Origin of the sequence: Pseudoalteromonas sp. AOP31-A2-14, assembly GCF_052378035.1 — a bacterium.
GTDB lineage: Bacteria > Pseudomonadota > Gammaproteobacteria > Enterobacterales > Alteromonadaceae > Pseudoalteromonas.
The window spans coordinates 115344-159360 of sequence record NZ_JBQSXI010000003.1 but is presented as its reverse complement, the minus strand read 5'-3'; the positions used below and the strand labels follow the sequence as shown (position 1 = coordinate 159360).

Annotated in this window: 34 protein-coding genes and 2 pseudogenes (1 of these 36 running past the window's edge); 19 read left to right on the top strand and 17 right to left on the bottom strand. The window is 39.9% G+C overall.

The window, feature by feature from the left end:
* Positions 1-384, bottom strand: a pseudogene (locus ACT3S9_RS19810) (site-specific integrase); the annotation flags it as partial.
* 176 nt (positions 385-560) lie between these two features.
* A complete protein-coding gene (locus tag ACT3S9_RS19805) occupies positions 561-1418 on the bottom strand; it encodes an RNA-guided endonuclease InsQ/TnpB family protein (RefSeq protein ID WP_226916419.1) in 858 nt (285 codons plus the stop codon).
* 38 nt (positions 1419-1456) lie between these two features.
* Here ACT3S9_RS19805 and tnpA point away from each other — a divergent pair, with 38 nt between their 5' ends.
* The 6 genes from tnpA to ACT3S9_RS19775 all read left to right on the top strand — a co-directional run bounded on the left by tnpA (position 1457) and on the right by ACT3S9_RS19775 (position 8508).
* On the top strand, positions 1457-1852 hold the full coding sequence (tnpA, locus tag ACT3S9_RS19800; RefSeq protein WP_193051319.1) for an IS200/IS605 family transposase: 396 nt from the start codon (positions 1457-1459) through the stop codon (positions 1850-1852).
* A gap of 180 nt (positions 1853-2032) precedes the next feature.
* Positions 2033-5038, top strand: a complete 3006-nt coding sequence (locus ACT3S9_RS19795; RefSeq protein ID WP_193039109.1) for a TonB-dependent receptor — start codon at positions 2033-2035, stop codon at positions 5036-5038.
* 158 nt (positions 5039-5196) lie between these two features.
* The gene (locus tag ACT3S9_RS19790; protein WP_193039110.1) at positions 5197-5907 is read left to right on the top strand and encodes a Slam-dependent surface lipoprotein; all 711 of its coding nucleotides are present in this window, start codon (positions 5197-5199) and stop codon (positions 5905-5907) included.
* A 118-nt stretch (positions 5908-6025) separates the two neighbouring features.
* Entirely contained in the window at positions 6026-7465 is a 1440-nt protein-coding gene (locus tag ACT3S9_RS19785; RefSeq protein ID WP_301563128.1) for a surface lipoprotein assembly modifier, read from the top strand.
* 234 nt (positions 7466-7699) lie between these two features.
* On the top strand, positions 7700-8176 hold the full coding sequence (locus ACT3S9_RS19780; protein WP_264298828.1) for a sigma-70 family RNA polymerase sigma factor: 477 nt from the start codon (positions 7700-7702) through the stop codon (positions 8174-8176).
* A 2-nt stretch (positions 8177-8178) separates the two neighbouring features.
* A complete protein-coding gene (locus tag ACT3S9_RS19775) occupies positions 8179-8508 on the top strand; it encodes a FecR/PupR family sigma factor regulator (RefSeq protein WP_444751169.1) in 330 nt (109 codons plus the stop codon).
* Here ACT3S9_RS19775 and ACT3S9_RS19770 read toward each other — a convergent pair.
* Entirely contained in the window at positions 8463-9431 is a 969-nt protein-coding gene (locus ACT3S9_RS19770; protein ID WP_086959932.1) for an IS30 family transposase, read from the bottom strand. The genes ACT3S9_RS19775 and ACT3S9_RS19770 overlap by 46 nt on opposite strands.
* On the opposite strand from ACT3S9_RS19770, the gene ACT3S9_RS19765 reads away from it, so the two are divergent.
* Positions 9323-10216: a FecR family protein gene (locus ACT3S9_RS19765; protein WP_444751168.1), complete on the top strand. Its 894-nt coding sequence runs from the start codon at positions 9323-9325 to the stop codon at positions 10214-10216. The genes ACT3S9_RS19770 and ACT3S9_RS19765 overlap by 109 nt on opposite strands.
* A gap of 198 nt (positions 10217-10414) precedes the next feature.
* On the opposite strand, the gene ACT3S9_RS19760 is transcribed toward ACT3S9_RS19765, so the two are convergent.
* From ACT3S9_RS19760 to exbB, 5 genes are all read right to left on the bottom strand, one after another.
* Positions 10415-10819 carry a YbaN family protein gene (locus tag ACT3S9_RS19760; protein ID WP_086995616.1) on the bottom strand — a complete coding sequence of 135 codons (405 nt, stop codon included), beginning with the start codon at positions 10817-10819 and terminating at the stop codon, positions 10415-10417.
* A gap of 49 nt (positions 10820-10868) precedes the next feature.
* The gene (locus ACT3S9_RS19755; RefSeq protein WP_193039111.1) at positions 10869-11471 is read right to left on the bottom strand and encodes a biliverdin-producing heme oxygenase; all 603 of its coding nucleotides are present in this window, start codon (positions 11469-11471) and stop codon (positions 10869-10871) included.
* A gap of 70 nt (positions 11472-11541) precedes the next feature.
* Positions 11542-12375: an energy transducer TonB gene (locus ACT3S9_RS19750; protein ID WP_226898094.1), complete on the bottom strand. Its 834-nt coding sequence runs from the start codon at positions 12373-12375 to the stop codon at positions 11542-11544.
* 2 nt (positions 12376-12377) lie between these two features.
* A complete protein-coding gene (locus ACT3S9_RS19745; protein WP_086995608.1) occupies positions 12378-12812 on the bottom strand; it encodes a biopolymer transporter ExbD in 435 nt (144 codons plus the stop codon).
* A gap of 3 nt (positions 12813-12815) precedes the next feature.
* Positions 12816-13769, bottom strand: a complete 954-nt coding sequence (gene exbB, locus ACT3S9_RS19740) for a tonB-system energizer ExbB (protein WP_086995605.1) — start codon at positions 13767-13769, stop codon at positions 12816-12818.
* Between the two features lie 247 nt (positions 13770-14016).
* Here exbB and ACT3S9_RS19735 point away from each other — a divergent pair, with 247 nt between their 5' ends.
* The 4 genes from ACT3S9_RS19735 to ACT3S9_RS19720 all read left to right on the top strand — a co-directional run bounded on the left by ACT3S9_RS19735 (position 14017) and on the right by ACT3S9_RS19720 (position 20822).
* The gene (locus tag ACT3S9_RS19735; protein ID WP_086995602.1) at positions 14017-14535 is read left to right on the top strand and encodes a sigma-70 family RNA polymerase sigma factor; all 519 of its coding nucleotides are present in this window, start codon (positions 14017-14019) and stop codon (positions 14533-14535) included.
* Positions 14536-14544: 9 nt separating this feature from the next.
* Positions 14545-15534 carry a FecR domain-containing protein gene (locus tag ACT3S9_RS19730; protein ID WP_192532256.1) on the top strand — a complete coding sequence of 330 codons (990 nt, stop codon included), beginning with the start codon at positions 14545-14547 and terminating at the stop codon, positions 15532-15534.
* 125 nt (positions 15535-15659) lie between these two features.
* Positions 15660-18356, top strand: a complete 2697-nt coding sequence (locus tag ACT3S9_RS19725) for a TonB-dependent receptor (RefSeq protein WP_193039113.1) — start codon at positions 15660-15662, stop codon at positions 18354-18356.
* A gap of 33 nt (positions 18357-18389) precedes the next feature.
* Positions 18390-20822: a PKD domain-containing protein gene (locus ACT3S9_RS19720; protein WP_193039114.1), complete on the top strand. Its 2433-nt coding sequence runs from the start codon at positions 18390-18392 to the stop codon at positions 20820-20822.
* Positions 20823-20952: 130 nt separating this feature from the next.
* On the opposite strand, the pseudogene ACT3S9_RS19715 reads toward ACT3S9_RS19720, so the two are convergent.
* The 5 genes and pseudogenes from ACT3S9_RS19715 to ACT3S9_RS19695 all read right to left on the bottom strand — a co-directional run.
* A pseudogene (locus ACT3S9_RS19715) lies at positions 20953-21320 on the bottom strand (transposase); the annotation flags it as partial.
* A gap of 346 nt (positions 21321-21666) precedes the next feature.
* Positions 21667-23148, bottom strand: a complete 1482-nt coding sequence (gene tnpC / locus ACT3S9_RS19710; protein WP_193051367.1) for an IS66 family transposase — start codon at positions 23146-23148, stop codon at positions 21667-21669.
* 298 nt (positions 23149-23446) lie between these two features.
* The gene (gene ltrA, locus ACT3S9_RS19705) at positions 23447-25126 is read right to left on the bottom strand and encodes a group II intron reverse transcriptase/maturase (protein ID WP_193051351.1); all 1680 of its coding nucleotides are present in this window, start codon (positions 25124-25126) and stop codon (positions 23447-23449) included.
* 547 nt (positions 25127-25673) lie between these two features.
* Positions 25674-25919, bottom strand: a complete 246-nt coding sequence (gene tnpB, locus ACT3S9_RS19700; RefSeq protein WP_444751167.1) for an IS66 family insertion sequence element accessory protein TnpB — start codon at positions 25917-25919, stop codon at positions 25674-25676.
* Entirely contained in the window at positions 25916-26257 is a 342-nt protein-coding gene (locus ACT3S9_RS19695) for a hypothetical protein (protein WP_115406544.1), read from the bottom strand. Before ACT3S9_RS19695 ends, tnpB begins: the two co-directional genes overlap by 4 nt.
* 369 nt (positions 26258-26626) lie before the next feature.
* Here ACT3S9_RS19695 and ACT3S9_RS19690 point away from each other — a divergent pair, with 369 nt between their 5' ends.
* The 7 genes from ACT3S9_RS19690 (at position 26627) to ACT3S9_RS19660 (ending at position 39188) form a co-directional block, all read left to right on the top strand.
* On the top strand, positions 26627-27853 hold the full coding sequence (locus ACT3S9_RS19690; RefSeq protein WP_301563126.1) for an RNA-guided endonuclease InsQ/TnpB family protein: 1227 nt from the start codon (positions 26627-26629) through the stop codon (positions 27851-27853).
* A 914-nt stretch (positions 27854-28767) separates the two neighbouring features.
* A complete protein-coding gene (locus ACT3S9_RS19685) occupies positions 28768-29691 on the top strand; it encodes a restriction endonuclease (protein WP_024603963.1) in 924 nt (307 codons plus the stop codon).
* Between the two features lie 57 nt (positions 29692-29748).
* Positions 29749-31320 carry a type I restriction-modification system subunit M gene (locus ACT3S9_RS19680; protein WP_193039183.1) on the top strand — a complete coding sequence of 524 codons (1572 nt, stop codon included), beginning with the start codon at positions 29749-29751 and terminating at the stop codon, positions 31318-31320.
* On the top strand, positions 31317-32549 hold the full coding sequence (locus tag ACT3S9_RS19675; protein WP_193039182.1) for a restriction endonuclease subunit S: 1233 nt from the start codon (positions 31317-31319) through the stop codon (positions 32547-32549). Before ACT3S9_RS19680 ends, ACT3S9_RS19675 begins: the two co-directional genes overlap by 4 nt.
* 6 nt (positions 32550-32555) lie before the next feature.
* On the top strand, positions 32556-34550 hold the full coding sequence (locus tag ACT3S9_RS19670) for an RNA-binding domain-containing protein (protein ID WP_193039181.1): 1995 nt from the start codon (positions 32556-32558) through the stop codon (positions 34548-34550).
* A gap of 55 nt (positions 34551-34605) precedes the next feature.
* Positions 34606-37491, top strand: a complete 2886-nt coding sequence (locus ACT3S9_RS19665; RefSeq protein WP_443489200.1) for a type I restriction endonuclease subunit R — start codon at positions 34606-34608, stop codon at positions 37489-37491.
* A 440-nt stretch (positions 37492-37931) separates the two neighbouring features.
* Complete coding sequence (locus ACT3S9_RS19660; RefSeq protein ID WP_442449732.1) at positions 37932-39188, top strand: IS110 family transposase; 1257 nt, start codon at positions 37932-37934, stop codon at positions 39186-39188.
* Between the two features lie 44 nt (positions 39189-39232).
* On the opposite strand, the gene ACT3S9_RS19655 is transcribed toward ACT3S9_RS19660, so the two are convergent.
* The 4 genes from ACT3S9_RS19655 to ACT3S9_RS19640 all read right to left on the bottom strand — a co-directional run bounded on the left by ACT3S9_RS19655 (position 39233) and on the right by ACT3S9_RS19640 (position 42761).
* Entirely contained in the window at positions 39233-39895 is a 663-nt protein-coding gene (locus ACT3S9_RS19655) for a hypothetical protein (RefSeq protein ID WP_192532323.1), read from the bottom strand.
* 201 nt (positions 39896-40096) lie between these two features.
* Positions 40097-40861, bottom strand: a complete 765-nt coding sequence (istB, locus tag ACT3S9_RS19650; RefSeq protein ID WP_008111090.1) for an IS21-like element ISShfr5 family helper ATPase IstB — start codon at positions 40859-40861, stop codon at positions 40097-40099.
* Positions 40862-40889: 28 nt separating this feature from the next.
* Positions 40890-42434: an IS21 family transposase gene (istA, locus tag ACT3S9_RS19645; RefSeq protein WP_086961189.1), complete on the bottom strand. Its 1545-nt coding sequence runs from the start codon at positions 42432-42434 to the stop codon at positions 40890-40892.
* Positions 42435-42599: 165 nt separating this feature from the next.
* Positions 42600-42761 (bottom strand): transposase, encoded by a 162-nt coding sequence (locus ACT3S9_RS19640; RefSeq protein ID WP_301563166.1) that lies wholly within the window; start codon positions 42759-42761, stop codon positions 42600-42602.
* A 285-nt stretch (positions 42762-43046) separates the two neighbouring features.
* Between ACT3S9_RS19640 and ACT3S9_RS19635 the strand changes: the two genes are divergently transcribed.
* On the top strand, positions 43047-44017 hold the 5' portion of the coding sequence (locus tag ACT3S9_RS19635; protein ID WP_444751166.1) for a pyridoxal-dependent decarboxylase. It continues 961 nt past the right edge of the window; only the first 971 of its 1932 coding nucleotides appear in the window; its start codon is at positions 43047-43049; its stop codon lies off the right edge, out of view.

Below are 44017 nucleotides of genomic sequence, written 5' to 3'. Positions count from 1 at the left end.
AGCCAATTTTAAATCTGGATTAATTTCTTTTATTACTGCATCTTTTAAAGCCTGCCTATATTGGTAAGTGATTCTTTGAGCCTTTCTTTTCGCCATATAATCCCATTCAGGGCGCGGTAAATCTGTTAACTCATCAAATATATCTTCATCAAATTCATCGTCCCATTGTTCTTGGAACTTTATTAGGAAGGAAAAGAAGTGAACCAACCCTTTGCTGTATTGATCGGATTCTTGCTTGTGGTCATCAATATGATGCGTCATTAAGAATCTGTTTACTTGCTCTATCGGTTCAAATGTAACTATCTTACCTGACGAATCTCTCCCCACCATATTCAACAGAGTAATTTTTTTTATATGTACAGGTGATACCTTAGAATATTCCACTGACAACTCTCCACAATCATTAACTGAAACCAATGGAGTTCTATAGGAATAGGGCTTTATTTCTGAGGTTCTAATTTCATAGGTAATGTTTGACAAGAGCGCTTACTTAGACAAATTAATAACTACCTATCATTATAATTGACATTCTCACCTTGTAAAGTGTACAGGTAATTATTTTAATTTAAAGTGTATGGGTGTACGTTTAAATCTTCAAACACTAAAATGTCATTTTCATTGGTTATCTGTCGTGAGATTTGGTGTGCAAAGTCGAGCCTTTGCCTTGAGATCTTACCGTGTAATTTATTGATGCGTTGTTTTGTTTTGTGCCAGCGATTTGAGCCTTTATTTCGGCGGGCAAGCTGACGTTGCAATTGATTTAATTTTGCTTTTGATTGCTTTAAAAACTTTGGATTCTCGGCCACGTAGCCGTTCGAGCCAACTACCGTTTGCTTTGAGTTAATGTCAAAACCTGTGATTGTTTTTAAAACGCGAAGCGCTGTTTTGCACTCCACTTCTTGAGTAATACTGCATTCCCATTTACCGTGGCGAAACTGAACAGTTACCGTTTTGATTTTGCTAGCCAGTTCGCGATGTAAAATGATAGGCACTTTACCAACTTTTGGAATACTGATAGTGCCATCTTCAATACGGATGCAATTAGAATTGTTTACCGCTCGAAATGAATCGTTGTGAAGTTCTTTCTTTTTGTATGAGATTTTATGCTTTGGAAAGCGCTGCAAACGGCCTTTCGAGATTGCGTTCTTTAACGCAGTTTCTAAGTCGCGAGCAACTTGCTGAGCTGCTGCCGAGTCAAAAGACTTAATCCACGTAAACTCTTCAAAAGGCTTTATTTCCTTAAGAAGCGAGGCCATATCATTGTAAAACAAGAATGTTTTATCGAACTCATATCGACGCATATTTTCAGACAGTAATAAGTTCCAAATACCACGCGCAGTCGCGCCAAACTCTATGAGTTTAGCTTCTTGTTCTGGCGTAGGATTCAGTCTGTAATTGTATCTAAGCGTCTTTTTCATATGCTGTATAGACTACTGTATATGAAAGGGTTGTCAAGATGGAATATGAAACTAAATCACACTGCAAATATCTAATAGCGTTACATTTAATCTTAGTTGTGAAATATAGAAGGCAATTGCTACAAGGTAACTTGGGTGAATTCGTAAAACAAAAAATTTCTGAAATTACAGAGCGCTCAGAATTTAATATTGAAGAGATCGAGGTAGACAAGGATCATATACACATATTGCTTACGATTTCCCCGACCATTTGTGTTGCGAGTTATGTTCGTAGAATTAAACAATCAACGACACAAAGCCTATGGTCGAGATTTAAGTGGTTGAAAAAGCAATTCTGGATTGAGAAAACCTTTTGGTCTGACGGGTATTTTGTTTGCTCAGTTGGAAATGCTTCTGCTGATACAATTCGAAAATACATTCAAAATCAGGGCTAGTTATTCCGATTAATCCCATCGACGCCTCTTCGCGTCGAGCAATGGGTTTTCTCGGAAGGATTCGATAAAAATTGACTAAAAACTTCTAACATAGACTTTTTTAAATAAATTATTTATTGAGGAAAATACGATTTCATTCGGTATATCGCTTAACTGATAACTAAAAGAAAGGAAATCGATATGCAATTCTTACATAGCCCTAAAATACTCACCTTATTACTCAGTGTTCATCTTGGGGTTACTAGTTTAGCAATGCCGATATTGTCACATGCGGCTAGTCCAATTACACATACATTTAATATTCCCGCGGGTAAACTTAATAATAGTTTAAATCAGCTCGCGATAACTGCAGGTATAGAGTTCCATTTAGATGCTCGTTTAACACATAAAAAACAAAGCCCTTTACTTAAAGGTAATTATAGCGCTGAGCAAGCTTTGAGTATTTTGCTCTCTAATAGTGGACTTTATAGTTTAATACAAGCAGATGGTTCATATAGAATTTTAGCAAAAGTAGATGAGAATAAAATAATTTTAAATACAATTAATGTAGCAACAGGAGATAACAATGGTGTCACTCGTGATGAAGCTGGTAAGCATGCAATTTATGATGACGATATATCTACGGTATATACATCAATAGATGAAATAGAACGATATAAGGGCAAAGATGCTGGTGATTTATTCAAAGGTATGCTCAATATTTACAGCGGTGATGCACGAAATGGTGGTGGTGTTGACCCCAGTATTCGCGGAGTGCAAGGACCTGGGCGAGTGCCATTATCAATAGACGGTACTGAGCAAGCAATTACTGTGTGGCGTGGTTATAGAGGGGTTTCAAATCGAAATTACGTTGATTCAAATTTAATTGGCAGTATTAAAGCAATAAAAGGTCCCTCTTTAACTCCGAATACACATACTTCTGTTGGTGGTGGGGTGCAAGTTAGTACTATTAGTGCTAGCGACGTACTGCTTGAAGGGGAAAGCAGCGGCGGGGGGCTTGTCATAGAGAGCAGTAATAATGCCGTTGATCCTAAGCTGCCCACTTTATTCACAGGGCAGGATTACAGGGATGTAGAAGGTTTCCCGCAAATGTCACCTAATTTTGCATATGGAGATCCTTCATTATGGCAAGAGATGAGTGGTAATAAAGAAAATAACCCTTTGTCAGGTGAAGATTACGCTTATCGTTTAGCGCTAGCTACGCGCCAAGATAACTATGAATTACTCGCCGCCTATGCATATCGTAATAAGGGCAACTACTTTAGTGGCACCAAAAAATCAGAGTTTTACAATAACCCTAATGATCAAGAGTTCAATATTACTAAAATGAATCCGCGTTCTCTAGCGCACCGTCAACGACCAGGTTATGAAGTGCCAAATACATCGAGTGAGTTGGAATCTTTCTTACTCAAAGGTGAATTTAAAATTAGTGAAAACCAGCAATTAAACTTAGGTGCACGTGTCACTAATGCGCAATATGGTGAAATTATGGCAAGTCGAGCTGGTGACATAGGTGAAAATGGTGAAATGGCGCAATGGCCTCTTAGTAAAGTTGAAGCACAAGCCTATAACATAAAATATCAGTGGAACCCGAAAAGTAAGTTTATTAACGTCACTTCAAACCTATGGAGCACCCATACTATTAGCAATACTAATTCTGCTGGCGGGTTCCCAAATTACGCTAATGCAATATGGGAGTTAGCGGATCCTGATGCAAGTCCAATAATACGTAATACAGCAGTTGCCAGTAACCGTGAGAACCGTTTTGGCTTTGATGTAAGTAACCAAATGATGTTATCCGATGAGTTGGAGCTAACTATGTCAGCGCGTTATCAATATCATAAAATTCGCTCAGAAGATGAATACCGGGGTACAGTCGATGGTTGGAAGCACTGGCCACGCGAGGGTAGACGAGAAGAGCTTGAAGGACAGTTTAATTTTAAATGGATGCCTAGTGAGTCGCTGATACTTTCAGCAGGTGCAAGTTATAAAAGTTATTGGGCGATTGATGACTTTTTATCAAGCCGTATTTCGGCTGGAGACGAGCGCTTTACGAAAGAACACTCTGCCGCTGAAGGTGTATATTTAGAATATAAAACAGCTTACACAGAAGCTGAACACCAAGAAATAAGAGAGCAAGAGAGAGAGCAGTTTGGTGATTCAAGCTTCTTTGTTGATAATCCTGCAGGATTGGAGAGTTTTCTTGATTTTAGAGAGAGTGATCGTAGAAAAAAACACAAAGCGGTCTTAGATCCATGGTTACATAATGGTGAGGGTAAATACCGCAGAGAGAATAATATATGTGTTAACGGGGAATTGAATAACGTAGCTAATTATATAGAAGGCAGTTGTCGCCAAGCGGGTGGGCCTGTAAATGAGTACGATAAGCAAATTGATGGCGGTAAAAAAAAGGGGAACCACTGGGCTCCAGCACTTGCTGCAACCTACTTATTAAATGAACATAGTCGAGTGTACATACGTTATACCGAGGGTATCCGCTTCCCGAGTATGTTCGAAAGTACCTTAGGCTTCTCGGCTAATAACAACCCTTACACAGGTATTAAACCAGAGCATACCTATAATTATGAAACTGCGTTTGTACATAACTTTGAGCAAGGGGATATTAAATTAACCTACTTTCATCATAAAACAAAAGATGTCATAGAACGCTCAGGTAATTTACTACGCTTTTACAATATTGATAAGCAAACATTGCAAGGGTTTGAGTTTCAAGGTCGCTATGACAATGGTTCGTTTTTTGCTGATTTAAGTTTATCTCATATGACTAAGAATGAAGTCTGTGATGAAAGCCTTGCAATTACTCAGGACCCTGTCGAGGGCTCAGTTCCGAATTGTGTACATGCTGGTTTTGCAGGTGGTTACTTAAGCGATCAAGCTATTCCTAATGACTCGGTTAATTTGAGCCTTGGTGGTCGTTATTTCGAAAATTCCCTGGAAACCGGATTACGAAGTGTTTATCTATCAGCAAGTAAAAGTGAAGAAGATCTTGAACGAGATAAAGCGCTGACTTTTGACGCATATGCAAAGTATAGCTGGAGTGAGCGCCTCAACGTTGAGTTGATAGCCACGAATTTAACCGATCTTTATTATATTGATCCACTGGTTCGTTCGAGTGTTCCAGCTCCTGGTAGAACTGTGAAGTTAAAACTACAAATGAGCTTTTAATTTATTGAATTAACTTAGTTGATTAGCTTAAAAAATAAACCCACAAACTAAATAGTTATTATTTTTTGTGGGTTTTTGTTTTTCGTTCGGTGTAGTTAATGAAAGCATCTTAGTTGTGCTTTTTATTTCATTGATTTTTATTTAAAAGGAACTGAAAAATGAACAAGTTATTCGCAACACTCGCAGTACTCACAACCACTTTTAGCTTTGCTGCTCATGCAAACTACGTAGGTACTCAAAATGACAATACCAATATTGAAGTAGGAGAGTCTACGGTTAATGGTGGTCCTCATGTAGCAGGGCGAGCTGGTATTGGCATCGCAGCAATGGGCTCTACTCAACAGAAAGTCGATTTTCAGGCATTATCAGCTTATGCTCAACCAACTAACGGTATTCACTCTTTAAGCATGGGTCATGGTGGTATTGGCGCATTTAATTTTGCAAAAGTGGGTACTAGTGATGTTTGGTTTGGTGAATGGTCACAAGATTTTAACGGTAATGGCAACGACCGCGCAGTATATTATGTTGGCAATAGTACCAACACGACAGTACCAGTAAGCGGCACGGCTAGTTATGCCATTAAAGGGGTTAATAAATTTAGCGGTAGTAATCAGTTAACCGGGGATTTTACGGCTAATTTTGGTACACAAAAGTTAACTGGTAGCTTGGCTAATTCAGCGCTTTCAGTGAGCATTGATGCAGATATCGTGACATCTACGGCAGCTTTTTCAGGAACGGCGCTTGCCAATGGTGTGGTATTTGGTAATAGCGAAGGCCATTTCTTTGGTGCTGATGCAGCATCACTTGCAGGTATTGCCACTTTTGCAAACCGTCAATTAGATACTGCGTTTGGTGGAGCTAAAAAGTAATCGCAATTATTTAGTTGGGGCTAATATTTAGCCCCTTTAATTGACGCTTTTGAGTATTATTATGAGCCATCAAAATAAAAATCATTACTACCGAACAGTAATACAATTATGGGTACTAATGTTAGTGTTAAACTCCCCTTTCTTATCTGCATCGACTGAAACGCGATTACATTTACAGCAACGTATAGAGCAAAATATAAAACAAAATGAGCATTCAATCGTTGCCGATGCGGCGCGTGATTCAGCTAAACCTTCCTCTTTTACAATTAATGGGCAACAAATCCAAGTTAATAACAATGTTCATGAGTTGGGCCAAGCAGTCTATTTTTTAATTCAGCATAAGCAATGGCCAGCTGCACAAAATTTGTTATCTCGTTATGTGGCATTAGAAAATTACGATGTGATGCTAGTTCATTATGCGCAAGGTGCGATTGCTCGATCTGCTGGACGTTTAAACGAAGCTGAGCAGCAACATTTGGTTGTGTTGGCTCAACAACAAGATTTTTTACCTAGTCAATTAGAGTTGGCGCGGGTGTTGTTTGATAACAATAAAAATACTGATGCGCTTATATTGTTTGAGCATATTGCTGAGCAGTTACCAAATGACAACCCTAAGGTTGACGGTGTTCGTCACACTGTAAACAGTTTTATTGATGCGCTTAACTATCGTCAAGCTTGGCGAGGGTCTTTTTCGTTAGGGCCAAGTCTTAGTGATAACTTAAATCAATCATCACAAAGTTATACGTGTTTGCTTTGGCTACCGACTGAAGAGTGTTTAATCGAGCGTAAAACCCCGCCTGAAATATCGGGAGAGGGCGTTGACTTTGATGCAAATATTAGTAAACGATTTACGTTTTCTGGTCACCACGGGTTGAGTTTTCGAGGCCTTGCTTATGGCAGTAATTATTTAAATAACAGTGAATATAATGAGCACACTGTGATTGCTAGCTTAGGTTATAGCTATCAAACGGCTTATGAACAATTTTCAGCATCTGGGCAATTTAAATACAATGCATTAGGTAATAGCACACTTTACAGTGCTGCGGGTATTAAGCTTGATTGGCTAAAAAACCTTTCAAAAAAACTAAATATAAAACTTGAACTTGAAATTGAGCAGCAATCTTATCAACCTCAGCACTATAGTTATCAATCCGGTACACAATTGGCAAATTACAATACCCTTTGGTATCAGCTTAATGAACAATGGTTACTATTTGGTGGTCTAGATTACAGTAAAAAGAATAACAGTGAACAGGTACATGCTTACCAATTATTTTCGAGTAGATTTGGTGTCAATAAGCGCTGGGGTAACGGGGCAGAGGCAACATTATTTGCATCACTCAGGGCGCGTAAATATGAGCAGTATAGTGCTTTATTGGCACATAAGCGTAAAGATCTTGAACAAAATTACACACTGATTGTAAGCATGCCAAGTCTAGCCGTATTTAGCATGACACCAGTTTTTACCTTAAATCATATAACAGTAAACAGTAATGTTGATTGGTTATACAGTTACGATAAAAATACGGTGAGTTTAAAGTTCGAAAAAATATTTTGAGCTTTAACGCTTGTCACAAGCAGAAAAATTAATTAAGCGCTACTTTAAGGTTTCATTACTTTTAATTCAAGTATGCCTATATATTAATAAACTATAATAATGATCATGATCATTATGAATAGGTACAACTCTTGAACTAATTGCGAATGAAATGTATTATCATTATCATTAGGTTGTTTGGAGTAATACTAAGTGATGGTGATCAATCCTGCTAATATCGCGTGCGTTGATGATATGTATAGAAAACACAATAATTGGCTGTCCATTTATATTCAACGTCGATTAGGATGCTTAGAAGTAACTGCTGATTTAGTACAAGATACTTATTTGCGTATTCTAACAAAAGCATCATTACCAGATATAAAAGATTCCCGTCGCTATTTAACTCATATCGCAAAAGGGTTAGTCATCGATTTGTACCGAAGACGCAATATTGAAGCGGCTTACTTAGAACTAATAGCGAATGATCCACTTACTTCGTCTGAATCTCCAGAGTCTCATCTTATTATGGTTGAGGCATTAAATGAGATTGATATGCTTCTACGGCAACTTCCGGAAAAAGTACGCCAAGCATTACTTATGCGTCAACTCGAAAATATGAGCTATAAACAAATTGCAGCAAAATTAAAGGTGTCAGTATCATCGGTAGAAAAGTACATTGCTAAAGCTTTGCAAAGTTGTTTAATAGTTAATATTGAGATGCAGTCTTGACTATGGAAAAAATTTCTTCAAATACTATTCAACAGGCTGCGATATGGATGGCAAGATTATGGGCTGACGATGTTAATCAACAAGATGAAATTGCTTTTCAGACTTGGTATGAAGAAAAGCCTGAGCATGCTTTAGCATGGCAACAACTGGAGTTATTACAAGAAAAATTTCATAAAGTCCCGCAATCTGAGCTTAGTCGGAAAGTATTAATAAGTCAGGAAAAAGGATTGTCGCGTCGACATCTACTTTTATTAGGACTCTTGAATTCAAGTATTAAGTGCAATCATTATGCAGCCACCAGAACTTCTGATTGCCCCGTAAATAATTCATGAGGGGTTTTATACCCTCTTGTTTTTCTTGGCCGATGGTTGAGCTTATCAACTGCCGCCTGTATCTCTGCTTCACTTAGCGCCATAAAGTCAGTTCCCTTGGGGAAGAAGCGTCTAAGTAAGCCGTTGGTATTCTCATTTATGCCCCGCTCCCATGATGAATAGGGATGAGCGAAATACACATCAGCTTCTAATTTTTGTGCAACATGCTCATGGTGAGCAAACTCTTTTCCATTATCTAACGTCACGGTAATAACCTTACCTTTATATGGTGTCATACACGTGATCAGCGCATCGGCTGTTATTTTCGCATGCTTGCTTTCAATTCTGTGAACGACTGTATATAACGTTTTACGTTCAACCATTGTGACAAGCGCATTTTTACGCCCTTTACCTATCACTGTATCGCCCTCCCAATCACCAATCCTAGACTTTGAATCCACAATACTTGGGCGTTCATCAATGCTGACTCGATTAACTATCTGTCCACGTTTATCATAGCTTCCATAGCGTTTTTTATACTTTTTACATGCACGAGTGAGTGTCTTATGTAGCTTGCCACCACGAGCCTTGTCTCTGTAAATATATTGATAAATTGTTTCATGATGTAAAACGACCTGTTTCTCTAAAGCTAAGCGGCCTGCCACTTGCTCAGGGGAAAGTCCGTCATGCAACAATTTATTAATCCAGTGAGTGACGTCCTCTGTTAACTTACTTGCTTTGAAAGATGACTTACGTCTTTGTTCAGCAAAGTTATTGGCTTGGTTAGGCCGATAGCCTTTAAGTCCTTTATTGCGTTTTAGCTCTCTAGAAATAGATGACGGTGAACGAGTTAGTTCTTCAGCTATCTGCTTTTGGTTATTTCCTGCTTTTATTAACGCGTAAATCTGGTATCTTTCTTCTTGTGTCAGCTGTTTATATTTCATTAAAGCAATTTCCTTTGGCGAGAAAATGGCCGAATTATAACAGCTGGCCATCTAATCTGAGAAATTGCACTTATTATCCGAATTTAGGACTTTTTACTTTAGGGAATCTGAGTTTAATTTTTTCTGGCTTGGCAGGGCACCCTGGCAGGCGTGAATATGTTACTGCCGTAGGTGAAATAAAAACAGTTACTCTAAGCGATGGAACAGTAATGTCAATGAATACAGATACAAGTGTCTATGTTGACTTTGAACAATCAGAACGTAGGTTGTATTTGTTGAAAGGTGAAATTATGATTTCTAGTGCACAGGACATAAAACCTTTTTATGTAACGACGCGTGATGGCAAAGTGGTACCAATTGGAACTTATTTTATAGTAAATCAACGTGAGCAAGAAACCATAGTGAGCGTGTATGAGGGAGTTGTGGAGTTACGGCCAATGAGAAGCATACAATTTGTGCAATTAAAAGCGATGCAGCAAGCTGCTTTTAATACTAAGGGGACTATGCCGATCCAGCAATTATCGACTAGTCGAGCATTATGGCTGGAGCATAAAATACAAGCAACCAACAGTAAATTAACTGATTTTATAATCGAACTCGCTAGATACCACCGTGGTGTTATCAATGTGGCGCCAGAGCTTGCTAAATATAAAGTAACAGGTATTTTTTCAATAACTAATATAGATAAAACCCTACATCATCTTAGTGAAATTTTGCCGATAGAAATTACTTACTATTTTAAACGTTGGATATATATTAAGGAAAAGCCTAAAAATCTACATTAAAACCTTGGTCTAAGTTGAGTGTTAATATTGTATCTGGTCATAAAATTATCTATCCAACTATCATAGGTCGTGTTTATATTAATGCAGAAGTTAGGTTTTAATTTAATGATTATTAGTTGTTATTGTAGTGATTACTGTTGTACCTCCAGTCACTCAATTAATAGGCATTAATGCTTCCCAAAAAAATTATATTTTATATTACGGTAAAGGGCGTGAAATTACATAATATGCACATATCATTAAAAATAGTGCCACAACACTAGCCAGCAATAAAGAGGGTTGCCCCCCTAAATAAAACAAAATATAGCCAACGGACATGCCGAGACTTGCGATTATCTTTACTGGTTTAGAAATAGTGCCATGCGTTTGCCAATTGGTGAGAGTTTTCCCAAAACGAGGATGATTAAGTAGCAGGTACTCAAAACGCTTTGATGAGCGGCTAAAACAAAAAACTGCACCAATCAAAAAAACAGTTGTAGGCATAATAGGTAAAAATAAACCTATTATGCCTACTCCGGTTAATAAAAATCCACTTACCAAGTATGTTATTTTTTTTAAGTTACCAGCAATTATTTGCGGGCTAGTTTTATTTATGAATTTCATAATTTACCATTTCGTTTTTGCCAGCTCATACAAATAGTTACACTACTCGTTATTCAAATACACTATCAACGGTACTACGTACTAGGCTAAAAGCATCCCGGGCACCATCAATGACAAGGCTTTGCTGTTCATACGTGAGCTCAATAGCATTTAAAGCGGTTGTAAATACTTTCCATGACTGTCCGCGACCAATCGCTGCTGGAGCCAAATGAGTGGCACCAAACTCTTCTGATAGGCCAATACGTTTTGCTGCTTTTAATAAATACTCGGCACCTAAGTTAGATCCTTCAGATACATAAAGCCAACCAAGAGAAGCTGGGTAGTCAATGTTTGGCAAATTATTCTCGGCTTTCATATCATTAATATCGGCATTTAAATCTAAATAATCTTTTTTAAGATAACTAAGACGCGCTCGTTCAGGTAAATCAGTAAATAAACATAGCAGCTTAAGATCACAATAGAGAGGCGCTATGGCTAAATGAAAACGATACTGTACCGCTAAAAATAAAGCGTAACGGCCTAAGTCTGTAAAAGGTCGTTTTGTCATAATCATCTTATCTAAGCTGTCATGTGTGGTTGTGGTGTCGAGCTTTAGCCTTTGGGCCAGAGTGAGTATTTTAGCTTCTTCGTTAACGTGTAACTCTTCAATCATGGTCTATCCTTTAGTATTAACTACTTATCATGTAATTAGTAATGGTTATATAAACACAGCGATATCGCTGTTAATGAATAAAAAACGCAACAGGAACGGCCATGCTAATTGGGTCCCCTGTTACTGTGTTAGGAGGTGCAGGCAAAGGCTCTGCACGTCTAACTAATTCGATGACCTCTTGATCTAATGTAGCTATTCCACTGGGCTTAAATAGGGTGACATCTAGTACATTCCCCTCTCTGTCCATAGTAAAGCTTACCCACGGAATACCTTGTTGACCCCGTAATTTAGCCATTCGTGGGTAACGTTTTTTCCTTTCTAAATGTAGCTGTAACGCACTTTGCCAAAGTTGTTTAGCCGAACTTTCATGTTCACTCAAAGTACCTTTTACAGGGCCAGATGCCACTTTGGCTTCTTTTACTGGTAACGCAGCAGGTGCACTCGTTTGCTCTACGTATTGTTCACTCGCCCCCGTTGCCGTTGTGCTATTAGGTTGTGACTTCGGCACAACGTCTATTTTTTTCTCAGTGGTTCTTTTTAATGGTTTACTTTGCGCAGGCTTAATTAGTTTGTCTTTAATGGTAAAGTCAGACTTACTTTCTATAATTGGCTTTACTAAAGGCTCTATTTTTGTAGTCTCAGGTTCACTGCGCTGCTGTTTCATTGGCGTTGATTCTTGTTGCTTTGGCCCAACAGGTAGCGCTAATTGTTCAGACTTTGGTGCAGCAACAATGCTTACCTCAAAGACCTGTGGGGATGCTTGGATAGGCACATTGTTATTATGTTCTTTTGGTAATAAAAAATAACCTGCAATAGCAAAGTGTAAAATAACAGCCCCTAAAATAGCGATAATTACTTGCCATGATACTAAGCGAGAAGCTTTCTCAGTGGTGCCTATAAACATACTCACTGGGCAACGTCCGTTTCGTGTTTTAATCCCACTAGCGCCACTTTTGAGTAGCCTGCTTTGGTTAATTGATTCATTAATACCATAAACTGCCCATATTCAACTTTGCTATCAGCACGCAATAAAATACGTTGCTCAATTTCAATTCCATACTGCTTTAGTTCTTGAGCCAAATTTTGTTGTTGAATGACATCGCCCTCACCAAATATTAAGGTTAAGTCTTCTTGTAACGTTAGATAGGTAGGATCGTCATTCTCTGGATGCGCTGGGGCTGCAACTGCAGGAAGTTTAACGGGCACGCTCACTGTAGCAAGGGGGGCTGCGACCATAAAAATAATCAGCAATACCAACATCACATCAATAAAAGGGGTAACGTTAATTTCATGCTGTTCATCTAAACTATCGTTATCGGTATTTTTAGTAGTAAATGTCATTATTTAAGACTCTTTAGATACGATGTTAACAGGGCTTTTATCATCATTAAGTAAGATAGCTAAAGGCTTTGCTTGAGGGTTTTTTCTATCAAGATCACGACTAATTAGTATCATGGTGGCAGTAAGAATGTCAGTCAACATAGCTTTATAACTGCCAATCGAACGAGAAAAATGGTTATACATAACAACAGCTGGAATTGCTGCAACTAAACCCAAAGCGGTTGCAAGTAGTGCTTCGGCAATACCTGGTGCGACTACGGCAAGGTTCGTTGTTTGTGTTTTAGCAATGCCAATAAAGCTGTTCATAATGCCCCAAACAGTACCAAACAAACCAACAAATGGTGCTACAGACCCAATAGTTGCCAGTACACCAGTGCCTAGATTCACATTTGCAGATATGGATGCTTGTACGCGTTCTAAACGAGCTACTAAGCGCTCTTTTAATGCTTCGTCTGTAGTCGGCCCTGCAGCACTAAGATGTAACTCATGTTGAGTTGCCGTTAAAAATATTAGCGCTTCGCTTTTTTGTTGTGTTAAATCATGGCTCGCCTCTGAAAAGCTTGTGCTTTGGAGTAAATGTGTAAGTAATTTTTTACTGTGCCGTTTGGCAATATTTAGCTGTATAGATTTAAATATACAGATAGCCCATGATATTAATGATGCAATAAGCAGCCCTATAATTACACTTTTCACTACAATATCAGCGGCTTTGTACATTCCCCAAGGAGATAGGTCATGTGTTTCAAAAGTGGCTTCACCAAGTTTATGCTCTACATTAGTTACGTTAATGGCCTCATCACTAGATGGTGTAATAGATGGTTGTTCGACGACTGATGAAGTAGCTACTATCTCACTTGTTACTATTGATAGAGGTACCTCAGCGGCGTGTATTGTCATAGACAGTTGTACAATTCCAATACTTAGCAGGGATAATAACAATATAGCTTTTGTAAACATTTTGATTCCTTATCTTTTTTAATATGGCCCACAAACTCAGCTGTGTATTAGCAACAAGCAATATTAAAGTATGCATCTGATGGGTTACTTTATTAGTTATATAACTAGATGCCGAACGAGAATCGGTTTTCATCAATTAATAACAAAATTATTTTAATTAAACTTTACTGAACATTATAACTAACTGTTGAATGAGAATGAAAATCATTTATAGTGTTGACTGATATGCTACAGGAAGACCAAAATTTTGACCAGAAATACCGCTAATTCAGCAGGGTTTAATACGCTTTATCAGGAACACCATGAGTGGCTTGTTCGCTGGATTGCGCGTCGTACCTATAGCACTGACACTGATAGTGCACAAGATCTTGCTCAAGATACGTTTATACGTTTATTAAATAAAACTTCTTTATACAGCGAAATACGTAGCCCAAGAGCATGGCTTACAAAAGTTGCTGGTAACTTAGTAACCGATGACATACGGCGCAAGATTTTAGAAAAGAACTATGTAGATTTTTTAGAAAGCATGCCAGAAACAGCCTATTTCTCACCGGAAGAGCAATTTCAGTTATTGAGGCTATTAGAACAAATAGACCGGTTATTAAGTGGTTTAAGGCCAATTGAAAAAACAGCATTCTTAATGGTTAGACTAGATGGGCTCAGCTATAAAGAAGTGGCAAAACAACTCGATGTAAGCTTATCATCTATTGAAAAGTACATCGCGAAAGCCATGTTTGAGTGTTATACCCTCACTTATTCGGATTAAAAGTAATAGATGGATACCACTGTTGTGCAAAAAGCAAAACACACGCCGTTACCTGATCAAATTGTGCAACAAGCGATTGCTTGGTGTATTTGTTTCGAGTCAGGCAACGCACAATCTAAAGATCTTGATGAGTACCAACGTTGGCGCTTAGCTGATCCTATGCACGAACTGGCATGGCAGCGGATTGAGTTATTAGAATCAACATTTTCAGGCGCGACAAAAAAAAGCGCCAGCATCGTTCATTCAACGTTACAAAAAACAGATCGTGACATACAGAGCATGAGCCGCCGCCAAGCATTAAAGAAAATAGCAGGTACCACTCTTACTTTAGCAAGTGTTAGTTGGTTAGCTGATAAACAAGGCGCTTGGCAATACCTTAACGCAGATTATGCAACCACTAATCAACGTGAACTTTTTACGTTAGCCGATAACAGTCAGCTTTGGCTTAATAGTGGCAGTACCGTTGAGCTTAATTTTAACAACCAAAATAAACACATTCATTTAACGCGTGGAGAAATGCAATACACCGCCTCAGTTAGCGCACAGCCGCTCCAAATAAAACTTAATCATGGAGTGCTAATAAGTGATAGTAAACAGTTTTTTGTGCGTCATGAAGATGACCATGCACTAGTTAAAGTTATGCAGGGCAGTATTGTTGTACAGCAGCCAAATACTTTCCTCACTAACCAAGTAATGAATGCAGGAGCGCTTTATAAAATAACCTCAAATTCAGTGCAGCAGTTAGATAATCATATATTTGATTACAGTAGTTGGACCGAAGGGCTTCTTTCTGTGCGGAACATGCCCATAAAGCATTTTTTAGCGGAGTTATCACGTTATCACCGTGGGTTTATAAAATGTGCGCCAAATTTAGATGATTACTTAGTATCTGGGGTGTTTCAATTAAATGATACTAACCTCATTTTAACAACTCTTGCTCGCACTGCTCGCGCTAAAGTGCATTACATGACTCGTTGGTGGGCTGAAATACGGCCTTAATTATTCAATTAGTTACCCAGTTCAATAGAGTTATATAAAAATATAAGATAATTATCATTTAACCTTACGGGGTTTCTATTTTCATGCGTCATATAAGTATGCATTAAAGAAATAGGAAATCATTCATGCCCCGCGCTGCACTACACTTATTATCCGTTGTAACTTGTTTGTTGGTTATCACACCCACTGCAAGTTTAGCTGAACAAGCAACAGCGACATCACAAATAAAAATGATCAATTTTGATCTACCCGGGGGCGAACTAGGGGATGTACTTAGATTATTTTCGCGCCAAGCCGGTGTAACGCTGTCATTTGAAGAGCGGACTGTACGTGGTTTTTCAGTTACTGCAATGTTAGGTCAATACAGCACTGAATCAGCATTGTTGACGCTATTACAAAATACTGACTTACAGGCCTTACCAATTAGTAGTCGTGCATGGTTAGTACAGGAAAAAAACCAACAAGATTTAATAACCCTAAATACTATTAATGTGCAAAGCCGTAACGTTGATCTAAAAGATCAAACCTACACCGAAGCTGCCTCAGTAAACTTGATCACTCAGCAAGATATTCAACGTTTTAGAGGAACCAGTGTTGGCGATATTTTTCAGGGCACGCCGGGTGTATTGATCAGTGAAAACCGCAACTCTGGTGGTCTCGATATAAATATTAGAGGTATGCAAGGACAAGGTAGAGTACCTGTGGTGATCGACGGCAGCCGCCAAGAAACCACGGTTTATCGCGGTTACTCTGGGGTGTCAAGTCGTAGCTACATTGACCCTGACTTAATCGGAACACTTAAAATTAGTAAAGGCCCGGTAATGAGTGCTGATGGCACCGGCGCGACGGGTGGCTTAGTGAGTGTAAGCACATTAAGCGCCGATGATATTGTAAAAGAAGGCGAGTTAACGGGCTATCGATTGCGTGTTAGCGCCATTGGAAATAGCTCAAATGCACCCGATCCTGGGACTTATGCGGGTTATTATTTAGCACGTAATGCGTACCGCTCCGAATGTCGGTTTTCGAGCTACTGTAGCGATCAATATTTAATGCCAGAGCGCTTTGCACCTGATGAAGGCATGGATAGACCAAGCTTATTTAAATTTAGGAGTTATGCCGGTAGTTTTGCAGCAGCGAAACATTTTGAATGGGGCGACCTTATTGGCGCCTATGCAAAAAGAGAGCAAGGTAACTACTATGCAGGCAGTAATGGCCCTGCACCAGAGGTCATTTACGGCGAGCCAGACAAACTTGCTTGGTACACTGAAACGCAAGTATCAATGCAAGGCGCGTCACGTTTTCGTGCTAATGAGCGTATCCCCAATACTAACTTTTCGAGTGAATCTTGGCTGTTAAAAAGTAATGTACTGCTGCCCGATGATCAAAGTCTAGAAATGAGCTATATACGTTATAACAGCGCGTATGGCGAAATGATGCCTTCACAAATACGTTCTTTTGGTCAGGCAAGACAATGGCTTGATAGCGAAGTAACCAATCAAACTTACACATTGCGATACCGTTGGCAGCCAATTAAATATGACTGGGCTGATTTTAAAGCCAATATTTGGCATACCGATGCACTTACTCAGTTAAATACCCCAGGTGTTGGCTCAGTAGATATTGCTGATAATGTTGCTCGCAGTGATGACTATCAACGCTTTGGAACTGATATAAGTAATAGCATGATGTTTTACTCAGCAGGCGAATTAGAACTAAGTTATGGCTTTGCTGGACAGTATGAAAACATGGACACTAACACCCCTGAAACTGAAGGTTTTTATGTGGGTTCGCGCAGCGGGTGGCGTAAAGAGTTCAGCGCTTTTAGTGCAGTAGATTGGCAATTTGCATCAGCATGGTCACTAGAAGCCGGTTTACGTTTTACTCATTTTTCTTCTAAAGACAACAATCCTCTTGCTATAAACACGAATGATCCCGCCTGCATATCTGACGATGCAGGTGGTTGCTTAGAAGTGCAATATGAAAATAGTCATTCAGGTACTGCGCCGTTAGTCGCTATAAAATGGCAAGCATTTAAAGGATTACAATTTTACCTTCGCCATAGCGAAGCATTACGCATGCCGAGTTTATTTGAAAGCACCTCAGGCTGGTCTGTAAGCCCTGTATTAGATATCCCCTTAGAACCTGAACATGCAACTAATCAAGAAGTTGGCCTAAATTATTTAAACGACTCATTACTGATCAATGATTATAAAGTGGGTTTCAAGCTCGCGTATTTCCAAAACCACGTTGATGACTACTTAACCCGCACCCAGCCAAATGCATGGGAGCAAAAGCAAGGTGGTCTCGACTTCTTCCGAATGCGAAATATCGACAGTCTTGATCTAAATGGCTGGGAACTTAATTTTAGCTACGACACAAAATACTGGCTTGTAGAATTAAGCGGTACGCATTACACCCATATTGAAGTGTGCAATGTAGGGAGTTACGTACGTTACTACTGTAATGATTGGGGCCTACCTGAGAGTTATATAAACAACATGATCCCGCCAAATTGGCATGCAAGTGCTCACCTTGGTGTGCGTTTATTTGAACAGCGGTTAGAAGCGGGACTAAGAGGCACTTTCATGGGGCAACGTAACTCAATCCCTCGTTACAACGCTCCAACAGGGTTTAATGAACCCGTCCTTTGGCACAGTTATAACCTGCTGGATATCTATGCCAGTTATAAATTTAACGATGATACGACACTCGATTTCACCGTAGACAATGTCACCGATCGTTATTACCTCGATGCCTTGAGCTTGGGTTTAGTACCTGCACCAGGAAGAACAGCACGACTGAGCTTAACCTTACAATTTTAACTGATAACACCTATCAGACAGGAGAATAAAAGCATGAAAAAAATATTTGGCGTAATCGCTATCATCGGGCTTTCGCTCACTATGTCGGCCTGTGGCGGCAGTAGTGATAAAAAAGCCGACACCGAAGTGCAAGTCCCGCAGCAAAAGCCAATCGCTGTCATTGAGTTACAATCGCCCACGGAACAAATATTTTCATTAGAAGCTGGCGCGGTACAAGTAACACTCAATGCTGATACAAGTACCCATGCCGAAGGTACTAGCTTAACTTACACGTGGCAGCTTATTGAGCGACCAGCTGCAAGTAACTCAGATATTACCAGTGCAGACAGTGCAATAACTGAATTTACAGCTGATTTCCCCGGTGTATATGTAGTGAGCTTAATCGTAAACGATGGCACCAAAAACAGCGAAGCTGTTCGTTTTACGCTCACTGCAACCAGCCCGTATCCAATTGCAATTACTGAGTCAATTTATAGTGTAAACTTGGGCACTGATAGCATTGGTCTTGATGGTAGTCAAAGCGTAACACCGACTGGTGAAACCGGCTCATTAGAATACCAATGGGAGCTTATTGAAAAGCCAATAGATAGTACGGGATATTTAAACAATGCAGATCAAAGTCAAAGTACTTTATTTGTTGATTTAGCCGGTGATTACAAACTGCAATTTATAGTGACTTATAATGGCATTGCCAGTGAACCCGTTAATGTTACGGTTAGTGTGGCAGAGGGTAATGCACCACCAGTTGCTAAAGCAGATGATATTACTATTATTTTAGGTGAAGAAGCCGTACTTGATGCCTCATCGAGTATTGATCCAGAAGGTGAGCAACTGCAATATCGCTGGCAATGGGGTTATAGCCCAACGGAGCCTGATAATGTACCCTTGCCAAAACTTGACGGTGCAACAACCGCCAAAGTGCGTTTTACTCCACAAGCTGTAGCAAATTATAAAGTCATGCTATTTGTATTTGATGGCACGCGAAAAAGTGAAGAAAAAGAAATAATCGTCACAGTCAATAAAAACCCTGAAGCGACAACCAATGCGGCACCTATTGGTGAGTTATCAGCAACTGGTTATTATCCGTCTTACAGTATTGGTGAACAAGAAGTTGGTCTTCGCGCCGAGTTTAACTTTACTGGTTATGATCCAGAAGGTGAAGCGCTGCAAATTATCGACGCGACACTTGTTGAAAAACCTGAAGGTAGTTTAGCTGAGCTTGTTGATATAGGCTCTTGGAAACCGATGGGTAAAAAAATCCAAAAGTTAGATATAGCAGGTACTTATTTAGTTCGAATGGTGATTTCTGACGGTGAAAATCAAATGTCACTTGATGCCACGATGGAAGCAAAAGTAGGTAACGTTAACGGCCAACCTTCAACAAGTGGCGTTAATGCACAATCAAAATCAGTATTGGTTGGTGATGCGTTAGTATTTGATGCTTCAAGTAGCGATCCTAATGATGACCCAATTACCTTTCACTGGGAGCTAACAGATAAACCCGATGGCAGTAACGCCACAATTGAAGCCGTGATCGAGCCAGAGAGCCAAGAGTATCGCCGTGCAAAAGTGATCACCGATGTGCCAGGTTCTTACACTGCACGTTTGATTGTAGAAGATGACCGTGGCTTATTTGCCAAAACATATGCGCAAGATGATGGTTTAGCTAAATTAACCAACACAACACCAGAGATACGCTCAGTAGTATGGGCACGTAACTGGGGGCGTTTAAGGCCGGGTGAAGACTATTATCAAATTCTAACATGTATGTCGTTATTGCATCGCCCGGTGACAATTGATGCCGATGGTGATGAAGTATTCACGCATGAAGAGCTGATCAGTACACCTGAAGGCGGCGAGTTTACCAGTAGCCCAAGTGAGGCCGATTGCTCTAACACCCGAGGTCAAGTATTTACTAAACCAGGAACGTACACATTCAGATACTCTGCAACAGACTTAATTGATGATGCTCCACAGTACGATTTTGTAGTAAAAGTTGACCCAATAGCTGAGGCTAAAGGTGTTCGTTTACGCAGTTTAAATGACAATAATGAAAGCTTATGGCAGCCATTACCATATGAAAATATCCCTCCATTTGCTAATGACTTTTATGCAAGCTCTAAGCCTTTCCTTGAAGAAGGTTATGTAAGGTGGTCATTAACTGCAACAGATGCAGATTACACCATCGAAAATCTACATGTTAGTCATATCAATGGTGATTTAGAAAGCTTAACACCTCGCTTTGAAAACTTAATGCAAGGGCAAGTTATTGGCAAAGGTGAGTCAGTTGAGTTTAAAACTGTATTACCTGCGGTAACGTGTGTTGGAAACAAAGAGGCATCAGAAGGATTTCATTTTTCATTCAGAATTAAAGAAATTCCTGAGATCACTTTTGTATATGAAACATGGCGCACAGCTAACCAATCAAGCTTATTTGATGAGTGGAGAGAATGTGAGAGCGACTAGTTAGCATAAATCGATACTATTTAAAAAGTGTAGAGTGATTTTAATGCCACTTACCTTAGAGCAAGTGGTATTTTTTATTGGAAAGTTATGAGTCTGTAACGGATTCTGTGTAACTGCCCGTTTTTAGATTTTAAATATGTTTACTGAGGTTTTCCTCAAATTCAATGATAAAACCGCCAGTCTCGTATTGGTATCCGTCCATTTTTTTGATGCCTCTTTTATTCCTGAATAAATCATTTTTCTTGCAGAGTCGTCATTTGGAAATAGCTTACGGTTTTTAATCGCTCGGCGAATAACGCTTTTGAGTGATTCAATGGCATTCGTTGTTTAAATGGCTTTTCGTATCGCCTCAGGGTAATTAAATAACGTATTTTGATTGTCCCATTTCTCTGCAAACCGTTCCAACTCTAGCAATGTCTCTTCTTCTGTCGTAATGGCTTTATAATTTTTCCATGAAACCTATTTCAATGAGTTGGGAACCATATGATCTATGTATAAGTTATTTTTGTGGAAATATGCATCACAATCCCAGATAAATAGGGAATGCTCCAATTTATCCCTGCAATAGCTATGTATAAGCTATTTTTGTGGAGATATGTATCACAATCCCAGATAAATAGGGAATGCTCCTATCAATCCTCTGTAATAGCTATGTATGAGCTATTTTTGTGGAAATACGCATCACAATCCCAGAAATACAGGGAATTCTCTTATCAATCCCCTGTAATAGTTATGTATAAGCTGCCTTCGTGGAAATATGCATCACAATCCCAGATAGATAGTTATTTGGGAAGTGATTGGAAAGTTCCATGGGGTTTATTCGTGAGCGTCTAGCGAACTACACCTATGTTTTAAAATTCCAGGGTAACAAGCTGTCGATATCGGGCTCAGGCTGGCACAGTTCATCAAGGCAAGCACAGATGTAATTAAATGGGATTAGACCATTTATCTTGGCGGTTTCCACAATGCTGTAAAGGGTGGCACTAGCATGGGCACCGTTAGCCGTTTGGCTAAATAACCAATTCTTTCGGCCTATCACAAACGGTTTTACCGCGCGTTCTGCTCTATTATTATCGATGCTAAGTCGGCCATCATCAACATAGCGCATGAGCTTGTGCCATTGATTTGCCAGGTAATTAGCTGCCTCTATCAGTTTGCTGTTCCCCACTAAATTTGGCTGATCCTGCTCAAGCCATATTTTTAGCTTGCTAAGAATAGGCAGGCTAACCTCTTGTCTTGCCGTATATTTGTCATCCACACTTTTATCTTTGATGCGTGACTCAACGCCGTACAGTTTTTGGATAAGGCTCAATACCACATCCGCTTTGCCGGTTTTGTTTTTACCTTGTAGCTTTTTCGCGTCGATAAATTTACGACGAGCATGCGCCCAGCAGCCGATTAAGGTTGCCTCTGTTCTGGCATAGGCTTGATAGCCATCCACGTGCAAGTACCCTTGATATCCATCAAGATAATTGACCACGCAGGCGGCCGCGCGACTATTGTGGAAGTCGTAAAGTACGATATTAGGGATGGGATTATTCGGGTCTGGTGAATCTCGACCCGAGCAATACACCCACATGTAACTGTTTACTTTGTCCGATTTCACCACCTTTAATGGCGTTTCATCGGCAAACAGCGTGGGTTGCCTTAACAGCTCGGCTTTAAGCCGTTCAACTAATGGCGCGAAGAGTGTGGCTGATTTGTCTATCCAGCTGCTCATGGTCTGTCGACTGAGTTCAATACCGTATTGCTTAAACATCGCTTCCTGGCGATACAGCGGTAACCCGTATTGGTATTTACTGGTGATAAGCTGACTGAGCAAACTGCTGGTTGCAATGCCTTTGTTGATGGGCATGGCAGGCATTGAGGCTTGTTTAATCTGTGTCTGAGTTGAGGATTTATCACAGTGACGGCAGGCGTATTTAGGCCTAATATGCTCAATCACTTTGATTTTAGCGGGTATGAACTCAAGCTTTTCTGACTTATCTTCACCCATTCTATGTAGCTCACCGCCACAGCAATCACAGGTTTTGTCGATGATGTCGTGAATAACCTGCTCACGAGGTAAGTCTTTTGGCAGTGGCTTACGCACCGGCTTTTTACGGGTATAGCTAATGGATTGTTGCTCTGCCTCAACTTCCTCAACAATTTCTTCCACTTCATTGAATAACTCGCCTTGCCCGGCAAAGCCTTCAGCACTTTTGCCGAATTGTTTTTGTTGGGCCAAGCTCCAGCGCTCTTCCAATGCCGCAATCTGGGCATCCTTCTGCGCTAACAGTTTTTCAAGTTCAGCAATGCGCTGTTTAAGGGCGAGTTCATTTTTCATGACGCCTATTTTAAGGCATCCTCAAAGGCTTTGCAGTGCTAACTGAACTCACTTTGATGATCATCAATCGATCGCAAATATTAAAGCATTTTCTTACCTGCGACATCAATTTTACTGTGTCCAATCACATCATAACCCGATAATAACCAGTGTAATTGCTGCTCGCTTAAGGTCATGGTGGGTGACATGAGTTTGGGCCATTTGAACTTATGCTTATGTCGAGTAGCCAGACCCGATTACTCGAGCCCAGCCCTCTAAGAACGGTACGTGCGAGTTTCCCCGCATACCGCTCAAGTCGTTATAACGCCATGTAGGATGGCGCAGCAGTATTTTGACTCCTATGAATGCTGTTATGGCAATAAGGATGAACAACCACGGTATTACTCGCTTTATTATCACCACCTAAGTATAAAGGTACTAGGCGGTGAATATTCCAACCAGTTTTAGCCGTTATTTTTTCTTTGCAATACAAACACTCACCATTTTGACGTGATAATAATCTATGCAGACGTTCTTTGTTGCGAGAATTTACTAACACATCAAGCCGAGATTCAAAGTAAGTTTCATGTGTCGGATCGTAAGGGTTTGCATCGGAATTGATCTTTGGATGTCGCACAATCGGCATTGCTGCTAACCGAAATAAGCCTATTTGTTTATCACCGGTGCAGAATGTCCAATTACGCGGCCCAACAGAGTGGAAGTATCTAGCCCTAATCCAGTATTTTCCTTTTCTAGGATGTCTACGACATGCCCATTTCCAGAGTAGCAACCATATATCAGAGTCAATCTTGCAAAATACTTCCTTTGCGACACTGTGTCGGTGATAATTGCACCAACCTCTTAATATTGGATTAAGCTGAAAGATTAGCCTGTCTTGTCGACTAGAGCGATATTTGGTGATCGTAAGTCTCAACTTATTCATCAGATGTAGAACGCTTTTGCTACTGGGTTTGACCAATAATTTGCCATTATACTTTCTGAGATTTTGACCAAGAAAATCAAAACCCTCTGATATATGCCTAACGTGCGTTTTTTCTGGCGATAATGCCAAACCACGTTGGGACATAAATTCATTAATACAAGGCAATATTGTATCTACCAAAAACGCTTGAGAATGAGCCGTTACAACAAAATCATCGGCATATCTGATTACAGAGACTCTCTTAACATTAGAACGAATTTCACGGTGCTTACCTCTTTTAACACCAGAAGCTTCTTCAATTGTTCCTTGCAGTTGATTCAATACCATATTCATTAACGTCGGCGAGATTATTCCTCCTTGCGGTGTTCCTGCAAGTGTTGGATATACCTTACCAGACTCCATAAAGCCAGCATTCAGCCACTGTGAAAGGATTGGTTTGTCGATGTTTAAGTGCTTTAGCATCCACTCATGGCTGATATTATCGAAGCAACCTTTAATGTCCGCATCAAGCACCCATTCTCCCGCACGTTTGCGACACAATACTTTGAAGCATTGTTCGATCGCATCAGCACAAGACCTTTGTTTTCGAAAACCAAAAGAATTGCCGTCACTGTTTGTCTCCACTTCTGGCTCAACGGCTAGCAAATATAGTGCTTGCATCCCACGATCCAGCATTGTGGGGATACCGAGAGGTCTTTTCTGCCCATTCGACTTTGGAATAAAGACTCGCCTTAATGGACTTGCCTTGTATCCAGAGCGTTTGAGCGATGAGATTGCTCGCCATTTTTTAGTAGCACTTTGCCATGTTTCGCCATCAACACCAGACGTTTTACGCCCTTTGTTCTCCGTTACTTGTTTAACCGCAAGGGCTTTCGCATAAAAGGAATGAGTCAATAACCATTGCAGGCTTTTAACTTTCCCTTTTCTCCCTTGCTTTACTGCTTTCACAATACGCGCTTGCAATGATCCTACGTAGCGCTTTGCAGCCTTCCAATCGATGTTAGACCAGCATTGCGCTTCGTTTATAGGTGCACATTGTTCATAAGAGCAATTCATTTGCATTCCTAAGCTAAAATCTTATTACAAATTTCTTGTGATTAACCACTCGATGGAAGTGGGCTATGCTTTCGCATGATGTCACGTTCAATACATCTATCTTTGCCATTACAGCAAGGCATTCGCTTTCTCCATCGTCCTTTACCCGCATGCCCGTCATTCATTCTTACGAAGAAACTACCTCAACGAGGGAGCATACGGGCTTACCAAGTTCCGCTTTATTCACATAATGGGTTAGTGTCAGTCAATCCGCCGGGGGCACATTAAATTGCGTAACATGAGACTAGAGCATGTTAACTTGTCCACCACACCTTTTGGTTCAAGCTTGTCAGCATCTTTAGCTTGTTTACAATGACGACAGTTACAACTGTTCAGTTAATTACACATACCATTAATTCCTAGGGCCCAACCGCATGATGCTTGCAGTTTGTTCAACATCACTATTGAACTTAAGGCTACATTGTCTTTCGAGCTTCACACCCCACCATTGCTAGTGACGCATATCGAAATAGGAAACCTTCGGCAATACGAAGGGTTGAATCAAAGTTCAACAGTAAACAAAGCGACTTCTTGTCGCACCTAATCGCTTATACCACAGTGCAAAACCGGTGTTATCCCAGTAAAGCAGTTTGAGTTTGTCACGGCCTTTATTACAAAACACAAATAGCGCACCACTGAGCACGGGTAGTTCAAGCTCTGCTTCCACCAACGCCGCCAGACCATTAATTGATTTTCGAAAATCAACGGCATCGACACATAAATAGACGGTGGGTACATCAACGAACATCCTCATACCGTTAGCCCTTTAATAATGGCAACGATATCGGCCGTCGCTAAATCGATAGGAAACGTGAGTTGGCCGGTTAGCGTATCAAACTGCAGCGTATTTTGACGAGTTTGCGCGCAGACTTCAGTAGTTTGTTTTACCTGGACAAAACGTGATGATGTAAGGCAGTGCGTGTGCACTGGCAAGGTGGAATTAGGCTGGTCTTTTGCCAGTAAAGCACGTTGTTTATAATAAGTCGTAATAGCGACATTATGGTGTTGGCAGAATTCAATATTAGTACCGCTAAACGTACTGCGTTGCAGCAAAAGCTGCTGCCACTGTGCGCTTGTTCTGTAAGTTTTCATCACCTGCTCCGAATTTATCATTGAGCAGGTATTTTTAGATAATCAGAACATCGATGCTAGGTGTGGTTCGCTAGACGCTTACGTTTATTCTAAGTAATGAGGCAGAGTATTTTCCCCATTTAATGATAGAAGTTCTGCAGATGAGAGGTTTTGTTTACTAACGAAATACTTGAAAGCAAGTCGTCAACAAAGAAGGGCGTTTCGATAGTACAATTATCAAATCGGTACGGATGTGAAATCCCTAATAAGAAAACTTTTTATCAACTTTTTGCCGTAAAACACCGTTCCTTTAGGTCGGTGATATAAGGCAATAGTCGCGAAGCGACTAAGTGGGTTGTTCCTTTTTGATTGACTGTATATAATAACAGTATGATTATTCGCAAAGCTTATAAATTTCGTTTAAAAACAACACCCGATATTAACGCTAAAATGGCGCAATATGCGGGAAATTGTCGATTCTTGTGGAATAAAGCCTTAGCGATTAACTTATTTAAGTTACAGAATGAACAAAAAATTTGCTACTACCAAGAGTTGGATTTCTTTTCCAAACTTTGGAAAAAAAGCGAGGAGTATGGCTTTTTAACACTATCGCCCGCACAAACTATCCAACAAACATTAAAACAGCTTGAACGCGCCTTTAAAGACGCATTCGATAAAAACCAACCACTCAAACGGGTGCCTACTTTTAAGAAAAAAGGAGAGGTGAATAGCTTTAGTTTTCCACAAGGCTTTAAAATCGACAAGAATGGGAAACGTATTTTTTTACCTAAAATCGGTTGGGTTAATGTTAGAAAAAGCCAAGCTATTTTAGGAAAAGCTAAAAACGTCACTGTTTCACAAAAAGGAAAGCACTGGTTTGTTTCAATCCAAGTTGAACAAGAAGTAGCACCACCTAAGCACCCATCAAACGCCATAATTGGCGGAGATTTAGGCGTGAAACGCCTAATTACCTTTTCTGATGGCAGTTTTATGGAGCCGATAGATACCAGTAAACAGACAATCAGGATCAAACGATTACAGAAGCAACTTGCTAGAAAAGTGAAATTTTCAAGTAACTGGAAAAAATTAAAAGCAAAGATCACAACATTTCATACGAAAGTTGCCAATATTCGTCATGACAAATTACATAAGATCTCAACACAGTTGAGCAAAAGCCACGCAATCATCGTACTAGAAGATCTTAAAATTAGAAATATGACGAAAAACAGCAAAGGCAACAGTGAGCAGCATGGAAAAATGGTGAAACAAAAATCTGGCTTAAACCGCGTCATTCTCAATCAAGGATGGGGAATGTTTAAAGAGATGCTGAAATATAAGCAGGATTGGCTCGGCGGTCAGGTTATTTTTGTTGATCCGAAACATACCAGTCAAACGTGTCCAGCGTGTGGCCATCAATCAAAAGATAACCGATTAACGCAGTCTAAGTTTGAATGTGCGAAGTGCGGTTATCAAGATAATGCGGATCATGTTGGCGCATTAAATATTTTAGCGCGAGGTCATCGCGTTCTAGCCTGTGGAGAGATTGACATTAGTCAGCTTGTTGAAGCAGGAACTTGCCTTATGAGTGATCATAAGGCCCCGATGGTTTTAAACTAATCGGAATCCCCCTCCTTTCCTGAACTTGTTCAGGCGCTTAGCGAGGTGGGGGAGGATGTCAAAAGAGGGTTGCTCAATGCTGGCACAAACTAGCGATAAAAACCTTTACCCCAATCAAACTTAGATTACGAAGAAGTAAGTTGCGGGCTGATGACTTCTTTGGCCAGCCTTTGTGATATCAAAATAGATAGCGCTTTAACTTGTTTTTAAAAGCGCTACCTACGACCCACCACCTAAACCCTATAGTTAGTTGCATCGGTTTTCTCCAGGTAGTGCCCGAATAATGCCCTTAAAGTGCCTAAATACAGGGAAATAAAGCAGATATCAACCTAAGTCATTGATCTATAACTAGAGGTTTACTGCATCGGTTTTCCGAAGAAACCCCAGATAAACTCTCTTTCAAGTCTAAGAGAAGCAGAGCTTAAAGCACAAAATAAACCTAAGCCATTGTTTTATAATTAGAGGTTTGTTGCATCGGTTTAAAGCAGGGTATATAGGTTTGCTGCATCGGTTTGAGTGATTGACAATGGTGAACAAGGATTGATACATCAGAACATACGTCAAATGGATAAAAAACAGTCTATTTACCTCAGTTGCTCACAGGCGATTTTTGTATTTTATGAAATAAGTTGTGAGCAACTGAGGTAAATAGACCGAAAAACCCTATAGGTTTAGTGCATCGGTTTAAGAAAAATAGTGAAAACTCCGATATTACAATCATAAACGCACGAGGAGGCGTTTGTAACTGTGCGTTCTTAGTTCTTCTTACTACCCAACATCAACTGTGTTGATATGAGACACATGATCATTACATAATCTTTGCCCCTTAATCTTAATGTGTATATTATCTCAACTAATAAAACAAAAGGATTAGCTGTTTAGTTATTAACTAATACGGCTTGGCAGGGAATAGTATGTCGTTACCAGATTACCAATCATTCATGACTCCATTACTGCAGTGCTTAGCTAACGGTAAAACCGTCAAGCTTAAAGACATTGAAGCAAGCGTTTATCAAAACCTCGGTTTATCAGTAGAGCAGCTTAAGCTACGTATACCTAATGGTAAACAAACCTATGCCTACCATCGCTTGCAATGGGCTAAAACATACTTAGTTAAAGCAGGGTTAATTGAGCAACCTAAAAGAGCCTTTTGTACCATTACGAGCAAAGGTTTATCTGCGTTAGCAACAGGTGAACAAATCAATAACCAGTATTTAAGCCAATATCCTGAGTTTTTAGATTTTAAAACCCGTACTAAAGATACTAGCGACTCACTAGACGAAAACACCACCAGCTTAGTAAATAGCAACTCACACAAAACACCCGAAGAGCTGATAGAAGCAGCGGTAGATACACTCAACACTAACTTAAGCGACGAAATACTACAGGCCGTGCTTTCGGCCTCCCCTGCGTTTTTTGAAAACCTTGTAGTCGATTTAATGCTAGCTATGGGCTATGGCGGCTCACGTAAAGATGCAGGGCAAGCTACTCAGTATACTCAAGATGGTGGCATTGATGGCGTAATAAAAGAAGATAAACTCGGCCTCGAAATGATATATTTACAGGCTAAGCGCTACACCAATAAAACAGTGGGTAGAGCAGACATACAAGCCTTTGCGGGCGCACTTGATATGCACCGCGCTAAAAAGGGCGTATTCATCACCACCAGCGGCTTTAGTAAAGATGCACTGGAATATGTAGGCTTAATAGAAAAGCGCATAGTGCTTGTAGATGGTAAACAACTTACAGAGCTAATGCTTACTCATAACTTAGGCGTTAGCACCAAACAAGTATTTGAAGTAAAAGCGCTCGATAGCGATTACTTTTTAGAAGATTAACACGCACGTGCAGTGCGTATGTAGAAGCTCTACACAACTAATTAAGAGATTAGATTAATGGTTCAACAACACCAGCAAGAATTAAAAAAACAGCTTTGGAATATTGCTAATAGTTTACGTGGCAACATGTCGGCTGATGACTTTCGTGATTACATACTTGGGCTTATTTTTTATAAATACCTGTCAGATAAGCTCAATACCTATGCTGATCAGCTACTAAGTGAAGACGGTATTGTATTTGCTAAAATTGACGAAACTACAGCAGAGGGACAAGAGTACTTAGAAGCTGTAAAAGAAGAGGCACTTGATAAGCTTGGCTACTTTTTAAAACCAGCAGAGCTGTTTCATGTATTGGCTGAGCGCGGTGCTAACGATAAGTTTATTTTAGACGATGTAACCAACGTACTTAACCATATTGAACAAAGTACTATGGGCGTAGACAGCGCTGATGACTTTAACGGTTTGTTTGATGACCTAGACCTAACCTCTAACAAGCTAGGTAAAACACCGGATACGCGTAATAAGTTAATAGCCAAAGTATTAGAGCACCTTGATAACATCGACTTTCACCTAGAAAGTAGCGAAATAGACATACTTGGCGATGCTTACGAATACCTTATTGGTATGTTTGCTAGTGGCGCGGGTAAAAAAGCAGGTGAGTTTTATACTCCGCAAATGGTATCTAAGTTACTAGCAAAATTAGTAACCTTAAATAACCCGCACATTAAATCGGTTTACGATCCTACCTGTGGTTCTGGCTCATTGTTGTTACGTGTTGCAAAAGAAGCTAATAACCCCGATTTAAAGTTTTACGGACAAGAGCAAAACCCAAGTACTTACAACCTAGCCCGTATGAACATGATTATGCACGATGTGCATTACACTAAGTTCGATATTCAAAACGACGACACGCTAGAAGTTCCCGCGCACTTTGAACAACGCTTTAGCGCCGTAGTAGCTAACCCGCCATTTTCGGCGGACTGGTCTGCCAACCCACTACACATGAATAACGAGCGATTTGCCGACTACGGTAAGCTTGCACCAAAAGGCAAAGCCGACTTTGCTTTTGTACAACACATGATCCACCAGCTTGACGACAATGGAACAATGGCAGTGGTGTTACCGCATGGCGTGTTGTTTCGTGGTGCTGCCGAAGGGCATATACGTAAACACCTTATTAAAGAAAAAAACTACCTTGATATGGTAATAGGCTTACCTGCTAATATATTTTTTGGCACGTCTATTCCTACCTGTGTATTGGTACTAAACAAACACCGTAAAGCCGACGACAACGTATTGTTTATAGATGCCAGCAATCACTTTGAAAAAGGCACTAACAACAACGTAATGCGTGAGGAAGACTTACAACGAATTTTAGATGTTGTAAGCAAACGCGAGTTCATTGATAAATATGCATTCGCAGCTACACAAACCGATTTAGCAGAGAACGACTACAACCTCAATATTCCGCGTTATGTAGATACCTTTGGAGATGAAGAGGTTGTTGATTTAAGTGAGGTTGCAAAGCAATTGATTGCAAATGATAAAGCGATGCTTGCAACGGATAAAATAATTGCTGATTTTTGTGATGAGCTAGGGATTGAAGCACCTTATGGGGTAAGTAAATGAATGTAGCTACTCCAAGCCTCCGTTTTAAGACGTATTCAAAACCATGGGAAGTGCAAGCTTTAGGTAATCTTGGTTCTTTTCTTGGTGGAGGCACTCCATCAACAGAGAATCGAGTTTATTGGTCTGGTGATATACCTTGGGTTTCTAGCTCTGATATAAAAGAAGGTGATTTTTTTGGTATAAACCTTCATCGCTTTATTTCCGAGGACGCAATAAAAAATTCAGCAACAAAGAAAGTCCCAGAAAATAGTTTATTAATTGTGTCTAGGGTTGGTGTTGGTAAATTTGCAGTATGCCGTCACGAAGTATGTACCAGTCAGGATTTTACTAGTTTTACACCTGAAAATTGCTCTATAGACTTTATTGCTTATCAGTTATATAAAAATAAAAATAGATTAATAAATTTGGGACAAGGAACTACTATAAAAGGTTTTACAACTGGTGATTTAGCTTCTTTTAAACTTCATATTCCTGAAAAAGGTGAGCAACAAAAAATAGCTGATTTCCTTACTTCTGTAGACACTAAAATCAGCCAGCTAACTGAAAAGCACCGCCTATTAAAAGACTACAAAAAAGGTGTAATGCAACAAATTTTTAGCCAAAAAATCCATTTTAAAGACGATGATGGAAACGCTTTTCCTGAGTGGAATACACATGAATTAGCTATGCTTTCTGAATCAGGTATTTCTAATGGAGTTTTTAATGACCCTAAAAAGGTAGGAAAAGGCTTCCGATTGATTAATGTTAAAGATATGTATAAAGGTGATTCAATTGAATATTCTGAATTGACTCTTTTGGATCTGGAGCCAAAACTATTCGAAAAAAACAAAGTGAAATACGGAGATATATTTTTCACTCGATCATCAATCGTTCCCACAGGAATTGCTTTTAGTAATGTTAATTTATCTGAGAAAGAAGATATAACTTTTGATGGACATTTAATGAAAATAAGCCCTAATAAGAAGCTTGTTGATCCTCTTTTTCTTGCATATTACCTCAGAAGTTACACTCCACGTAAAACATTAGTTTCTCGAGGTAAGCAAAGCACTATGACTACTATTGCTCAAGATGATATTAAAGATATTAAATTAAATATACCGGCTTTAAAGGAACAGCAAAAAATAGCGCAGTTCTTACAATCGATAGATAAAAAAACAAGCGCTGTTAATGAGCAGATTGAACAAACTAAGCTATTTAAAAAAGGCTTACTACAGCAAATGTTTGTGTGAGAAATAATGACTAATAAAATTAACGACAACCCAATAGCGAACATTATTGATATTCAAACTTTGCAAGAAAGCGTAGAAGTTGAGTGCAAGCAGGCTGGTGGGCGAGACGGCCATGGCGCAGTGCCTAATGATATGTGGGAAACCTATAGTGCGTTTGCCAATACCCGTGGTGGCTTAATTTTATTGGGCATTAAAGAAAAAAAAGGCACGTTTACAGTTGAGGGTATAACAAACCCAGCGCCGCTAATTAAGAATATTTGGGATATTGTTAATAACTCGAATAAAGTGAGTGTTAATTTACTCAGCGAAAGCGATGTGCGCATTGAAACACTTGAAGGCAAATCGGTGATTGCGATTACTGTACCACGCGCCCCGCGCGAGAGCCGCCCTGTATTTATAAATGCGAACCCACTCAATGGCACCTATCAGCGCCGTTACGAGGCCGATCAAAAGTGTTTGCCACCGGCAGTAAATAAAATGCTGGCAGAGCAAGAAGAAGTGCGCGACAACCGTATTTTAGAGCACTTTACTCTTGACGACATAGACCCCGAAAGCCTGCGTATTTATAGGCAAATGTTTGTTGACGCTAAACCACAACACCCTTTTTTAGAATTGAGCGACCAAGAATTTTTGCGCTCAATACGTGGCTGGCAAAAAGACCGCGCAACAGGTAAAGCGGGTTTAACCCTTGCTGGTTTAGTGATGTTTGGTAAGTGGAATGCGATTCAAGATGCGTTGCCGAGTTTTGCACTCGATTATCAAGAAAAAGACGACAGTACACACCGCTGGATAGACCGAATTTATACTGATGGCTCTTGGTCGGGTAATGCTTTTGATTTTTATCGTAAGGTTTACCGTAAGCTTACGGCAGATTTAAAAGTAGGGTTTAGTTTAACCGATGACGGCCAACGACAAGATACCACTCCTGCGCATGAGACCATTCGTGAAGCACTTGTTAATACACTCGCACATGCAGAATTTAATACCGAAAGTAATATTTTAATTGAAAAACACCCTGATTTTATCGGCTTTAGAAACGCGGGACTCATGCGTATACCTGTGCATGAGGCTAAGGCGGGAGGTAACAGCCAGTGCCGCAACCCTGCTATTCATCAAATGTTTTTAAATATTGGTTTAAGCGAAAAAGCAGGGTCGGGTATTCCTAAAATATACAGTAACTGTAAAGCGCAAAACTGGCAGCCACCGCATATGTACGAAAAGGATGAGCTGAATCAAACCTTTTTAGAGTTGCGTATGGTTAATATTGTATCGCCTGAGCTTGATAAGCGCCTTACAGATACCTTTGGTAGTGGCTACAAAAAGCTGAGCGAGCTTAAGCGAACTATTTTGATTACCGCCATTACTGAGTCATGGTTTAACCACGAGCGTATTTGCTCGTTGACCTCAGAGCATACAAGAGAAGTGACACTTGCGTTGAGTCAGTTAGTTAATGCAGGGTACTTAGAGTCGGCAGGCCAGCACAGAGGCAAGATATATCACTTAAAAGGGATACAAATCCCTACACCTGATAATGATGCAGGTAAGAGTATTACGTTTGTAGCCTCTCCTAAGTTAGATCAACTCTCACTGTTTGAAGGTCCGGAGTTACATAGCGAAGGTCCGGACCTAGATAGTGAAGGTCCGGAGTTAAGCAATGAAGGTCCGGACCTAGCTTTAAATACTCCGGACCAAGACAATACAAAAGTAGAGACAGCTGCAGCTGATGAGTTATGGAGTTCACTATGGGTTATAGGTGAGCAAGTACGATCTGCCTCAAGTAGAAAGCAGAAGTCTGAGGTAGAACAAGCAATAATAGCCCTATGTAAAGAAGCACAGCCGCACTGTTTAAGGTTGGGTGATATAGCACAGCTGCTAGGAATGAAGCCCGATACGCTAAGACGTAATTACTTAAGTAAAATGGTTAAAGAGCAGGTATTGTTTTTGGCATATCCAACAATACCTAATCACCCAGAGCAAGGTTATAAGTTACATAAAGATTAGCAATAAAGCTGTGAATGTATTGCACAAGGCTAGCACCAAGGAGTTGTAGGTATAAATGAATTATCAAAGTGAACAACAATTAGAAGGTAACTTAATTGCACAGCTTAGCGAGCAAGGCTTTACGCGCGTTACTTTAAAGGATAGCGCAGCTCTTGAAGCTAACCTTAAGCAGCAGCTTGAAAAAGTGAATGGCTGCACGTTAAGCGATACTGAGTTTACGCAAATATTGGGTAAGCTTGGTAAAGGTAATATATTTGCAAAAGCCAAAATACTGCGCGACCAGCTTGATGTAACACTTGATAACGGCGACAGCAGGCACTTAACGCTGTTGTTTGATGAGCCGCAGCTAAATAGCTTTCAGGTAGCGCAACAAATTACAGTAAAGGGCACATACACTAACCGATACGATGTAACGTTATTGGTTAATGGCTTGCCGCTGATACAAATAGAGCTAAAACGCCGGGGTATTGAACTAAAAGAAGCGTTTAACCAAATTAAACGTTATCAAAAGCATTCGTTTCATGCCAACCATGGTTTGTTTAACTATGTGCAGCTGTTTGTAATGTCGAATGGGGTTAATAGCCAGTACTTTTCTAACAACAGTGAAATGTCGGCTAAGCAAACCTTTGACTGGACTGATAATGAAAATAATAAAATAAGCCAGTTACATGACTTTGCCGAAGCATTTTTAACGCCTTCGCACTTAACGCATATGCTCACCAAGTACATAGTGCTTAATGAAACAGGTAAGTACTTGATGGTGCTCAGGCCGTACCAGTTTTATGCAGTAGAAGCGATTGTAGAGCAAGTTAAAACTACAACCGATAACGGCTACATTTGGCATACAACGGGCTCGGGTAAAACGTTAACCTCGTTTAAAGCGGCGCAAATTATGACCTCGCTGAGTGAGGTTGATAAAGTAGTATTTGTGGTAGACCGTAAAGATCTAGATTACCAAACAGCGCTTGAGTTTAATGCGTTTGTAAAAGGCTCCGTAGACAGCACCGACAACACTAGTATGTTGTTCCACCAGCTGTTAGATAAGCCAATGAAGGGTAAAAAGGTCAACCAAAGCCGTAATACTAAGCTGGTGGTAACTACACTACAAAAGCTTAATAACGTGGTGACTAAACAGCGCTATTTAAAAGAAATGCAAAGCCTGCAAGATAAGCGCATTGTGTTTATATTTGACGAGTGCCACCGTAGCCAATTTGGTGATACGCATAAAAATATTACCGAATTTTTTAATAACGCGCAGTTGTTTGGTTTTACGGGTACGCCTATATTTGCCGACAATGCTGTTGCTAAAAGCTCAGTTAAACGCACCACTAAAGATTTATTTGGTGAATGCTTACACCCTTATGTAATTGTGGATGCAATACGCGACGCTAACGTGCTTAAGTTTGCTATTGAGTACGTTGGGCGCTATCAATACAAAGATGGCTCTAACAACAATCTAGATATTGAAGTTGAAGACATCGACACTAAAGAGCTTTTAACCTCTCCTGCGCGCTTAGATAAAATAACTGATTACATTATTGCCCAGCATAACCGTAAAACGCATAGCCGCGAATATAACGCCATGTTTTGTGTATCAAGCGTTGCAGAGCTTATTCAATACTATGAGTTGTTTGCGAGCAAAAAAGCACAAGGCAAACACAACCTTAAAATTGCCACCATATTTAGCTATGAGGCCAATGAAGAGGAAGAGTACGAACTAGGTAATGATGATGCGCAAATTAAAGAAGTATCAGCCAAATATTTAAACGAAGGGCAAACCGTTAAGCTGCATAGCCGCGATAAGTTAGACTCATTTATTAACGACTACAACGCAATGTTTGGTACAAGCTACTCCACCAAAGACAGTAAGTTATTTGAAGACTACTACAAAAATATATCTAAGCGCGTTAAAGCCAAAGAGATTGATATATTGCTGGTGGTGAATATGTTTTTAACAGGCTTTGATGCTCCTAAGCTCAATACTTTGTACGTTGATAAAAATCTTAAATATCATGGTTTGGTACAAGCGTTTTCGCGCACTAATCGTTTATTGGGTGAGACTAAATCGCACGGCAATGTAGTGTGCTTCAGAAACCTTAAAAAAGCTGCCGACACGGCTTTTACGCTGTTTTCGAACAAGCAGCCTAAAGAATATATAGAAACACCTTCGTATAATGAGCTGCTTACTGATTTTAACAGCGCCTATGAAGCGCTAATGGAAATTACGCCTACCGTTGACTCAGTTGATGCTTTACCTGACGAAGAGGCTCAGGCGTTGTTTGTGAGGCAGTTTCGTGAGCTTATGCGCTTAAAGAACATGTTAAGCAACTTTGCTGACTTTGATATGGACTCAACCTCCATGGGCGAGCAAGAGTTTCAGGATTATACGAGTAAGTATGCCGACCTTGGCAGGCAGCTACGTGAGAACTCAAGTAAAGAAAAAGTATCGGTTTTAGATGACGTTGATTTTGAACTAGAGCTACTACACAGTGATATAGTAAATGTAACCTATATTTTGCAGTTATTGCGAGAGTTACACGGCGAAGAAAGCGGCGACGAAAAAGCCCGTAAACGTCAAGTAATAGCAAACCTTATAGCCACAGATCCAACCTTATTAAGTAAAAAAGCACTTATAGATAAGTTTATGGACGAGCACTTACAAGGCATACCTGCCAGTGCTGACGTTGATGAAGAGTTTGAGCTTTATTGGGAAAAAGAAAAGCGCCTAGAGCTTGAGAGGTTTGCCCACGAGCAAAAGTTAAACCAAGATCGCCTAGAAAAGCTAGTAACGCGTTATGAGCTAAGTGACGAAATGCCACTAAGGGATGACTTTGCTGATGTACTAGAAACCAAACCCAGCCTTTTACAACGCAGAAGAATACTGCCAGTAATAACGGATAAATTTAAACACTTTGTTGATACGTTTATCGCAGGGTTTTAAAGGAGTGAGGTGTTTTTCGTAAACCGTGAACGGTTTGTTAGGGACGTATAAGAAAATGTTGTATTTATGAATTTCGAACGTATTTGGAGTGAGTTTACGAAAGCTATATCTTAGTGTAGCAGGGCAACGTGTATTGAAATTACACAACAAAGTATAAAAATGAGACTGTAAAGCTGATAACTTTCTGGACTAGTTTTTTCGGCCGCTACGTGCCAAGTATAGTCTTTGAACCTTAATAATCTATACTTTGAATTGTTGAGGTTATGTGCTCTTTACTTACGAATATTGTGCCAGCATCATTTAATGATCACCGCTTTTCTTTCGAAGTATTGAGTTACTTTACTCAAAACGAATACTCAGGGCTTGCCTTAAAAACGCTGTCTATATTTCTTTCGAAGAGTAAAGAATACATAACAAATTTCAATAATCGGAGATTTGGCATGAATACTAAAAATGATAACTTTTCTGCATATGTTGGCCTTGATTGGGCTGATAAAAAACATGATATTTGTGTGCAGGTTAAAGACGAAGAGTCTCGGGCGTTCAGCGTAATTTCTCACTCACCTGAATCAATTAATGATTGGGTTGAGGCATTACATAAAAAAGTAAAAGGCAATATTGCTGTTGCAGTTGAGTTAAATAAAGGGCCTATAGTATACGCCTTGCAAAAATATAGCTTTGTTACAGTTTATCCTATTCATGGATTAACCCTTGCTCGATACAGACAAGCTATGTTTCCTAGCGGTTCAAAAGATGATCCTTCAGACGCTGAATTAGCATTAGATATGATGCTCAATTATCCAAAGAAGATTACCCCCCTAAAACCAAGCAGTGAAAAAACGAGAACATTAGCCCTTCTTGTCGAACAACGTCGATTACTTGTAGACGACAAACGTAGGCATGCGAACCGAATCATTAATGCTCTAAAGCAATATTACACACAGCCCTTAGAGTGGTTTTCACATAGAGATACAGAGCTATTTTGTAATTTTCTAATTAAATTCCCAAACTTAAATGAATTGAAACGCGTTAGAACAAATACAGTTACCAAACTATTAAACTCCAGAGGAGGGCCCACTGTTAAGAAGACCCCAGAACGCATTGCATCTATAAAAGAGGCAATTCCTCTAACTAACGACGAATCTTTAATTATACCTTATCAAACGTTTGTCATCGCATTGGCTAAACAGATGTTGGTATTAATTAACAATATTCGAGAGTATGACTCACAAATAAACTCAATTTTTATCAGTATGGATGACGCCTCAATATTTACTTCACTTCCCGGCACAGGCCCTTGCCTTGCTCCTAGGCTTTTAGCTGCTTTAGGGGAAGATAAATCTCGTTTTAGTAGCGCACAAGAAATACAAAACTATGCAGGCTTATCGCCAGTTACAGAGCGTAGTGGTCAAAAGAGCTGGGTACATTGGCGCTGGCAATGTTCTAAATTTGTCCGTCAGAGCTTTATAGAGTGGGCTTCCAAAAGCGTAGGGCAATCTTATTGGGCGGGCATTTATTACGCACAGCAAAAAGCGAAAGGTAATTCACACCAATCGGCAGTGAGAGCGTTGGCCTATAAATGGGTAAGGATCTTATTTAGGTGCTGGAAAACAGGAAAAGCTTATGATGAATCAAAATATTTAAAAGCACTAAAAGAGAAAGGTTCTCCTCTTTTAGTGCTAGAAAAAGCTTGTTGAATGCCTCAGGGCGTGAAGCGGACGGTAGTAACCATGTTCACTTGTTATGGGGTCTGTGTCATCACTGCAACAATATAACCAGCTATACCAGCACCAATTATTTTTGACCACTCAACGAATAAAGTCCAAAAACTTTGAAGCAGCTTTTTTCTATTCCGTACGTCAATCAAAGTCATCCAGTTGATTTTAATAATATCCATTAAAGAGTTTGAATACACGCCATAAACACTTGAGTTGCGGTTATAAAATAGATATTTGGAAATACATTTGTCAATCAGCTTATCGCTTACGTTATCAGGGTTAAGTGATATATGAAGTATAATATTCTCTTCATTTCTTGAGTAACGTTCAGATTTATAAGGATAAATTATAAAAGCAACTGAGCCTGTACTACTAAATGATGCAACTAAAGCAGAACCTTTCTCAACCTCGCATGAAGTACCTTTTTTTTCAGGTGTATTAATTCTTTCAACTACGCCTGTTTTATTAGCTCCTGAAGAAAGTTGAACTGTAACTTCATTTATTGTTTCGTCATGTACTTGGCAAAATAACCTAAAAGGGTATTCTGTTTTGCTTGAGAGCTCAGCTATATCTTGAAACTTACTTCTTATTTTATTTTGCGTAACTAATTTCCAGTTTAATCTACGCCTATTCAGTTCAAAACTACTGGATTTTAATTTAACTGATTCTTTTGTAAGAACATTCAAGTTAACACCTCAACTGGATTAAACCCCATAACAGCTTTATCGGAGGACACTTTCCATATTTTAGTGCGAAAACATCCTTATTTTGTGGATTTACATTAATAGCAAATACTATAAGTTATTGCTGCGTAATACCATGATGCCGATCGCTCAATACCATTCAAGCCGATCACTTTTTTGTCTGTCAGTAGACCTCTGTAAAATCTAACTTGAGTGATCGGCATCAGTCAAGAAATTTAGTTTTTTTCGCATCGACTCGCCTTTTAATTCCAACTTTATCGCCCCGTGCACAAGCCTATCTAGAATCGCATCCGCGTGTGTCGATTCTCCGATCATTTCATACCAATTTTCTATCGGTAATTGACTCGCTATTAAGGTCGATTTTGTATCATATCTTGCATCAATTAATTCCAGTAAATCACTCCGTTGTTGAGCCGTTAATGGCTCTAATCCCCAATCATCTAAGATCAGTAAATTGGCAGAGCTAAGCTTGTTGATCAGTTTTCGATAACTACCATCGGCTTGCGCTAGAAACATCTTTTCTAATAGCTCTTTGAGCCTAAAATAATAAACGCTACTCCCTTGTTGGCAGTGGTTTTGACCAAGCGCGCAAGCGAGGTAAGTTTTGCCACAACCTGTTGCTCCTGTGATCAAGATGTTTTGGTGAAGACGAAGCCATTCACCTTGTGCTAATGAACGGATCTGAGCTTTATCGAGTTGTCGTGCTGCGCCATAGTTGAGTTGGGCAAGTGTGCCGCCAACTCTGAACTTTGCTTGTCGCGTTAGGCGATCTATTTTACGCTGATCACGCTGCGTTATTTCATGTTCAAGCAATAAACTTAGCCGCTCTTCGAAGCTTTGTTCAACGTATAAATTGGGTTGCTCGTATTGCTGCAATAGCGCATCACGTATGCCGCTTAGCTTTAAATTACTTAACTGATTATTAACTTGTTGATTGATATTTTGCATAAGTCTTCCTATGGTTTGTTAATTTTTATTAATGGTAATAGTGGTTGCCACGGATATTTTTATGATCAATATCTTGTAGTAAATCACCTTGAGCTTGTGGCAAGGGTTGTTTATCCAAGCCTTTTTCTAAGATAGTCTTTACTTGTTTAACGCGAGTAACACCTGTGGTTAATGCGCGATGACAGGCGGCTTCAAGACGTTGATCACTAAACTTTTTACCTAGGCTTAATAACCCCATACAAGCACGGTAGCTTTGCTCTGGATGTTTTTTAGCTTGCATCAATTGCATAACAAACTGCTCAGTTGATGTGCCAAATTTACTCGCCCAGCGTTCGAACCGCTGTGGTGTCCATTGTTGCTGCTTTTGATGAGCGATAGGCATATGCAGATCAAGCGTGGTGTGCGCACCTTCTCGGTATGATCTGGGGTGAACAGCGACTCGTATGCCTTGATGGTAGAGTGTCACCAACTTCCCGGAGGCATGGGCTTCAAGCTTTTGTTTAATTAAGGTATGTGGCACTGAGTAGTAGTGCTTTTCAATTTCCACATGATAATCAATATGCACGCTCACCTGTTTTACTAAGGTATAGCTGTAAGGCTGTGTAGGCAGTGGTTTGAGTGCAGGTCTGTCGATAGCATCAAACTGACTGAGCCGTGAGCCAGGATGCTTTTTCATTTTACGTTGATTTAAATCGACCAGTAATGCTTGTATTTTCAGGTTCAATTGACGCAAGCTAAAGAAGGTTTCATTGCGAAGGCGCGCCATTATCCAACGTTCAACAATTTGCACACCCACTTCAGCCTTAGCCTTATCCTTTGGTTTATAGGGTCTAGCGGGCACAATGACCGTATCGTAATGTGTCGCTAGTTGTTGGTAGGTTGGATTTAAGTCAGGCTCATATCGACACGGTTTGGTGACGGCACTTTTAAGGTTGTCAGGAATTATTAGCTCAGGAACACCGCCAAGAAACTCAAAACAACGGGCGTGACTCATCACCCAATCTTCGAGTTTCTGGCTGTAAGTCGCTTCGGCATAGGTATAATTTGATGCACCCATGACCGCAACGAACACTTGTGCAGTACGACATTCGCCTGTACTTGTATCAACAATACTCATGGTTGGGCCACAGTAATCCACAAACAGTTTTTCACCTGCTTTATGATTTTGTCGCATGGAGGGTTTTTGGCATTTAAGCCATGCCTTGTACTGACGGCAGAAGTGAGTGTAACTGTAAAAACCTTCCGCGTGCCGCTCTTTGTATTCTTCCCAAAGCAGCAACAACGTCATGGTTTTAGGCCGAAGCTCTTGCTGAACTAACGACCAGTCAGGAATGGTAAAGCCCTTTAATCGAGGCTTTGTTTTGAAGAACGCTTGTTGCAGAGCGTGATCATCCCACTTCTCATCAAGCGGCCAGTAAGTAATATCTAACTCTGCTGATTTACAGGCATATTTAGACACGATTGAGGGTGAAACAGATAAGCTTGTTGCTATCTGACGATGACTGAGTTTACAGCTGTATTTTAGTCTTAAAATCTCTTTAAGTTTACGCATTGAAATAGGTGCCGTTGGCATGGTCATTCTCATCATCAAAAATGAAAAGAATAACGGTTAAAAACACCTACTGGCTAGACAAAAACGTGTACAAATTGAACGATACCATTCAAGCCGATCACTCAATACCATTTTGACCGAAAAGTGATCGGCATCGATGGTATTGAGTGATCTTGATGGATGGTATTAGGTGATCGGCTTAGATAGTATTAGGTGATCGCGATGCATGAGAATATGCATCAATGTCATAGTCGTAACCAATCTTTGAATAATTGCTTTCATCTCTGCCCTATAAGGCTCTGAGAACACTTTATGTCGATATTTAGGGATCCACACTAAGTGGTACATGATCCTAAAAACGTGATGCGTATTTCTTTGAAGTTCCATGTGTTCGATAGTACAGACTGAAATAAGACCAGTCTACACTATCCAGCACAGGGCAAGCCCCGATATTTTCGATACGCTCTATTAAATAAAAAACATTCCATTGAATAATAATTATTTGCATTAAGGTTAGCTGTGTGATACTTTCCAAATTATAGGTACAGGGTGTTGCGGATTTTAATTAATTGGAGACAAGAGAAAAGCTCTTCTTGTCTCTTGGTTACTAAATCAATGTTAAAGGATATACATATGGATAATTTTAAACCCCCGCAATATCAATGGATTAATGATTCTAAAACTAAACAAACCAATGCCCCACTTTTTGGTGTTTCGCCAATGCAGGATTACTCACAATTAATGCAATTGGGTATAAACACTCTAAGCGAGCGCATTAAAAAAGTTAATTCTCCTACCAGTGGAGTACATCCTACACAGTTACAAAAAGAATTTGCAGCCATTGATCTAAACACACCTTTGAATGATATAAATCAAGTTCTTGAAGAGCTAGATCAGCTTTATTTGAAGCACGCAATATACTTTCATCATCCTGATTATCTTGCCCACTTAAATTGTCCTGTGATGCTTACCTCCTTATTGGCAGAGCTGTTTAGCACATCGATAAACACTGCTGTTGAAACATGGGATCAAAGCGCAGGTGCAACACTTATAGAACAAAAAGTAATTGATTGGACATGCCAAAGAATCGGTTACGATGTGGGCGCAGACGGCGTGTTTACAACTGGAGGAACCCAGTCAAATTTAATGGCATTATTACTTGCACGTGAGTTGGCAGGCAAGTTAGAACCACAAAGCCATACAAATATTACCTCTGGCTTAAGCAGCAATGCACACCGTTATCGAATTCTTTGCTCTGAATATAGTCATTTTAGTATTCAAAAAGCAGCCGCACTATTGGGCCTTGGTCATGATGCTGTCATTAGTGTTGCGTCTGATGTAAATCGCTGTATTGATACCCACAGCCTCGAAAACACTTTAAGTGAACTCCAAAGAGCAGATTTATTACCTATTGCTGTAATCGCCACGGCTGGTACAACAGATTTTGGCGCAATCGACCCTATAGCAAGCATTGCTCATTTATGTAAAAAGCATAACTGCTATTTACATGTAGATGCTGCTTATGGCGGCGCTTTGTTAGTATCACAACATCATAACGAACGGTTGTCAGGCATTGAATTAGCTGACTCTGTAAGTATTGATTT

Coding starts and splice junctions, on each gene's coding strand:
- ACT3S9_RS19805 (WP_226916419.1), bottom strand. CDS start 1,418: ATGAAAAAGACGCTTAGATACAATTACAGACTGAATCCTACGCCAGAA.
- tnpA (WP_193051319.1), top strand. CDS start 1,457: ATGGAATATGAAACTAAATCACACTGCAAATATCTAATAGCGTTACAT.
- ACT3S9_RS19795 (WP_193039109.1), top strand. CDS start 2,033: ATGCAATTCTTACATAGCCCTAAAATACTCACCTTATTACTCAGTGTT.
- ACT3S9_RS19790 (WP_193039110.1), top strand. CDS start 5,197: ATGAACAAGTTATTCGCAACACTCGCAGTACTCACAACCACTTTTAGC.
- ACT3S9_RS19785 (WP_301563128.1), top strand. CDS start 6,026: ATGTTAGTGTTAAACTCCCCTTTCTTATCTGCATCGACTGAAACGCGA.
- ACT3S9_RS19780 (WP_264298828.1), top strand. CDS start 7,700: ATGTATAGAAAACACAATAATTGGCTGTCCATTTATATTCAACGTCGA.
- ACT3S9_RS19775 (WP_444751169.1), top strand. CDS start 8,179: ATGGAAAAAATTTCTTCAAATACTATTCAACAGGCTGCGATATGGATG.
- ACT3S9_RS19765 (WP_444751168.1), top strand. CDS start 9,323: ATGACGGTGAACGAGTTAGTTCTTCAGCTATCTGCTTTTGGTTATTTC.
- ACT3S9_RS19770 (WP_086959932.1), bottom strand. CDS start 9,431: ATGAAATATAAACAGCTGACACAAGAAGAAAGATACCAGATTTACGCG.
- ACT3S9_RS19760 (WP_086995616.1), bottom strand. CDS start 10,819: ATGAAATTCATAAATAAAACTAGCCCGCAAATAATTGCTGGTAACTTA.
- ACT3S9_RS19755 (WP_193039111.1), bottom strand. CDS start 11,471: ATGATTGAAGAGTTACACGTTAACGAAGAAGCTAAAATACTCACTCTG.
- ACT3S9_RS19750 (WP_226898094.1), bottom strand. CDS start 12,375: ATGTTTATAGGCACCACTGAGAAAGCTTCTCGCTTAGTATCATGGCAA.
- ACT3S9_RS19745 (WP_086995608.1), bottom strand. CDS start 12,812: ATGACATTTACTACTAAAAATACCGATAACGATAGTTTAGATGAACAG.
- exbB (WP_086995605.1), bottom strand. CDS start 13,769: ATGTTTACAAAAGCTATATTGTTATTATCCCTGCTAAGTATTGGAATT.
- ACT3S9_RS19730 (WP_192532256.1), top strand. CDS start 14,545: ATGGATACCACTGTTGTGCAAAAAGCAAAACACACGCCGTTACCTGAT.
- ACT3S9_RS19725 (WP_193039113.1), top strand. CDS start 15,660: ATGCCCCGCGCTGCACTACACTTATTATCCGTTGTAACTTGTTTGTTG.
- ACT3S9_RS19720 (WP_193039114.1), top strand. CDS start 18,390: ATGAAAAAAATATTTGGCGTAATCGCTATCATCGGGCTTTCGCTCACT.
- tnpC (WP_193051367.1), bottom strand. CDS start 23,148: ATGAAAAATGAACTCGCCCTTAAACAGCGCATTGCTGAACTTGAAAAA.
- ltrA (WP_193051351.1), bottom strand. CDS start 25,126: ATGAATTGCTCTTATGAACAATGTGCACCTATAAACGAAGCGCAATGC.
- tnpB (WP_444751167.1), bottom strand. CDS start 25,919: ATGAGGATGTTCGTTGATGTACCCACCGTCTATTTATGTGTCGATGCC.
- ACT3S9_RS19695 (WP_115406544.1), bottom strand. CDS start 26,257: ATGAAAACTTACAGAACAAGCGCACAGTGGCAGCAGCTTTTGCTGCAA.
- ACT3S9_RS19690 (WP_301563126.1), top strand. CDS start 26,627: ATGATTATTCGCAAAGCTTATAAATTTCGTTTAAAAACAACACCCGAT.
- ACT3S9_RS19685 (WP_024603963.1), top strand. CDS start 28,768: ATGTCGTTACCAGATTACCAATCATTCATGACTCCATTACTGCAGTGC.
- ACT3S9_RS19680 (WP_193039183.1), top strand. CDS start 29,749: ATGGTTCAACAACACCAGCAAGAATTAAAAAAACAGCTTTGGAATATT.
- ACT3S9_RS19675 (WP_193039182.1), top strand. CDS start 31,317: ATGAATGTAGCTACTCCAAGCCTCCGTTTTAAGACGTATTCAAAACCA.
- ACT3S9_RS19670 (WP_193039181.1), top strand. CDS start 32,556: ATGACTAATAAAATTAACGACAACCCAATAGCGAACATTATTGATATT.
- ACT3S9_RS19665 (WP_443489200.1), top strand. CDS start 34,606: ATGAATTATCAAAGTGAACAACAATTAGAAGGTAACTTAATTGCACAG.
- ACT3S9_RS19660 (WP_442449732.1), top strand. CDS start 37,932: ATGAATACTAAAAATGATAACTTTTCTGCATATGTTGGCCTTGATTGG.
- istB (WP_008111090.1), bottom strand. CDS start 40,861: ATGCAAAATATCAATCAACAAGTTAATAATCAGTTAAGTAATTTAAAG.
- istA (WP_086961189.1), bottom strand. CDS start 42,434: ATGCCAACGGCACCTATTTCAATGCGTAAACTTAAAGAGATTTTAAGA.
- ACT3S9_RS19640 (WP_301563166.1), bottom strand. CDS start 42,761: ATGTACCACTTAGTGTGGATCCCTAAATATCGACATAAAGTGTTCTCA.